This window comes from Nocardia arseniciresistens (assembly GCF_046764875.1).
Taxonomy (GTDB): domain Bacteria; phylum Actinomycetota; class Actinomycetes; order Mycobacteriales; family Mycobacteriaceae; genus Nocardia; species Nocardia arseniciresistens.
This window is the reverse complement of sequence record NZ_JBKORD010000003.1, coordinates 1-57,671: the sequence shown is the minus strand read 5'-3', so window position 1 is coordinate 57,671 and position 57,671 is coordinate 1. Positions and strand designations below refer to the sequence as shown.

22 protein-coding genes and 1 pseudogene (1 of these 23 running past the window's edge) are annotated in these 57,671 nt (G+C 67.4%); 5 read left to right on the top strand and 18 right to left on the bottom strand.

Features of this window, described 5'->3' with window-relative positions:
• The 4 genes in view from ACLMAJ_RS06260 to ACLMAJ_RS06245 are tightly spaced (at most 41 nt apart) and all read right to left on the bottom strand, a layout consistent with a single transcriptional unit that may run on beyond the window.
• Positions 1–38,602, bottom strand: the beginning of a protein-coding gene (locus ACLMAJ_RS06260; protein WP_412012550.1) for a LacI family DNA-binding transcriptional regulator. The gene continues 101,603 nt to the left of window position 1, outside the view; only the first 38,602 of its 140,205 coding nucleotides appear in the window; its start codon is at positions 38,600–38,602; its stop codon lies off the left edge, out of view.
• A gap of 9 nt (positions 38,603–38,611) precedes the next feature.
• Positions 38,612–39,091, bottom strand: a complete 480-nt coding sequence (locus ACLMAJ_RS06255) for a YbaB/EbfC family nucleoid-associated protein (RefSeq protein WP_412012549.1) — start codon at positions 39,089–39,091, stop codon at positions 38,612–38,614.
• Complete coding sequence (locus ACLMAJ_RS06250; protein ID WP_412012548.1) at positions 39,088–39,429, bottom strand: hypothetical protein; 342 nt, start codon at positions 39,427–39,429, stop codon at positions 39,088–39,090. Before ACLMAJ_RS06250 ends, ACLMAJ_RS06255 begins: the two co-directional genes overlap by 4 nt.
• Positions 39,430–39,470: 41 nt before the next feature.
• On the bottom strand, positions 39,471–41,003 hold the full coding sequence (locus tag ACLMAJ_RS06245) for a hypothetical protein (RefSeq protein WP_412012547.1): 1,533 nt from the start codon (positions 41,001–41,003) through the stop codon (positions 39,471–39,473).
• Positions 41,004–41,171: 168 nt separating this feature from the next.
• On the opposite strand from ACLMAJ_RS06245, the gene ACLMAJ_RS06240 reads away from it, so the two are divergent.
• Complete coding sequence (locus ACLMAJ_RS06240) at positions 41,172–41,357, top strand: hypothetical protein (RefSeq protein ID WP_412012546.1); 186 nt, start codon at positions 41,172–41,174, stop codon at positions 41,355–41,357.
• Positions 41,354–42,196, top strand: a complete 843-nt coding sequence (locus ACLMAJ_RS06235; RefSeq protein ID WP_412012545.1) for an NAD(P)H-binding protein — start codon at positions 41,354–41,356, stop codon at positions 42,194–42,196. Before ACLMAJ_RS06240 ends, ACLMAJ_RS06235 begins: the two co-directional genes overlap by 4 nt.
• Positions 42,197–42,298: 102 nt before the next feature.
• Here ACLMAJ_RS06235 and ACLMAJ_RS06230 read toward each other — a convergent pair whose 3' ends face one another.
• Positions 42,299–43,108, bottom strand: coding sequence for an S-methyl-5'-thioadenosine phosphorylase (locus tag ACLMAJ_RS06230; RefSeq protein ID WP_412012544.1), 810 nt, complete (start codon positions 43,106–43,108; stop codon positions 42,299–42,301).
• 205 nt (positions 43,109–43,313) lie between these two features.
• On the opposite strand from ACLMAJ_RS06230, the gene ACLMAJ_RS06225 reads away from it, so the two are divergent.
• Positions 43,314–43,658: a metal-sensitive transcriptional regulator gene (locus ACLMAJ_RS06225; protein ID WP_412012543.1), complete on the top strand. Its 345-nt coding sequence runs from the start codon at positions 43,314–43,316 to the stop codon at positions 43,656–43,658.
• 203 nt (positions 43,659–43,861) lie between these two features.
• Here ACLMAJ_RS06225 and ACLMAJ_RS06220 read toward each other — a convergent pair whose 3' ends face one another.
• From ACLMAJ_RS06220 to ACLMAJ_RS06200, 5 genes are all read right to left on the bottom strand, one after another.
• A complete protein-coding gene (locus ACLMAJ_RS06220) occupies positions 43,862–44,770 on the bottom strand; it encodes a TAXI family TRAP transporter solute-binding subunit (protein ID WP_412012542.1) in 909 nt (302 codons plus the stop codon).
• 111 nt (positions 44,771–44,881) lie between these two features.
• Entirely contained in the window at positions 44,882–46,447 is a 1,566-nt protein-coding gene (locus ACLMAJ_RS06215) for a sensor histidine kinase (RefSeq protein WP_412012541.1), read from the bottom strand.
• 13 nt (positions 46,448–46,460) lie between these two features.
• Positions 46,461–47,120: a response regulator transcription factor gene (locus ACLMAJ_RS06210; protein WP_412012540.1), complete on the bottom strand. Its 660-nt coding sequence runs from the start codon at positions 47,118–47,120 to the stop codon at positions 46,461–46,463.
• Between the two features lie 62 nt (positions 47,121–47,182).
• Positions 47,183–48,541: an MFS transporter gene (locus ACLMAJ_RS06205; protein WP_412012539.1), complete on the bottom strand. Its 1,359-nt coding sequence runs from the start codon at positions 48,539–48,541 to the stop codon at positions 47,183–47,185.
• 164 nt (positions 48,542–48,705) lie between these two features.
• The gene (locus ACLMAJ_RS06200) at positions 48,706–49,539 is read right to left on the bottom strand and encodes an LLM class F420-dependent oxidoreductase (RefSeq protein ID WP_412012538.1); all 834 of its coding nucleotides are present in this window, start codon (positions 49,537–49,539) and stop codon (positions 48,706–48,708) included.
• 151 nt (positions 49,540–49,690) lie between these two features.
• Between ACLMAJ_RS06200 and ACLMAJ_RS06195 the strand changes: the two genes are divergently transcribed.
• Positions 49,691–50,134: an Hsp20/alpha crystallin family protein gene (locus ACLMAJ_RS06195; protein WP_412012537.1), complete on the top strand. Its 444-nt coding sequence runs from the start codon at positions 49,691–49,693 to the stop codon at positions 50,132–50,134.
• Positions 50,135–50,203: 69 nt separating this feature from the next.
• On the opposite strand, the gene truA is transcribed toward ACLMAJ_RS06195, so the two are convergent.
• From truA to infA, 8 genes are all read right to left on the bottom strand, one after another.
• Complete coding sequence (gene truA / locus ACLMAJ_RS06190; protein WP_412012536.1) at positions 50,204–51,091, bottom strand: tRNA pseudouridine(38-40) synthase TruA; 888 nt, start codon at positions 51,089–51,091, stop codon at positions 50,204–50,206.
• A gap of 147 nt (positions 51,092–51,238) precedes the next feature.
• A complete protein-coding gene (rplQ, locus tag ACLMAJ_RS06185) occupies positions 51,239–51,772 on the bottom strand; it encodes a 50S ribosomal protein L17 (protein WP_412012535.1) in 534 nt (177 codons plus the stop codon).
• 49 nt (positions 51,773–51,821) lie between these two features.
• Positions 51,822–52,880 (bottom strand): DNA-directed RNA polymerase subunit alpha, encoded by a 1,059-nt coding sequence (locus ACLMAJ_RS06180; protein ID WP_412012534.1) that lies wholly within the window; start codon positions 52,878–52,880, stop codon positions 51,822–51,824.
• Between the two features lie 115 nt (positions 52,881–52,995).
• Complete coding sequence (gene rpsD, locus ACLMAJ_RS06175; protein WP_412012533.1) at positions 52,996–53,601, bottom strand: 30S ribosomal protein S4; 606 nt, start codon at positions 53,599–53,601, stop codon at positions 52,996–52,998.
• A gap of 22 nt (positions 53,602–53,623) precedes the next feature.
• Positions 53,624–54,037 carry a 30S ribosomal protein S11 gene (rpsK, locus tag ACLMAJ_RS06170; protein WP_412012532.1) on the bottom strand — a complete coding sequence of 138 codons (414 nt, stop codon included), beginning with the start codon at positions 54,035–54,037 and terminating at the stop codon, positions 53,624–53,626.
• A gap of 10 nt (positions 54,038–54,047) precedes the next feature.
• Positions 54,048–54,419 (bottom strand): 30S ribosomal protein S13, encoded by a 372-nt coding sequence (gene rpsM / locus ACLMAJ_RS06165; protein ID WP_412012531.1) that lies wholly within the window; start codon positions 54,417–54,419, stop codon positions 54,048–54,050.
• Positions 54,420–54,654: 235 nt separating this feature from the next.
• Positions 54,655–54,768, bottom strand: a complete 114-nt coding sequence (rpmJ, locus tag ACLMAJ_RS06160; protein WP_011207363.1) for a 50S ribosomal protein L36 — start codon at positions 54,766–54,768, stop codon at positions 54,655–54,657.
• 135 nt (positions 54,769–54,903) lie between these two features.
• Positions 54,904–55,125, bottom strand: a complete 222-nt coding sequence (gene infA / locus ACLMAJ_RS06155) for a translation initiation factor IF-1 (RefSeq protein WP_003418601.1) — start codon at positions 55,123–55,125, stop codon at positions 54,904–54,906.
• Positions 55,126–55,473: 348 nt separating this feature from the next.
• Here infA and ACLMAJ_RS06150 point away from each other — a divergent pair.
• A pseudogene (locus ACLMAJ_RS06150) lies at positions 55,474–57,671 on the top strand (hypothetical protein); the annotation flags it as partial.

Sequence of the window (57,671 nt, the reverse complement as noted above, 5' to 3'; positions counted from 1 at the left end):
CCGCGCGGATCCGTTCCGCGATCCTGCGCTCGATCGCTTTGGGGGCGATAGCGAGCAGCCAGTCACGAATGTTCTTGCCCTCGGGCGGGTTCCAGTTGCGCTGCGCCGCGGTGGCGAGCGCATCGTCGACACCGGCTCGTGCCAATGACGCGGCTCGTTTATCGCCGACCATGGCCAGCACATGCGGGAAGATCTGACGACCGAAAATCTGCTGTAGTCGTCTGGACGCGTCGGCTCTGCTGTCCGCGTCGCCAGTGCGCGCGGCGGTCAGCAACGCCGCTGTCTCCTCGTCGGCGCGACTCGGCTCGACGGACGCCGGAGGGTGCACCTGCGGTCCCGCGACAGCCGCGCCGTCACCGACCCACGGCACCTCCTGTCCACCCGGGCCCGACTGTTGCTGCCCGATCCGTGTCCTCGGCTTGTCACGGCCCGCGACACCGGGCTCCTGCGCAGGCTGGACCGTCGGGCGACCGTCGCCATGGCGGAGGATGGCGTAGGTCTGCTCGACATCGGCCTTGCGCTGACCCCTGACGTGGTCGTAGGTGATGCCGGTGGGTTCGGGGCGCTGAATCAGGTTGCGCTGAATCAGGTTGCGCTGCACCGGTTTTTCCCAGTTCCAGTCGCGGACCTGCACCGTGCCGTCGTCGGCGACATACATCTCGTAGGTGTGTGAGCCCACGTTGTTCGGGTTCTCGGGGTCGAAGCCGACGTACTCGTCGGTGACCGCTGCCGTCGCGCCGACCCCCATGGCCAGCAGCTCGTCGGCGATCATGTCGTGCGCGGTGCGACCGGTGTCGGGGTCGGCATGGAAACCGCCCGGATGCCAGCCCGCGCGGAGCAAGCCCTGGTATTCGTCGGCCGTGCGGCCGGGCAGACCGGACGTATCCGTCGGCGCTGGAACCAGATCCGGCCATCTGCGATGTTGCGACCACGCCACATTCGTGGTGCAGTTCGCCGGATTGCCCTCCAGCGCGTTTTCGATCAGCGGCACCTCGAAGGAGGTGTCCGGAATCCGGTACGCGGCCAGATCGGCGCGGTTCACCGGATCGAAAGGGTCCCAGTCGATATCGACGTCTTCGAAGAAGCGCCGCGCCTGGGGCAGGTTCTGCGCGGCAGCGGTCAGGGCCGCGCCGTCGGACAGCGCCGAGATCTCCGCCCACGGCAGGGACAAACGGTGCGCTCTGCGCGTCTGGAACAAGCCGTTGACATCTTGGAGTAGCGCGTTGGGGGCCACCATGTCGGCGTCCGCGCCGAAGTACACCACCGTCGCGTGTCTGCGCAGAGAATCGCTCTCGCGCGCGTTCTCGTCGTAGTTGGCCGCCGCGTGCCGCAACCCATCCGGCAGCGACCCGCTCGAAAAGCGGCCTGCCACAGCAACAGTGACCCGGGTGGCGGTGTCGACGTCACCGAACGCGACCATCAGGCGCTGGGGCTTGCCGGGACCGTCCAACCCCAGTGACAGCACATGCACCGGCGGGTGGCCGGGCAGGGTGGTGGCCAGCAGCTCGGCTTCGATCAACTCCGCCCGCCGCTGTCGCAGCACCATGAGCCGGGCGTCGTCGGCCACGGTGAGCCCGCCGGCTTCTTCCAGCACCTCGAGCGTGTACAGCTCGCGCGCCAGCAACCTCCGGTTGGCGCGGTCGCGCCACCGCGCCGGGACACCCGCTTGATCGGCGTACCGCTGCGGCTCCATTTCGACCCGGGTCCAGCATTCGTCCCAGGTCAACTTCCGCCACGCCACCGCCGCGTCCGCGGTGGAGACGTAACTGCCGGAACCGTCGAGGCTCTGCGGCAGGACCGCGTCGGGTCGCAGGAGATCCTCGGGGCCCACCTCCGGCAATGCCGGTCGCGGGGTCGGATACTCGATGCCGGAGGTCTGCGGACGATCCTCAACGGCACGTTGGGGTAATTGTTCCGGTGCGGGAGCGCGACCCGCCGACAGCGGCGACTCCGGGCGCAGGTATCCGACGACACCCCGGTGGGTGCCCTGCTCGAATTCCCCACGGTATCCGGCAAACCGGTCGTGCTCGAGCGCGGCCTGTAGCAGGGCTGTGTCGGCGTCGTCCACCACGACGATGCGGATCTGCGGTTCGGCGAAACCGTCCGAGGCCGCACGCGCCCTGCCGTCCTCGACCAGCGCGCCCAGGTCGCGAGCCAGCCGCTGCGAGTCGGTTCCCTGCCATACGACCGCGGCGCGCAGAAGACGACCGGGACGGCGCTGCGGGCCTCCGTCCTGGAGGGCGAGCTCATGATTGGCGTGTCGCAAGCCGGTGCGCAGCGCCTCCGGAGTCGGATCTCCCGATGTGACGAACACGGTGATCTCGTCGGCGGTGTTCGGCTCCCCGATCGACACGAAAGATCTTGCTTCGGTATCGGATTCGTCCAGCGGGAGTGCGAGCGGCAGGATCGGCCGGGACTCGGCCACCCGGTCGGCCCGGTTCAGCGCCGCCAGGATCGCGCCGAGCCGTGCGGCCTGCGCCCAATCGAGTCCGTCGAGCTGATCGCCCATCGCGAGCGCGAAGATCCGCATCACCGCTTCGGCGCGGAAGGCGTCCAGGATGCCGTCGGTGTTGGCGACCAGGTGCGCGGCCGACTCGGCAAGTGCGCGACGTTCGTGCGGTCGCATTCCCCGCCACAGCGTCGCGGCGAAATCCGGGTTGCCGCCACGGCTCTCCAACGCCAACCGCAGCAAACGCGCCGGACCGGATTCGACCACGTCGGTTTCGTAGTTCGACAGCACGAACGCGGGCGGCTCCTGGTCCGCGCCGCGCGGTCCTTCGACCACGGTGACATCGCCGGTCAGCTGCGGCTGCGCCACCCGCAGCACACCGATCGCGTCGCCGTCGCCGACCAGCACGATCCGCGGCTGCCGATCGCCGATCGCGTCGGTCAGGTGCGTCACCAGCGCGTCGCCGTCGAGGCCCGCGAGATCGACATCATGCGATGCCCGACCGTGGTCGGCATCATCGCCATCCACCCGCAGGGTCGCGATCATCGCCATCGGCCCGCGCCAAAGCTGTTCGGCGGCGAAGAGATCAACGGCGGCTTTGGAGTTTCCGCTGATCTCACGGTCGGTGTGCGCGGTGTGTGCCACATAGCCGAGCACGGTGTCCGCGGCGGCCGGATCGCCGATCTGAAGCACGACCCGTCCCCGGCCACCGTCGGACCCGTCGTAGGACAGCAGATACACCGGCACCCGCACGCCGATGTCTTCGAGCTGCATTTCCACCGCGTTCAGAGCGGCTCGAACCGCGCGTAGCTCGACCCGCAGCTGCACGTCCGGCGGGGATGCCGGTCGCCCGGAGAACTCCAGTCGGTCCAGCTCGTCATAGAGCCGGTCTCGGTTCGACGCGTCGAACTCGGCGGGTGACCCGGCACCCAGGTTCCCGCGCTTGCCGAAGCCCCGCCTGGCGGCCACAGCCGACTTCTCACCCTCGGCCAGCGGGCTTTCAGCCGTTTTGTCGGACTTGATCACGACGCCGTCCACGCTGATCACCAGCTGTGGCGGTGGCTGTTTCCACGCGCTGAAGGCACTGTGGACGACCTCGCCGTTGATCTCCTCGTAGACCATCACCTCGCCGTCGTCCGCCTTGTAGACGGTGAAGACGTGTCCGCCGACCGCCCGCCGCCTACGCCCGGCGTACTGCACCGCGCCATATACCGCCCCGCCGTGCTCTGCCACGTGCTCGGCGATCGCGTCGATGGAACTGAACCCGCCATCGCGCCAATCGCCGTGCGCGGCTTCGGCGAACTCACCCCACCCCATACCTGCGACAGCGATGCGTCGGTCGTCCAGGGCGGGCGGGCTCACCCGGTGACCCAACTGACGCTGACCGAAGTGCAGCGCGACCGGACCACAGTTGAACGGTCCCTTGCCTGCCAGGTGCTCCTGCGCTGGATCGATCTCCGGCTTGGCGACCAGCGCGGGGTCGATCCTCGCGGTGTCGGTCGGCTGCTGTGGCACCCAACCGGTAGGCGGTCGCACCGTCAGGCGCGCGCCGTCGGAACCCGCGTGCGGCGTTTTCGGGTCGATGTGGACGAGGTGGTGCTCCTGGTCGATCACGATCAGCTCGCGCAGACCGCGAATCGGGTTGCGGCGCAACCGGTCCCCGATCTGTTCCGCGGAGACCGTGGTTTCGGACAGGTTGACGACGATCCGGTCGGCCTGCTCCTCGGTTACCTTCTCCCACACCCGGTACATGAGGTTGCGGAGCTTATTGGTGGTCGGGGCGTAGTGGTCGAAGATCCGACCCTCGATGCGATAGTCGGGGTTCTTGTCACCGGGAACATCCGGGTTCTGCTCGATCTGGTAGCCGAGTTGCGCCAGCAGTTGGGCGGCCTCGTTCTCCCGCTCCAGTTGCTGACGGCCGATCAGGTCGGCCTTCGCGATGCGGGTGCGCGGCCCGGTCGGCTCCCGCGACGGGTCGGGTGTTCCGGACGGCAGGGTGGTGGCCGGTCGGGTCGCGGCCGCGCCGTCGCCGACCCATGGAATCGCTTGCCCGGCCCGGTTCAGCGTGCCCTCGCCGTCGACTTCGTCGGCCAACGCGGCCGCCTGCCCGATCCGGGTCTTCGGTTGGGGGACACTCCTGGTGGGGTCGTAGGCCTCGGCGGGGGTGCCGTCGGCGTGACGGATGATGACGAAGGTTTCCTTGACGCCCTCCTTGGGGACGCCCTTGGACGGAGCATAGGGACGGTCGGTTCGGGTGGCGGTGGGGCGATCGATGACGTGGCGGTCCACCGGGACGGTTTGCTTCCAGTCACGGACTCGCACCTCGCCGTACTCGTCGACGTACATCTCGTAAGCATGGGAGCCGACCTTGTTGGGGCTGTGCGGGTCGAAGTGGGCGTTTTCGTCGACCACCACGGCAGTAGCGCCGGGTCCCAATTCGAGCAGCATCGCCGCGATCCGGTCGTGTGCGGTGCGACCGTCGATCACCTCGGCGCCAAAGGACTCGGAGTGCCATCCGGCCTGAAGTAATTCGGTGAGCTGGTCGGCCGACCGGCCGTCGGCACCAGCGTCCTGCGCCACGGGCAGGTTCAGGTTCGGCCATCTCCGACGCTGGGAGTCGGAGACGTAGGTGGTGCAGTTGGCCGACGCCCCCTCGAGCGCCTGGTCCAACAGCGCCATGTTCCGAGTGTCCGGCAACTGGCGCCTGACCACACCGTCGCCGACTTCCAGACCGGAAGGTTCCCCCTCGATCTCGATAGAGATGTCGGACGGCAGCAACACCACATAGGTCTTCGCGGCGTCGACGATGTCCTCTCCAGCGGGCATCGCATCCAACTCGACCCCGACCATGCCCAGGCCGAGTTCCAGACCGTAGTGGCGTTGCACCGCCATCATGTCTGCCAGGTCGTGAGCCAACTCTTGGCCTGCGGTCGGCGCCAGATCGAACACGCCGAGATACGCGACCGATGCCTGTGTCCCACTCGGGTCGAACGCGTCCGCGGCAGCGTCGATCCCCGCCACCGACGGCAGCGCATCCAGGCGACCCGCCACCGTCACCTTGATCCGGCTCGCGGTATCCACGTCGTTGAACGTGACGATCATCCGCTTGGGCCGCCCGTCGCCCATGAAGCCGAGTTCTGGTATATCGACACCCAGCGATAGCACGTGCACCGGAGGATGGCCCTGCAAGATCGTTGCGCGGCGTGCGGCGGCTTCCAATGCAGACAGCCGGTCTTCCAAAAGCGCCAATTCTTCTGCGCCACCGGCGATTTGGTCGATTGTTCCCGCCGCTTGCTCGGCCCACAGGAAGTCGAGCCGCTTGGCAAGCAGCATCCGGTTGGCGCGGTCGCGCCACCGCGCCGGAGCTCCCGGCTGCTCGGCGAGCTTTTCGGGCGCCCCTTCCACCAGCAGCCAGCGCTGCTCCTCGCTCAGCGTTCCCCAGTTCGCCTGGAAGTTGTCGGCGTCGATCCCCGTCCGGGCGTCGAACAGCTGGTACCACAACGCATCCGCGTGAATGCCAACGTCCGGATCCTTCGGCGCCCTTGGCAAAACCTCTCGCCACTCCGGGGCGGCATCCAACGCCTGCTCCTGCAGGGGAACCAACTCGCCCTGCTCATTGCGTTCCAGATTGTTGAGCGCGAAATCAAGGAAATCAACCCCGGCCGACAGTGGGACCGCGCCGGTCTCGAATTGCCCCCGGCGTGTTCCGAGCCGGTCGTCGGCCATCGCCGCACGCACCAGCTTGCCGTCGCCGAGGGTAGCGGTGACGAGCCGAATCCGTACCTCACCGGCGTGGGCCTTGGCCAGCTTGGCCAGGTCCTGGGCCAGCCTTTCCGAGTCGGTTCCCTGCCAAACCGCCACCGACTGCGGTCCGAACTCCCCGCGCCCCACTTGCTGGTGGAGTTCGCGGTTAGCGCTGGACAACCCGGCGCGCAAGGCCTCCGGAGTAGGTTCGGCGGCGGTGACGAATACCGTGATCTCTTCCGGCGCGGCCACTCCCATCGACACGAAGGATCTGGCGTTCGCCTCCTCTCGCACCGGAAGCGCCAACGGACGAGCATTCAGCTCGATGCCAGAATCCCATTCCCCCTGTTGGGTCCATTCCTCCTGCAGGGTGCTGGTCAGTCGGTCAGCTCTGTTCAAGCACGCCAGCAACGCCTCCAGCCGCGTTACGTCCGCCGTGGCTCCAGCGGCTTGCTGCTGATTCACCCTCGCCGCGAGCCAGCGCATCCAGGCATCGACGCGACCGCTTTCCTCGATGCCGGCCAGCTCGGCGGTCCCCTCGGCGGCAAGGATGTGCTGCTGAAGATCATCCGGCAGAGTGTCGGCGTCCTCGTTCAGCGGTGCGGGCAGCGACTGGTGCTTCGACAGGTCGAAAGCGACCGACTGCCTATAGGGCATTTCCCAAATGTCGTTGTCCAGGTTGCCCATTCGGTCGTGCGCCGCGCGCGCGACCTCGACACCGTCACCGCTGCCGACGATCTCTATCCCGGGTCCATCCGACACCCGGCGGTCACGCACACGCGACAGCTCCCGGGTCAGCACACGCGCGTCGGCGGCTGCGAGATCGACAGTGTGTGGGGCCCGGCCCTCGGCTTCGAGGTCGTCGTCGTAGCGGAGCACCGCGATGACCGCCACAGTTCCCCGCAACTGCTGCTCGGCGAAGTACCCGACGAGCGATTCGGCCTGCTCCGACAGCTCATACAGACCGGTCGCCGTCTCGGCCACGTAACCGATCACGATGTCCGCGGTGGCCGCATCGCCGTATTGGAGCACGATCCGGCCCCGGCCATCGGCCTGGCTGTCGCGGTGGTAATCCAGCAGCCGCGGCAGTCCGATGTCCCGCCCATCAGCCTTGGAATCGGTATCCGCCAGGACCTCGAGTATCGCTTCGAGTTCGGTCCGACGCACCGAACCGGGGCGCCCCTCGAGTCCTACATACTCCTCGTTCACCGCCGCCCGGTTCCGGGCGTCCCGCTCGCCGGAATCGTCCGGCGGACCGCGCGCGTCGTTCGGCAGACCCGCGAGTGCGGCATCCGGAACATCGTCGTCCATCGCGAACCGCTGTTGTTCTACGAACGGGATCGCGGCATTGCCATGCTCATCGGCAACAATGCCGTGCACCCGCAAAATATTCAGCTTGTTGCGCTTGCGCAGCCAGTCCCGCACCTCTCCGTCGCGGTAGACCTCTTCCTTCCCGTCCACCCACTCGTGCACCACCAGGTGGCCGTCATCGTCGACTTCCGCCTCGAACATGTGCGCACCGACCCGCCGACCATGCCGGAACGTCATTGCCCCCGCGATCGCACCGCCATGCTCACTCACGTACGCGATGAGCGCACCGAGCGATCCGAAACGCTGCCAGTCGGCGTCGGCCGCCTCCGCGACCGTCGACTGATCTACCCCTGCCAGCGGGACATAAGGCAGGACGGTCTCGGGCATTTCGGTGATTCCACCGCGACGCAGCCGGAACTTCAGGAATCGCCCCACTGCCACCGGAGCGCAGTTCGGCCTGCCCGTGTGTACCGGTAGCTTCGGCACGACCGTGGTCGGATCGATCGGCTCGTACTGTTCGGCGATTTCGGACATGATGACATGCATCTCGTCGTCCGCGTCCGTACTGCGAGCGCGGGCCAACGTCCCGAGCCGATTCGCCTGCTCCACCAGCCGGTGGTAGCGACGATCTGCTCGCAGATATGCCTCGATAACCCCGGTCACGGCCCGCTGGTCACGGTACTGCCGCAGCACTTCCGCGGTGCTGGACAACGCAGGGGTCATAAGCAGCCTCATCTGCTCACGTTCCAGGTACCTATCGCGCAAGGCCGACACCGGCTTGCCCAGACGCTCGGCAAGCTCCCGCAGCAACGCGGCCCGCCGCGCCCGCGCCTGCCGCACCGCATCGGGATCGAGAGTGTTGGCATCCACGTCGAAGTCGGCGAGATCGAGGCGCGCGAGTCCTCGTTCAACGCTCGCCCGGCGCACCTGCTCGGGTAGGGAGTCGATACCTTCGCTGCGCGACCACCCCTGCCAGTGCGCGATTTCGGCGTCCGCGATGACGAGATCCGGGATCGTCTCGATCAATTCGGCGATCCGAGTCAGGTGCTCGCTCGATGTCGCCCGCCCCAGCAGCGCGGTGATAGCCTCCCGCGGCCGATCCGTGGACTGGTCGTTCATATCCAGTGGCAGACCCAGTTGCTCGACCACCTCCGCACGGTGGGCCGGACCCATGCCATGGGTCATCTCGACGGCCAAACCGTCGACGCTACCGAGGAACTGCATGCCCGCCACCAGCCGACGGACCTGCGCCGCAACCAGCTTCCGCTCCGACTCGAGTCCCGGAGTCGGCACCGAGCCGGAGGCGTCGAGGTACTGCTCGAATCGACGCACCTGTGCGTCCGCGAGTACTAGGCTCGCGGCATTGTCGAACAGGTTGGTCAGGATGCCCACGTAGTCCAAGTCGGTGGCGCGCCTAGACAGCCGGTGAATCGTCTCGAACACCTGACCGGGCTCGAGGTCGGCCGGATCCACAGGCTCGTCGACCGGCAGCTGACGCACCAAACCCGCAATGCGGGTGGCGGCTGTGGCGTAGGTTTCGCGCGCGGCATCGAGCCTGTTCCGGATCTCCCGTACAGATCTGGTCGGCACCGTATCGATCTCGGCTATCGCGGCGGCGTCCATCCGCACTTGGGTGATAGCGGAGGAAGCGGCAGCGGAGTCGGTGAGATGGTTTTCCGGTCGGTGTCCGTAGGGATCCCGCGAACGGCGCATGGCGTTGCGTTCCGCGATCGTGCGCTCCAACTGCGCGACGGCCTCGGCGGCCCGGTCCTCGGCGGAAGTGGCCGGGTGGTGCCCATCGCCGCGAACCACGGCGATGAGCGCGATGTCATTCTCGCGGAAACCATCCCCGTCGACGAGCCCCTCGAACATCTGCGCCGCCGCCTGCACACTGGTGCTCAGTTCGGCGTTGTCGAAGATCGTCCAGTGCACCCGCTTCGCGGTGTCCGGGTTGCCGAAAGCCACGGTCAGTTCCCGGGTGTCGCCGTCTATCCGGTGTGACAGCCGCTGCATCGGCACCGGAGTGTCGACGTCCAGCGCATTCCAGATGTCCCGATGACCGGTGAGCCACTGCCTTCCGTCATCCGTACGCTGGGAAATACTTTCTTGGTACAGGACAACCCGGCCAGCGTAGTCGCGTACCGCGGCAGGCAGCCCCGGAGCCTCGGCGAGGATCTCCGGATGCTGCTCCAGCAGAATCCGATGCACATACGGCGGCCAGGTGTGCCAGATCCGATCGTTGGCCGTGGCGCGGGCGCGCACCGCGGCGGGGTCGGCGTCGGGCGACACCAGCATGTCTTGCATGCTGGTCATCCCGACCCATTCCATGGCCGTGAAAACCACCCAGGCGGGATCTTCCCGTACCTTGCGGTCTACTTCGCCATCCGCCACCAGCAGTGAAGTGTGCGGGTACGGCGGCGGCACCTGTGCCGAGTCCACGGGGTTGGCGTGGATGACCGAGACCGGGGCCGACAGCACCCGCCGACGGGGACCGGACATCTTGAAAGCGCCGGTTGCGACAGCCCTGGCCGTTTCGCTGACAGCCGCCAGGTTGACAATGTCCGGCGTTGGGGCATCTTCGGCCCGAGTCGCGATCAGGTCGGTGATCTGCTGATGCAGGGCGGCGCTATCCCTGGGGTAACTCAATACCGCCGCAATCGACTCACCGGGAAAGACCGGTGTCAGCTCGTTCATGATCCGAACCAGATCCGGATCCGTGATCGTGACATCGTTCTCGCCGATAACCGGCTGCGGCGGAACCGTGCCCTCGGCGACCTGCACGAAGAGTCTGCGCGCCTGCCGCACATTGCCGACGGCGAGTATCGGGTTCCCCGACTCACCCGGCCTCGGGAATGCCAGCAAGCGCACCGGCAGCTCTCCGGGCAGGTGCGCGACCCAGCGTTCGGCGACGGTCAGCCGGTCGGCCCACGCGTCGAGTTCCGCGAGCCGGGCCGCGTTCTCCACGGTGGGTTCGGCGTCGCGCAGCAAGTCGCGCTCGTGCACCAGCCGGAGCCGATTCACCTTGTCGCGCAATGTATCCGGTAGATCCTCGGCGGCCAGTTCATCGGCGAGGGTGTGCAGGATCGCGTCCTGGTCCGCGAATTCGAGTGCGTCCCAACGCGAGTCGATCTGCTGCAAGCGCAGTCTGCGGCGAGCATGTACCCGCTCGTCGGGAGCGACCTCGTCGAATCTGCCCTCGCCCTCGACGGCGGCAACCGCGCCCTCGGCACGCCACAGCAGAGCCTGCCACATCTTCCGCGCCGCGGCCGGGTCGGCGAGACCGAAGCCGACAGCGCCGCGATAGACAGTCGGCAACCCGGGACGCGGCAGGACATATCCCGGTATCTCGGCCCTCCGCGCGCCGATACGAACGTTCTTGAAGTCCAAGCCCGCGACCGCGCGCGACACGCCATTCGGGCCGAGTGGCGTGGCCGCGGTCCCGTCGGATTTCAGCGCCATACCGGCCAGGCTGTCCACGCCGTGCTGGCCCGACTCCCACTCCTGGAACGTGGTCACCCGGCCGCCGTCGATCACCATCACGGTGTCGCCGTCCCGGTACACGGTCACCGCGTGCGAACCGACCTCGTTCGGGTTGTCGAACCCGTGATACCCGAGCACCGCGACCACTGTGTCCCCGGTGAACAGCACCCGATCGTGCAGTGCCTGGAAAGAGTCGAAACCACCCTTCTCCCAATCAGATCCAACGATCTGCGGCGCCTGCCTCGCGTCCGTCCCCGCCAGACCGGACAGATCGACGAGCCGCTTCGGCGGTCGCTTGCCGAGTTTCGCGTAGGCGGCGTCGGTGGCATCCAACAGACAGGTCAGCTCGTCGCCCCGCAGATGCCGGAGGGTGTCGGAGTCTGGGGGCTCGTAACCGAAGACATCGGCTGGGGGGCTGTCTTCGACGAGCACAGCGTCGAGCTTCACTCCGAAGCCCTCCGCCATGGCCGCGTCGATGCGGGCCAGCTGTGCTGCCGCGGTGTCGGCGGTGATCGACTTCTCCAGCAGCTCGCGCAACTCCAGCCGCATCGCGTTGGCTGGGTCCATCATCAGTGCCCGCAGCACGTCGGTGCGCCCGGATCGCTGTGTCAGCCACGGGAATGCGCCTATCTCGTGGCTGAGCGGCGATGTGGTGATCGCCGATTCGGCTGGCTCCAGGTCCGACTGCGCCCGCAACCACTCGCCGGCCAGGACGTCCATCCGTCCGGCCAGCGATTGCAACGCCGGTACCTTGGCCACCCACCGGTCCCGGTGCCGGGCGACCGCGAGCATCTGCTTCAGTTCGCCGAGCTGCTCGGCAACTCTGACGAACTGACGCTGAGCAGTGGAGTACTCGCGCACGGCATTATCGACCTCGACCAGTTGCGCGGTCGATAGTGGCCCGTCCGGGAGCGGGAAAAGGTCGTATTCGGGGTGCTCCCGGTAAGCGCTACGCAGATCATCGAGGCGCTTATCCGCTTCCGCGACGTGTGCTTGGGCCTGGTGCAGTGCTGCCTGCAACCGACCGATGCCAGCACCCCGTTGTGTTGCCGCGTAGAACTGCGTCGAGAGGGCGATCTGTGCGTCGAGTACCCGGATTTCCTTGGCGAGGCCGAGACCTGCACCTCGGTACTGCTTTTCCCACAGGTCGACCAGCTGCGCGACCCGGATCGGGGTCAGCTGATCGACTTTGCCACCGATCAGCGGCACCAGGCGTTCAGCCAGGATCCGACGCTCAGAGGCAAGCTCTGTCGGCGTTCTGGGCAGCTGTCCGGGCTCCAGAGAGTGTTGGCCCTCGAACTCTATTCGCGCCTCGAGACGCTGTCGCGCACTGATGTTCATCGACCGGGTGAGCGCACCGCCACGCGGCACAGTCGAGGACTGTTGTGGTTCGGCGCGCAGCCCCAACTGTCCCGCGGTCAGCAACGCCTGCTCCAGCAAGTCGTCGAACTGCACGGTGCCCCGACGTAGTTGCTCGTACGCTTCCTCATTGGCGATGTCGTACCGCGCACCTCCGACGGTTCGCAGTTTGATCCATGAGCTATTGGCCCACTCAGCCCACTCGTTCAGCCGATGCATCTTGTCGGAGAGCCGCTGGTATTCCTCCAAGGCGAGCATTTTCAGCTCGACCCGCGCCCGCCCCCGATACAGCATTGATTCCAACATCTCGATGTGTCGCACCCGTCGGGCATCACCGTCGATGCGTCGCACCAGGTCCAGGAAGGCCCCCAGCGTGACCGACTCGGTGACCGGTCGCGCCGCGCGGCGGAAAGGCCACTCCGGCACCAGCTTCCGTGCCCCGTCGACCAGCGTGTCGGTGAACTGCCGCGATGTGCCCGGCTCACGCGTGAACGCGGCGCGATGCCGAGTCAACCGTTCGTCGGCCAACACGGTTTTCAGCAGGCCACGCTCGCCGTGCAACCTGACCCGGCCCACCGCGGCCAAGTTGACGAGCACGTCGGCCACTCGGCTCGGGTCGCCGCCCTGCACCACCACTACTGCGGTCGTCTCGTCCGGGTGCGCCTGGTGCTCGGTCGCATACCGTCCGACAGCGTCACGCAGGCCGGTGCGCAGTGACTCCGCCATATTCTGCGCGTCGAGCAACACCACCACGTGGTCGGCGGTGCGCGGGTTGCCGATAGCGGCGACCGCCTCGGGCTGGCGGGAGCGCACTTCCAGAGTGGGTGCGCCGGGCAGCGCCCGCGCCCACCGCCGGGTCCGGGCCTCGAGGTCGACGCTCTCGGGGGGCAGCCGGTCGGCCACTGCCGCCCACACCGCGGATCCGTCGCCGCGGTGCACGATTTCAACGGTCGGCGGCGACTGGTAGGGCGCCCGCTGTTCGTGCGCGACCTGGGAGAAGGTGATGCGGTGCACCATCCCCTCGGCAACCGACTCCGTGCTGGCCGCGACATCCGCACCCGCGGCGCGGGCATAGCGCAGCACCCCGATGATCGAGGTGGCCCGACCGGGCACGTTCTCGGCCTCGGCGAGGTCGGTGAACTCATCGACGCTCCCGTTCAGCGCGCCGTAATCCGCCGCATCCCGCGCAGCGAACCACACCTGATGCCCTGCGGCGGCTTTCCGGTCGCCGATCTCGACTACCAACGCCTTCGCAGTGTCCCCAGCCGCCGGATAGGACACCAGGTGCACCGGCATGCCCATAGCCTTGGCCCGATTGTCGACGTCTTTCAGCGCCTGCTGGATGGCCTCCAACTCCACCAGCCGGGCGTGCTCGGTGGCGTCGAGTCTGCGCCCGCGGGACCGTAGTTCGTTGTATTCCGTATTCAGTCGAATACGGTTGCCGTCTATGCCGGCACTGGGCAGGACCTCGGCGGTGTCGAAAATCTCGGGAAATTCGGCCCCCAGATTGACGCGGGTCGTTTCGGTCGACAGGTCCCAGAACTGTGTCGCCTTGCGCGCCGTCTCGCGCGCCGCAGCCACATCTAACCGGGTCGCTCCGTCGTAGACCAGGTCGTCGACACTCGCCAACCCCATCTGGGCCAACTCGGCCGCTATCTGCAACCGGCGGGTTTCCCGATTGCCCGGCTCCTGATCCCCGGCCACCGCCGCCTCGACGAGCCGCCCCTCGACGTCCCCGACACCGGGCATATCCCGCCCGATCACACCAGGCGACTCCCCCTCACCCAGCGGTCGCCTCGGCACCGGGCGCCCGTCCGGTCCGGGAACGAGCACGATGCCATGCAACCGCCCACTCGGCTTGTCCCACTTGGTGAATGGAACGTCGATGACCTCGTTGCCCTTGCGCTCATGCACCCAGACCGTGCCGTCCGCGCGGCGGTAGAGCACGAACATGTGCGCACCGACATCACCGTGGGTGACCGTGCCCAGGACGATCTCACCGTTCGCCGCCCGCGCCCGCATCTGCTCGGGGTTCGCGAATCCGTTCTCTTCCCACTTCGCCCCCAAACGCTGCGCGATATCGCTCGGCAGCATGCCGTTGGCCCAGATCGCGGTGTCGAACATCGACGGCAGGTCCTCGATGTCCATGCCGAGGACTTCTTTGACGAACCACATCGAGTCGAGGGCACAGATCTTCGGCACCCCGGCCAGATGTGCTTCTTGCCCTTCGCTCAGCTGCTCGTGCTGCCCGATCCACGCTGCTTCACCGTCGAGGAACTGCTGCCATTGCGCTGCTTCGCCGTCGAAGTCGGTCTGCGGCACATCGGCTATCGGCCGCGCAAGCAGCGGCCTTTCCCGGAACCCATCGGTGGGCGCGGCAGGCGGTCGAGTGAGGTGCTGGAACAGTTCCTCGAGTGGGGAGGCGGCGATGACGTCGAGGTCAGCGGTGAACCGACGGTCCAGATCGGCGGCAGCGGTGCTGTCTTCGGCCCGTTCGGCAGCGATACGCCGGGCGGCCAATGCATCCAACTGACCGGCTGCATAGGCCAACTGCTCGAACTGCTCTTGCAGTCGAGCATGGTGCTCGACGTTCGTGACCATCTGGTTCAGCAGACTGCGGCGTGCCGCCGGGTCGGCGACCCCGTCGACTTCGACAGCGAGTCGGGCCTGCAGCTGCGTGCGCGTATCCCCACCCCAGCTCAGGTATTCGGCATCGCCGGGCGATTGGGCGATGAGCTCCGCGCGCAGCGTGCTGAATTGCCGTTTGGCGGCCAACACCTGCTCGCGGGCCTCGATCAGCCGGTTCGCCAATACCCCGAACTGTATGGTCCGGGTGCGTGCGGCCTGAGTCTTCTCGAAATCGGCGATGATGCTGTCGAGCTGCTGCAGCTCCTCGACAACCTGGATGTCGCTGCCGCGATGCCCGAGTAGTTGCAGCCGCATCGTCAACTGGAGACCCGATGTCGCCACCTCGTGCGGCGTCAGCGAATCCTCGTCGATGCCCAGCCAGTCGGCCAGCTGCGCGGCGAGTCGCTTGCGGCGGGCATGCCACGGTTCCAGGCCGTCCGGGCCCAGCGGGTAAGACTCCGATTGCTGCTGTCCAGCTTCGTGTTCGTGCCTCTCGGCTTCGGCACGCAGCCGTTGCAGGTTCTCGCCCAACCGGACATCCGGCCCGACCGGCGGCCGCTGCCTGGCCTGTCGAGCGAACTCGGCCAACAAGTTTTCGAACAGGTTGCGCAGCAGGTGAACTCGGGTTTCGCGGCGGGCTTCCCGCTCAGCGATTTCGCACAACTGCACCAATTCGCGTACCCGCTGGTCGTGCTCGTCGTCACCGTAGAAGCTCTGTTCCAGCCGGGCCAGCTCGAGCTGCTGGGTCAACCGGTCCATGGCCTGCCACAGCTGCCGCGGCGCGTCCGGGTCCAGTTCATGCGCACGGAGAAGGTTGCGTTCCTCGTCGGTCAGCACGCCCAACTCTTGTTCGGCCTCGACGAGTCGTGCGGCGTGTTCTTGCAGATCCGCGACGTGGGCGACGAGCCGGTCGAGATCCGCGGATGTGTCGCGGCCTTCCTTGACCCGGGTCTGGGCTGCGCGCACTCCCCGGTCCAGCTCGACCAAGTGGCTGATCTGGGCGTCGAGCCAGACGAGATTCGCGACTTCCTTGACCAGCCCACGCAATCGCAGCAGCTTTTCGCGCGCCGCGACCCGCTGCGAATCCGTCAGCATCCACTCGGGATTCGCGGCCAGGTCGTCCAGTATTCGCCCGGCCAACAGCGGATCGGCCAAGGCCGCGGACAGCATCCGAGTCTCGGCCGCAGTGGCATTCGCACCGAAGCGGTCGTGGGCCAACAACACAGCCACCTGGTCCCGCGCGCGCTGGTGGTACCCGGCCAGTGCGTCGCGTGCCGCCCCCGGGTGCATCAACTCGGGCAAGTCCAGATCGAATTCCGCGCCGAGTTCGATCTGGGCCTGCTCGAGCAGCAATCGCAGGTTCGAGATCGTGATGACCCGAGACCGCGCGGCGTGGACTGCCTGCGCCGTCAGCTGACCGTCGAACAACGGCGGCGGCGCCTCGGGGCCGCGCATCCAACTCGTAGCCAACTCCGGTAACAGCTCGCGGTTCTGGACGGACGCCGTCATCTGTTCTTCGAAAATCCGGGTGACGGCGTTGACCACCTGCTGTAGGTCGGCTCCGAGGCACAGCAGCGACAACTGCCGCTGCTGTGCCTGGCCCGGGTCCTTGGCCGCGGCAACCACGACCTCGTGGTGTTCCCGCACGACCATCTGCATCCCCAGGTCCGGGGAAATCCCGAGCTCGTGCCCTGCCACCAGATAGATACCGAGGTGGGTGGGCTTGTCGGTGTCGCCGATGGCCATCACCGAACCGTCATCCGCCAGCACCGCCACCTCGGGCGAGCCCGGTAGCCGGTCGACCGAGCGCACCAGCCGCCGCAGCGCTGAATAGGTCTCCTCGGACCGCCGCGTCTGCGCACCGGATGCCTGTGCCTGCTCGCGTGCGGCGGCATACAGCTGCATAACAGCGACATGACGGGCGGACATCGGCGCGCCCCGCAGGTTCACGACCAGTTCCGGGTAGAGGCAGGCAACATCACGCAGGTCTGCGGGGCTGCGACCGACTTCTTCCAGCAAAGACTTGACCTGCCACACCGTGTGATCCGGTGTCAGCGTCCGCAGCCGCGACGCCAACTCCTCGGCCGTGGCCCGCCGCCCGGCATCGAGTTCGATATCCCTGAGTAGCGACAGCGGGTTCCACGGTGGGCCGATGTCGATCTCGTTGTGCTCCTCGACCATGCCCGGTACCGCGGCGGCGGCTTCGGTGACGGCGGCGCCGCTGCCCCGGCCGACCAACAACACCGCAGGGCGGTTGCCGTTGCGGCGGGCGGCGAAGGCCGTGTTCGTGATCGCGACATGCTGGGCCAAGCGTTCCGAATCGTGGTGTTCCCGGGTTGCCAACACCCTGGTCCACAGATCGACCGGACCTTCGGCGGTGGCGAAGTCGTAGTCGACCGCCACGATCATCGCCACCGTGCCCGGCGCCTCGATGCGTTGTCGTTCCCGCAGGAAATCGGCCGCACCCGCGACAGCTTCGGCAATCCCCTTCGAATTGGATACTGCGCCCGCCTGGTACCAAATCACGGTGTCGGCGTTCTCCAGGTCACCGACTGCCGTCCGGGTCTGGTAGCGGCCGCCTGGCGTTGCTTCGCCGTCCACGTCTCGATCCGGCAGATGTTCACCTGCCAGCAACCGCACCCGCATGTCGGGCATCGCCTGCTCGAAGTCTTCCCGCACGCCAGGCACGATCACCGTCTCGGCCAGGGTCAGGTGCCCCACCAGCTGGTGCTGGCGGCTGGTGCGGTTGTACTCGGGTATCTCCAGCAGCCGCGCCAGCTCTTGCGGCAGCGCCTGCTCGACCAACGAGTGCACGGTGTCCACCGGCAGCGCGCCGAACGCCCGGAGCAGCTGCGGGTGCCAGCGCAGCAGTTCGGCCTGCAACTCGGGATCACCCGCATCCCTCCACAGCCGCGTAACCACCTGGCCGATGGTGCGCGCCCAGATCAGACCGGCCGACTCACTGTCCAAGGGGGACAGCAAATGTTTCACGCTGAGCCTGTCGACATCGCGCAAGGCATCCCGCACCAGCGGCACAGTCCGCGGCGATCCGGGGACGAGCTCGAACCAGACAGTCCGGCCCGCCTTGCCCGCGCGGTCCACTCCGGAGCGATGCCACTTGTCCTGGTCGTCGTTCGTCTGTCTCGGCGCGGATACCAGCCGATCGCTGTTGTCGGACAGGGTTACTCGCAGTCGGCCTTCGACTATCTGCAACTCGACCCGGATATCATCACTGTCGGTTTCCCGCATGGCGTCGAATGCTCGGTCGAACTCGGCTATCGCTTCACCGATAGTCCACACCGACCAGCCCCGCAGTTCTTCGGCCAGCCGATTCCATACCTCGACCCGACCGTTCCCGTTGCGGCCGTCCGCGGCGCGCAGCGTCGTCTCGAACCGCTCCGGCGAGACGAGTTCCTGCCGGGCAGCGGGATCGACCACGTCCTGTGTCGGGGTCGTCGCGCTGTCGGCGGCCCAGGCGCCGTCCGAGCGGGCCAGCCAGGCGGTGATCCCCTCGTGCAACAGTTGCAGTACCGGCGCGAACTCGGCGGCGGCGCGGCCCAGGTCGACCCGGCGATAGCGCGCGACGACCCGGCCGTCGACCCGGTCCAGTTCCACCATGACCCGGGCCGTTCGCGTTTCCCCGAGGCTGAGGGTCAACTCGACCGACAGACCGGTGTCCGTGCTCTGCACCCCGGCCACTGTGACCTGGAACCTGGTGCCCGCCATCGCACCGACACCGGCGAATACCAGATCGGCGTTCGCACCGCGCGACAACAACAACCGGGCGGCTGGCGTCTCCTCCAGGAACACACCATCGTTGCGCCAGATCACCCCCAGCCCGGCGGGTGAGTCGAAGTCGAAACTGATGCGGGTGGGCTCCGCCCCGGCCAGCGACGGATGGTCGGCGTCCACCGGGGGTTCGGCTGCCTGGCGCAGTTGCGGCAGGTCGGCATCCAACTCCGGCGCGGGATCCGCAGGGGGACGCTCTTCGGATGATTCCGGTTCCTCGTCCGGATCGTCGAAGCGTTTACCCAGGTTGCGTTCCGGATGGTCCACACCAGGGTTGTCCGACGGCTGTTCGCCCGGTACCAGCTTGTGTACTGCTTCACGGTTCTCGTCGAAAACGATGCCGTACAAAGGACCTTCGGGCTTATCCCATTCGTCGAACCGCACATCGTTCACCCGGTCGACGATCACCCCGCCCTCATGGCGGCCGACCAATTCATGCACGCGGACTTCGCCATCGCGGCCCTGATACACGGTGAATAGGTGCGCACCCACATCACCGAAATCGACCGCACCGAACACCACACCGCCACCTTCGGCGATCGCATACATTTCATCGAGCGACTCGAACCCGCCCGGCTGCCACCTCGCACCCGCGGCCAGCGCCACCTCTTTCGGGCTCATGCCCTCCAACTGCAGCTTCTTGTCCTGCAACGACGGCGCATGTACTGGCAGGCCCAACACTTTCGCGCCGAACCACAACTCTTGCGCCGCACACAGCTGCGGGGTGTCGCCGAGCAGGTGCAGCACCTGCGGCGCGGTCGGGCGCTGTGACGGTGTCGAGCCGTCGGCAGGTGGCAGGTCGGCGGGCAGCCTGCGATCTCGGGCGAGCGGGCGAGGGCGCACCCCGTCGGTGGGGTCGGTGACCCGGCTGCCACCGAGAGTGTCAGCGGGGGCCTGCTGTTCGATATCGGTGCCGACCCGGACCAAGGTCTCGGTCAACGTCGTGTCGAGTTCCGCTATCCGCGCAGACAATTCACGGCGGCGAACGGCCACGGTGGCGTCATCACCAGGGTGCGCCTCGGCGAGGGAGGCGAGTTCTTCCTCGGCCCTGCGCAATTGTCCTGCCGCGTCGTCGAGTTGTCGGGTGTGCCGGTCGAGAACGCCGACCCGTCGCGCCCAGTCCGCGCGCGCATCGGCAGCATCGGCGAGCTCGAGCAGGACCCGCGACAACCGCCCTCGCTGCGGATCCGCCTGCGACACGGCGAGCAACTGCCCGTGCGCCCGCAGCTCACGACGCCACAACGCACTCGCCCAGTCCCGCTTCGCGCCGATGATTTCTGCGAGTTCGCTCGAAGTATCAGATGCCACAGTCCGCAACAGATCCGCGAATCTCAGTGTTGCGCTAGCATTTTCGGTTCTGGCCTGACGCAGTGCGGCGGAAACCGCTTCGATCCGGTCGATCCGCTCACCGGCGGCCAGGAACCGCTCCAGTTCTCCCACGGCGCGGGCGTGCTCGCGCAGCGCCCGAAGCTGTTGCAGCTGTTCCTCGGTCGGGGCAGGTTGCTCATCGGGTTCGAGTTGCCGCTCCGCCGCGGCTTCGCGTACCTGCCGCAGCAACTCGCGGAATCCGCCACGCAACTGCGCGTCGGTCGGCATATTCAGCCCCAGCTCCCGCAGCAGTGCCTCGACCGGCGCGGCCAGCCTCGGGCGTGTAGCCCGCAAAGCCGCCAGGTGCTCGGCACCAACCGCAGCGGAAGCCTGGTCACCGTTGTCCGCCTGCCCGGGACCCATTGCGGTGAAGTCCGGATTCCCGGTCTCCGCGATCTGGATTTGCCGATACCACAAGCGCTCGGCGGCCGCGGCGCGGCGGGCGCGGACCAGCTCCGGGCCCACCTCGCCGCGGCGCGTGACCGAAGTCCGTGCATGATCGCGCAGCGCCTCGGCCAGGCCGCTGTCGAGCAACTCGTCGAGTACACGGGCGGTGGCGGCATGCCCGTCGAGTTCTCGGTCCCATTCGAGTTGGTCGCGCAGCTCCAGGAAATCCTTTGCCAGCCGGGCACGTTCGACCACCAACTGCTCGGCGACAGTCTGCGGTTTCCGATCAACCAACTCGGCAGGCAACTGTGCGAATTCCACCAGCCGCGCGCGCGGCAGTCGCATCGGCGGGGGGTCCGCGTCATCCAGCAGAGCATTGAGCAGCATGCCCGCGTTCTCGTAGGCACTGCCAAGCTCTGTGCGCATCCGGTGTTGTGTCGCTCGACTCAGGTGCGTGCCCCGCGCGGTCGCCTCGGCGTCCAACCGTTCCCGGTCACCGGCCAGTTCATCCAGACGCGCGGCCTGCGCGGTCAGTCGTCGGTAGCTCTCGGCGCTGCCGCCGCGGCTGATCTGCTCGGCAGCGGTATGCAGCCGTCGCTGCAATTGCGCGATCTGGCGGGCCTGCAACTGGATTCGGTCGATCCGGTACAGCAACTCGGTGGTCTCGTGCCGCCAGCGGAATTCCTGCTCGGCCGCCGCGAGTTCCGCAGACTTGTCGGTGCGGTCGCGCAGATCCGCCAGCTCCTGAGCGACCAACACCTCATCGGCCAACACCGAGGGCGAGATGGCGAGCAGCTCAGCCAACCGGCCGCGCACGGCGACGAACTGGGTGTCCCAGTCCGCGCGTGCCCGAGAATTCGGCGACAGCACCTCGCGCGGGTCGGCCCATGACGCACCCGGGTCGATTTCTGTGCGATGCGCCTGCAATTGCAGACGAACCATGGCAGCCAAACCCGGTGCTCGGGTTTCGGAGGTGTGCAGCAACCGGGTAAGTTCCGGCCCGAGATCGGCGCCATCATTCGGGGCACGAGGCATCTGAGCCCTACCCATATTCGCGACAGCGAACGCCGTACCCGCCCGCGGTGCCGGCCGCTGGCCGCTGGCGAGCGGGATCGCCGCGGTCCCATCGGCATTGATGACGATGCCGTGCAACCCGACCACACCGGTCAGGCCCTGCCGCCACACCTCGAAGGTGACCGCGGGCCGATTCCCGTCGCGGACCATGACCCGACCGTTCTTCCGGTAGATCGCCACCGCGTGCGCACCGACCACACCTTCGTGCTGGAAGCCGTCGAACGCCACCGCCCCGATCATCACCCCGCCCTCGGGTACTGCGGCGGCCATCGCTTCGAAGTCCGCGAACCCGTCGGTATTCCAGTCCGCGCCCACCAGCATCGCACCGAAATCGCCGCTCACCCCGTTGTGCGGCGCGGTCATCGAGTCCAACATCGCGAGCCGACGACGCAGGTCGGCAACTACCGGATCGGTGTCGGGGTCTACTCGCGGATCCCGGAACCGAGGATCGCGCAACCGAGCCGCCAAAGCGTGCTCCAGCGCGAACCGAGCCGCCACCGGGAAACAGTTGTTGGCAATACCTTCCACGCGATGCGAGGGCATCCACGCCAGGATGGCCTGGTCCGGCTGCTCGGTGACGACCCGGTCGCGGTGCGGTGCCAGCACCTCGTCGCTGTGGGCCAGGGACACCAGATCCGTGACGCGCGGTGAATCCGCGTGGGCAGGGTCCACGTCGTGGTGACCGATCAGACGCACCGCCGAGAGCGGCCGTCCCGATTCCGTGCGGGTGGCCATCACCTGCGCCACCGTCTGCGCCAAGGTCGCGGTTTGTCGACGAGCAGTGTGGGGAGCAGGCCCGACTTCGGCATCAGTCGCGGCGGCCGACCCGATCCACACTACCGCCGCGGCCGGTCGCTCGGACGCGGCGACACTGCCGACAGCAGCGGCGGTGGCCCGCAGCAATGCCTGATCCGGCGAGTCCGAATTCTCGTCCACCGCATGGAAACTGATGGTCTCCGCGGTGTCCGGATCGCCGATCACCACCAGCGTGCCGGTGGTGCCGAGCATCTGCACCGCCGGATGCCCCGGCACCTGCGCTGACCACCGCTCAGCCGCGGTCAGCAGCTCCGCCCGAGAGTTCACCAACGCCAACTGCTGCTGTTGTTCAGGGGAGAGGGTGTCGAGCTTCGAGAGCCGTTCCAGGCTGCGGCGCAACATCAGTCGTGTCGCCTCGTCGCGCGCCTCGCGCGGGAAACCTTCGGTGGTGGCGACCGCTTCGGGCATCGCGTCGATCAGCGCCTGCTGCAGACTGTTCTTGCTCCGCCTACCCGTGCTACCTGTGCCATCCGTGCCGTTCGGGTCGGTCCACTGCCACGCGAGTGCATAGTCGTTCGCCGAGCGCGCCCAACTCCGAATGCTGCGCATCCGATCCGTCGCGCGGTTGTGTTGCTGCTGGGTGTATCCGGGGTCCGCCGGGAGTGTCTGGCGTGGCTGGGCGCGCACCGAATCCACGCCGCCCTGATGCTTCGCGATACGCCGCGTCAAGGCGCGAACCTGGTCGGCGGCCAGGTGATACCGCCGCGCGGCGGCGAGGACGTCATTCAGATTGTTGCGCTCGCGGTCGACGCCGGGCCTGGCAAGCAATCGCTTCACCCGGCCACGAGCTTCGTCGTAACCGTCGCCCGTCAGCTCCATGACGTTGATCGACAGCGTCGTGGCCACATCGGCGGGCACCCTCCCGACCGCATCCCGCAGTGCCGCGAACGCACTCTCGTATTCGGTGACCAACGCCCGGTGCCCGGCTCGCAAACCGAGCGGAATCGGCATCGAGTCGAGCTCGCCGTCCGAGTCGAGCATCCGCAGGTACGAGCCGCGACCACCGGCCGGACCTTCCGGCGCCAGATCCACGATCTGCTGCTCCGCGAGCCGAACACGGTGCGCCGCTGCCTCCTGCCGACCCACAACCCGCATAAGGCCCCGATCATGGCGGAGCGGATCACGCACACCGATCGGGTGCGGCATGGTGACCAAACTGATGGCCTCGTTGTGCACTGGCCCAACTGGAGCCGACATGTCGCGCGTGAGGGATTCGGCCTCGGATGCCAGGGCCGACACCATATCTCGCTGTTCGCGCAGCGTGACCGCCCAGTCCGACAGTGCCGAGAGGTAGTCGCGTTCGGCATCGCTCCACTCGGCCCGGTCGGCCGCCACATCGAGCCACCTGCGCAACCGCGCGACTCGCATGCCCAACTCGCGGAAGTGGCGTGCGGTGATCGCCAACGTAGTCGGCGCATCCAACTGGTCGTGCTGGATAGCCTGTCCGCCCATGCTCTCCAGCTCGTCTTCGAGCCGTTCCGGCAAGGTCAGGTTCGCCAAATCCACACCGGGCAGCCGCGTGGCCAGGCCGCGCAGTTCTGTCCACCACCACTGGTACTCCTGCGCGAGTGCCGCATAGTCATCTCGAAGGTCGACCGGCATGCCAACGGGCATGGCGGGCAGCGCTTTCGGCGGTGGTTCGCTCGGCGCGCACGACATCAGGGTGAGGGTTGTGTTGTCCCGCCCGCCCGTGCGCAGCGCCTGGCCGAGCAAGTACGCGCCTTTCGCGGACAAGTCGCCGCGTTCGTGTGCCAGCAGCTCTGCCAACCAGTTCGCGTCGGGTGCGGTCTCCCACAACTGTCCCGGAGCGATGTTCCACAGCCCGTCGGTGTCCACCACCACGATGTCGGTGTCCGATACGGTGCCGGATCGGATGTAATCCGCCGGCAGTGCGTAACCCCGACCGAGGTAGGGCGGCATCAGCGCATTTATCGGCGCCGCAACCCTGTCGGCTTCGCTCCGCTCCGGGACGTCATCGCGCCAAAGGTGGTCGGTAGTCACCGTTTCCGATACCCCGTGCTCCCGAAGCACCTGCACCCGAGTGTTGCCGACCCAGCCCGCTGTGTACTGCCCCGGCTGCCCCGCACGCCCCGGCTGCACCATGACCGCCGCGATCGTGGTCTTGGGCGGGTTGGGGTCGTTCGCGTACTCGGCCTCGGTCAACTCCAGCACCGCCGCCCGTGCCGCGTCGATCGCCCCGCGCATGGCCTGTTCGGCTGCTTCCTTCGACAACCGCTCCCCGACGCCCAGTCCTCGCGCGACCGTAGCCAGGTATTCGAGGGCCTTTTCCGCGGCCACCCTGGCGGCGCGATGCCCGTCGCAGTTCGACGCACCGTCGGTCACCACGGAGATCCGGATCGGCCCCTCGGAGGTGTCGATCACCACCGAGGCCATCCAGTCCTCGTTGCGTTCCTTGCGCTCGCTCGCACCCAGGTCGCTGATCCCGGCAATCGAACCGAGGTCGACCTCGAAATGATCGACCGCCTCGGTGTCGGCGCTCAGTGAATCAGGCTGCGTAGGAACATCATCCAGCGAGAATCCGACCGCCCATGAGCCGGCCGCGGTCGTGACCGGCCGCAGAACTGGATCGAGAGCCAGCCGCCGCATGGCGGCGCGCACCTGCCTTCCGGCCAGAATGAAGCGCCGCCACTCGGGATCCACCTCGCCCGGCGCGAGCGCTTGCTGCGGCGCGGCCGGCCGTCCGGCACCGGCCGCTGCGGGCCTGAACCCGTCCACCGCGGCCGTCCACTCCGTCACCGCGTCGGCGTACCGGATCAGCGCTTGACGCTGTTGCGGCGAAAGTGGCTTGCGCTGCGGCATGCTCAGCAGGTCGGCGAATACACCGACCTGCTGCTCCAACTTCCGGAAGTGGAGAACCGCGTCGGCCAACGACTGTTGGGCATCCAACTCCGCCGGACCCGGACTACGGCTGTTCGCCGGGTGTCCGCCCGCGGCATCCAGTCCGCGCGCGCGCAGTACCTGCGTGGCTGCCTGCGCCATGTCGTGCCGTGCCTGCTGGTAAGCGCGCAGGGTCTGCAACCCATCCTGCAACTGCTGTTGCCCGACCGGCGGCGGGTCTCCGGGTTCGTTAGGCGTGCACAGCAACGCGACGCCGGTGATGTTGTCCTCTTGACCGTTGTCGAGTTCCAGGTCGACCAGCGCCGCCAGCGCGGCGGCCGGGTCGCCGTTGTGTGCGGCGAAAGCCTCGGCGAACGACGGCGCTTGGCGGTTCTTGCCGCCGATCCCGTCGGAATGGACGAACAAGACCTCGTTTTCGGCGACTTCGCCATCGGTGAGATATCGCGCGTGGTGCTGCGCGCCTTGCACCGGTGGTCCGCCGAGCGCACCGTAACCCTGCGCATTCTGGATGCCGAAGCCGAGCACGTTCATCAATGCGCCACTGCTCTTGGGCGCCTCGCCGACAACCTGCGAGACGTCGTCCTTCAGCTGCGCGTCCGGAGTATCGGAGCCTGCCGCCTTGGCGGCGTCGACCGCGTCGTAGAGCATGCCCATGCCGACAGCCGAATGGTCGAAGGTCACCGTCCGCGACTTACTCGGGTCCGCCGGATCGAGCACGTCGACCCGGCTGTCACCGACCCAACCCGCTGTGTACTTGCCCGGTTTCCCGTCTCGCCCCGAGTCGAGCAGTACCACCGCGATGGTGGCCTGCGGCGGCCGCGTGATGCTTCTCTCGTCGGCGTTCGCTTCGATATCCGCGATGGCCTTGTCGCGGATATCGGCGTACTCGTCGTCGATCAACCGCATGACCGCGGCCTGTGCGGCATCGATGGCATCGGCAACCATGGCCCGGCGCTGCTCATCGGTGATCGGGGCGGCGGGGTCGTGCGCGGCCAATGCGGCGCGCAAGCTCGCGCGGGCCGCCGCGACCGCCGCGGACGAGGCGCGGTGGCCATCCGCCGACACCGACACCCCGTCGGAGACGATCGCGAACCGGATCGGCCTGCCGTCGACGACGAAGACGTCGGCCGCCATCGCGTCCTGATTGCCGGTATAGCTCGGGCCCCGATCACTCACTCCGACAACGGATCCCAGATCCACAGTGTCGCGTGCGAGTTGCGCCCAGGTCGCCTGTAGCGCGTCGATCGCTGCGCTCACCCTGCGGATGAGCGCGCGTCCTTCGTCTTCGCCCGGCTGGTTCAGCACCGCGTCACGCACGGCCCGCACCGCGGTGGACCACTCCGGCAGCGCGGCGGCGTGGCGGCCGGCTGCGGCGAGCCACTCCGGTGCGTGCTGTTTGCGCTCCCCTACCTCGGCGAAGAGCGCTTTCACCTGGGCAGCCATGCCGTCCAGCTCGTGGTAGTGGTTCGCGTGCGCGGCCAAATCCAGCCAGCCGGGCGGCGGGTTGTGCGCGGAGTTGAACGACGGACTGTCCAGCAAACTGTCCGGCGGATCGGTCGGCAGTTGGGGCGACGGGCCGAGCAGGCGGTTGAGTTCGGTCGCGAACTGCTGCGAGTGCAGGGCGATTCGGGAATTATCGTTCACGTTCAGCGCGGCTGCCGCGGCGTCCATAGCGCGGCGCGCGTCGTCCCGTTGTGCTTCCAGGTCGACCAGCGCCTGTCCCAGCACAGCTTGCGTGTGTTCCGGCGTAGATGGAGGACCGATCGGCGGGATAGGTGGACCCCCAAGGCGGGCAGCCGCTCCGAAGTCTGCGGCACCCGGCAGCGCACCGATATTCGCGACCGGGAACGCCGCACCCGCCATCCCCCGAGTCCGACCGTCTTCATCGAGCGCGAATGCCGGTGACCCGTCGGCATTGATGACGATGCCGTGCCACCCGACCACACCGGTCAGACCCTGACGCCACACCTCGAAAGTGACCGCGGGCCCATTCCCGTCGCGGACCATGATCCGACCGTTTTCCCGGTAGATCGCCACCGCGTGCGCACCGACCACACCGCGTTGCTGGAAGCCGTCGAACGCCACCGCCGCGATCATCACCCCGCCCTCGGCGGGCACCGCGGCGGCCATCGCGTCGAAGTCCGCGAACCCCTCCGGATGCCAGTCCGCACCCACCAGCTGCGCGCCGTAAGCACCACTCAACCCGTGCTCCGGCACCCCGATCAGTTCCACCATCGCCAACCGATCGCGCAGATCAGCGATCACTGCGGGGTCGGCGTCAGGATTGCGCTCCAGTGCGGCCAACACTCGCGCCAACCCGGCTTGGGCCGCTTCCGGGAAACAGTTGTTGGCAACACCTTCCAGCCGATGTGACGGCTCCCAGCGCGCCACCGCCGGGTCCGGCGCGTCGATCTCGATGCGGTCGCGATGCGCCGCCAACACCTCGTCGTCCCACGCGTGCAACACCAGGTCCGGATCGGCCTCCGGCATGCCCTCGAAACGCTGCGTCGCCGGGAGGGTGTCGTCGTGCCCGACCAACACCACATCCGGGGCCGAAAGACCGTTATCGGCACGGTCTTTCAACATTCCGGCAACAGCGTCGGCCAGGGTGGGACCATCGCCGGCCATAGCGCGGTCGCTCGGCCCGACCCACACCACCGCGGCGGTCGGTCGCCCGGCGGCCGCGACCCCGTCGATCGCGGCCGCCGTCGCCTGCATCATGGTCGATACCGGATCCTGGCTGTTGCGGTCCACGGCGTGGTAATGGACTTCTTCCGCGGCGTCCAGATCACCGATCACCATCATCGATCCGGTCTGGCCGATCATGTGCACCGCAGGATGCCCCGGTACCTGTGCCGCCCACCGCTCGGCCGCGGTCAGCAGGTCCACCTGGAAGTCGATCACCGCCAACTGGCCCGGATCGGCATCGGTCTGCTGCCGCAACGCTTCCCGGTGACGATGCAACGCCAGCCGCATCGCTTCGTCACGGACCTCATGCGGGATGCCCTCGGTGCGCGCGACCAGTTCGGGCTGTGCCGCGATGATGGCCCGGCGCGTGTCGAGGTCGGTGATATCCCACATATCCCGGGTAGCAGCAGGCGACTGCCCGACCATCACGATGGCCCGCCACCGTCGCAGCGCACGCGTGCGCTGCTCATCGGTCAACTCATCGGTCAACCCCATATCCGGAGCCAGCGTCGGTCGCGGCCGCGCGTCCAGGGTGTCCACACCGTCGCCATGCGCTCGGATGCGTCGCTCCAGGGCCAGGACCCGACCGTCTGCCCGGTGCAAGCGTTGCGTGGTGTGGATCAGCCAGTCGATCCTGCGCGCGTGCGCCTCGCTCTCGGACAGATCGGTCGCGAGCTGTCGCAACGCCTCCTCGTCGTCGGACACCTCGGTCATCAACTGCCGCAGCACGTCCTGGTCACTCGATGCCTCGGCCATCATCTGACGCAACGCATCGAGCGTGTCGCGGTGGTCTTCGCCCAGCAAGTCCTCGACAGTGACCGGCAACGTGCCGATCAAGCCGCGCAAGACATCTCGCGCATTCGACCACTCGGCGACCAGCATCCGATACTCACGCCGCAGCCCGGGCGGGATCTCCAGGCTCCCGTCCCGCGAGCGGGTGTCGTCGAGTTGCCGCGCGGTCCGGCCGAGTTCGTGCCACGCCTCGGTGTAGCGGCGCAGCTCCTGCGATACGTACGGGTTGCTCAGGATCGGGTCGACATCGAGGGCCGGGCGCGGCAGCGCCAGTAGCGGCCACAGCTCCGGGTAACGACGCTCGGTCAATGCCACGGTGACGCCGGACAGCGCCGCCTCCCGCAACTCTCGCAGCGAAACCGACCAATTCGACAGCGCGGTAAGGTAATCCGAGTCGTCCCTGGTCCACCGCAACAGCGGCCGATCGCCGACTTCGTCGAGCCACTGCCGGAACTCGAGCAGCTGGTCATCGAGTGTGTGGAAATGACGCGCCGCGATCTCCAACCGGAATCTCGCGTCCTCGGGAACACCCGCCGCGACCAGACGCATCATCTCGGCGTCCAACTGATCCGGATCCATCAGATCTTCGGGACTCGCTCCCGCCTCGGCGGCCAGTCGCCAGAAATCGGCGCGAGCACGCGCGTATTCGTCGGCCAAGACCCGGTAGTGCCGCCGGAACCCGATCGGAATCCCCGTGGGCGGCGGTGGCAGCAGCCGCGGCGTCGACTCGGGCGAGGCGCCCGACACCAGCGCCAGGGTAATGTGGTCGGCTCCGCCGCCCAGCAAGGCCCGGTCCAGCAACTGGGTGCCCATATCCCGCAGGTCGGTGTTGCGGCCCTCGTCCAGGACGATGTCCATCTCGTCGGGATCCGGGTTGCTGCCCCACAGTCCGTCGGTGCACAGCAACACCACGTCGGTATCCGACAACTCACCGGTAGTGGTGTACTCAGGGGTCAGCGCATCATCCGGTGCCGGTGGACCGCCATCCCTTCCTAGTGCATGCAGGATGTTGCTGGTCTCGGAGTCGCGCAGCATCTCACGCAGTGACGGCCGCTCCTCCGGCGGCAGGTCCGCATTGAAGGCCTGCAAGTACGTCAACATCGTGTGGGCCTTGGACACCACCTCGGACTCGCCGTCGGCCCGCAGCACCTGGACCCGGGTGTCACCGACCCAGCCCGCCGCGTACTGCCCGGGCGCTCCGTCGCGTCCCGGCTTGACCAGTACCGCCGCGATCGTGGTCTTCGGCGCGCGCGGGTCGTCGGCGTACTCGGCGGCGATCAGCTCCAGCACCGCGGTCTGCGCGGCGGCGATCGCCTCCCGCATCGCCCGATCTGCTTGCTCGGCAGTGAAAATCCCCTGCTGCTGGAGCGCGAAAGCAGCCAGGCGGGCGCGGGCAGCGCGAGCGGCGACCCGGGCGGCGCGATGCGCGTCGGTGGTCGATCCCAGCCCGTCGCACACCACCGAGATCCGGATCGGCCCGTCCGCGGTGTGCACCACCACCGCTTCCACCCAGTCCTGGTTGTGCGGCTTCGCCGCGTTCGCACCCTGGTCGCTGACCACGAAGATCGAATCGAGGTCAGCGTCGAAATGGACGATCGGAGCGTCGGCAGCGACCGTGCCTTCGCCGGTCAGGTCAACGGGACCCCACCCGCCACTCAATTCGGCGACCGGGCGCAGCGCGGCATCGCCTGCCAGCCGCTGAGCGGCAGTGTGCACCTGTTGGGTGGCTTCCTCGTAGCGCCGCGTCGTCGCCTCATCCACCTCGGCGTCCGGCTCCACGGCGTCCGGGTCCGCGGCTTGTTGCGCGGCCCGGCGCGCGGCGTTCGCATCCCGCCACTGCGCTACCGCGGCACCGAAGTCCAGCAACCGCTGCTGCTGCCACGCCGAAAGCCCCTCCGGCAGCTCTACTCCCAGCAGATCGATGAACGCGTCGACCCGCCGTTGCGCTTCCTGTAGACGGTCGACCGCCGCCTGGGCCGTCGCCTGCTCCCGCAGTTCATGCAGGCCTGGTCCGTCGTCTCCGGGGCGCTGCGCCACCCCATCCGCATAGTCGGCCTCGTCCAGCTCACGCGCCGCACGCAACGCGCCCGCCGCGTCCGTCATGGCCTGGCGCGCAGCGTGATAGGCGACCAGGTCGTTCAGCCCAGCCCGCAACTGCCGCGCATCGAGGTGCTCCGGCAGTCCCAACGCCGCAAGCAACTGCCCATCCGCACCTATCACCGGCTGATTGCCAACGGCCGCATCGGATCCGTGGGCCCGGGCGGCGGCGCGCGCAGCGACGGCGGCGCGAGCGGCGAACTTCGCCGCCATGTCCGCGACCATCTCGATCTGGCTCTGCAGCAGCGCGATTCGCACGCGACCCGCACCGCCGCCAAGCGGATGCGCCGCCTGGTTCTCCGGGGCAGCCTGCGCCGCGGCCAGCTCACCCTGCGCCCATACCAACCACACCGCATGCGCGTCCGCGCGAACATCATCGGCAAGCCCCGCCGTCAGCAGCACGACGGACGGCAGCAACGCGACACACGCCGCCTGCGCGTCGGCATCCAACCGCGGCATCAACTCGACGAGTCGCTGCCCCCCGGCGCGCACATCCGCCATCAAATCCTCGAACTGCTCCCCCTGACGCGCCAATGCCAGGGTCAGAATCCGCTGAGACTCAACACCTCCGGGCACTTTGGGGCTGCCGTCGATGTTGAGAGTGGGTTCCTGCGCGACATCCCGGTACCATGCCCGACCGTCGAGGTCGACTGTGACCTGCTTGGCGTCGATCCGGTAGCCGGCCTTCATCAACGGCGGCAGCTGTTGCGCCATCCGATCCGGACGGTCCCCGGCCAGTTGCACCACCTTGTCCTGAAGGAGCACCTGCATGCCATCGCCGAGCGACATCGCGTACCCGTCGGTCAGCGTGCCGAGCAATTCCGTCGAGACGGCCTGCGTCATCCGGTCCAGCAGCTCCCCGGCCTGCCGCTGGGCCGCCGGGACGCCCGCCACCTCCTGACCGAACTCCGCCAAATCCGCTGCGAACGCGGCAGATTCGAGCTCCGCCGCCAAGACCTCACCGGAGGGCACTTGTCCCTGGTTCGTCGCCTCCGCGCGGGAGAACCCACACCGCAGCACGACCTGGGTGATCGCGGCCCGCAGACCGGCGATGCCCTCGCCGAGCGCGCCCGGGACGGCCAAATCGCCCTGAAGCCCGCCGAGGAACCCCTCGATCTGGGGGCGCAACCAGGCTTCGTAGGCCGCCGCCATTTGCTGCGCGTTCATCCCGGTCGGATCGATGCCCGCCCGCCTGACGCGCCTCTCGAGGGCCTGCAGCTCGAGCACGTATCGCCGTCGCACGGACTGCAACTTCTGCGCGTCCCTGTGCAAAATCCGTTGCATCCGTGGCGAATTGAGCTCGGTCGCGGGCTGTGGCGCCGCGGCCCAGCCAACCGACAGGGGGGCGAACCGAGGTTCGGGCTCCGCCGCGGACGTCGCTGGGGCCTCGGCGTCCGGCTGGCTGTCGGGACTCTCGTCGGGCGAGTTCTTATCATCGGAATCGGGATCGGCCACTGGCGCAACACCCGCCGCAACCGGCGGCGCAGCACCCACCACAGCAGGCGCGGCACCCGCCACACCCGCGACACCCTGCGCAGCACCCGCCACAGCTGGCGCGGCACCCGCCACACCCGACGCAGCACCCGCGACACCCTGCGCAGCACCCGCCATAGCAGGCGCGGCACCCGCCACACCCGACGCAGCACCTGCGACAGCTGGCGCATCACCCGAGACAGCGGGCTCAGCACCCGTGATCACCGGCGAGGCAGCCGCCGCCTGCGACGCAGCACTTGCCGACGTACCAGCACCAGCCGCAGACTCATCCACAGCACCCGGTACAGCTGGCGCATCACCCGCGATATCCGGCGAAGCAGCCGCCGCCTGCGACGCAGCACTTGCCGACGTACCAGCACCGGCCGCAGACTCATCCGCAGACGGCTGCGCGCCGGACGTGACGGGCTGCCCCTGCGGCTGAGCCCCGTTGGGCGCGGCCTGTGCGCCCGACGCCCGCTGACTCCCGTTCTGACCCAAAGGCTGTGTGGCGGAACCATTCTCCGACGCTCCAGCGCGCCCGCCTACATCCGGCTGGACCGGAGCCTGCGCCGGAGCTCGACCGATGCCCCGCGGGTCCGCGAGAAATTCTTCGACGCCAAAGTCAGTGCCAAGGCCCAACAGGGTTGTGCTCCCGGCGGCCGCGCCGACCGTCTGCATGCGGACCTCCGCCGCGCTTTGCAGTTCCGGGATCGCCGCCTGGATCTGTCGTTCGAAAGCAGCCATCTCGAGCGGGTCGTCGGCGGTCTTCCAACGCTCGATGATGACGGCCATCTGGTGGTCGACGGGAACGTTGGTGAAGAGATCGGAGCCACGCAGCGAGTGGAAGCTGACGCTACCGGGTTGGCCGCTGCGGGCGGCACGGTACATCGCCTGAATGTCGACGGCGGCGATCTCCGAGTGCTCGGTGACGATCACATGCATGCCACCCCGCACCAGCGATGCGGTCGTGGGCGAGATATCGACACCACGCGCGCCCTGCATGTTGATGACGAGAATCTTGCCCTCGGCTCCCGCCTCGGCATAGATCTTCGCCAGCTGCCCTTCAGAGGATCCCGGACTCTGCTTCTCCCAAGCATAAATCTGTTCCGAATTGACCTGGACAATCTCGACATTCTGACGACCGAGCATGCTCGCAAGGCCTCTGACGAGATTGTTGTCGTGGGCCAGGACGGCAATCGGCTGCCCACCCTTGTTCACGGTTTGGATTTCGGCGCAGATCGCCTGCTTTCGCTCTGCCTCGGTGTCCGAGAACGTCGCCTGCCGTCGCAGATCCGCGGCGTCCTTGATCGTGAGCGCCTGGCCGTTGATGTCCTTGAGAACCAGCTTGGATGGGGTGAAGCGGTCGACGATCGTGGTCTTGCCCATGCCGAGTTTTTGCAACGGCTCGGCGACGAAGTGGGCGGTGCCGGACGCACCGGTGACCAGGTCGTAGTTCTCCGGGGTGAAGGTCTCCGCGAAGCTCAGGCTGATCGAATGGTCCGAGTCGTTGCGGATCTCCAGGTGATGTCGCGCTTCCAGCGCCTGCGCGAGACCGTTGTTCCACCGGCTCTCATTCGTGACCCCCTTATCCATCATATTCCGGTGGGCGACCTGATCGATGATGATGATGTCGCCCTTGCGAGGCGCCCGCTGGCTGCTTTCGTCCAGCGTCACCCGGTGGCCGTTTTCGTCCAGCGTCACCCAGTTTCCGTTTTCGTCCCGCGTTACCCGGTAGCCGTCCCGCGTCACCCGGTGGCCGTTTTTGTCCCGCGCCACCCAGTTGCCTTTTTCGTCCTGCGTCACCCGGTAGCCGGTTTCCTCCAGCGTGAACCGGTCCGCGCCGATAATGTAGTGCTTACCCCGCACCAGCTCCCAGCGGGCGGCGGCGGCGTTGTTCAGCCGGTGCAGCTCCTCGGCGGTCATCTTCCGCTCGGCGACCCCCTCGATCTTCGCGAGCGCCGCCTCGATCTTCGCCTGACCCGCCTCGGTCAACCGCGCCGGACCGTTCCGCTGAAAATGCGTGCGGCCGAAGTCCTCGTGGGTCAATAGCCCCTTGAGGGGATGCTCCTTCTTGCCAAAAACATTGTTGAGGAAATCCTCCGCGGCCCTGACCTCCGCTTGGATGCGCGGCGGGGCCAGCTCGTAAACGCCTTCGGAAATAATGTAATTCGTGTCGGCATAGTGGGCTGCCTCATCGATCTCATCGATCACGGCGCGGCGGCCCGGCACCGGATGGCCGCGCAGCCTGCTCACAATGACATCGCCGACCGAGCCGATGTAGATGGTCGGCTCGCCTTCTACCGGCTCCGGCATCACCTCGTCCGGATTGATGCGATGCACCTTGTACCCATGCCGACCGTAGGTCTCCAGCAACTCCTGGAACTCGCGGTCGACGAGATTGTCCCTGGTGAGGTACTGCACCGAGCCCTTATCCGCGGCGATCCTGGCCACATAAGCGTGGTACATCATCGACTTGCCCTCGCCGGCGTCCTGGTTCACCGGGCCATGGGACATCGCCTCCCCCGCCGCGAACTGCGTCCAGCGCAACGACTTTCCGTCGGGGATCTTCTCCGATACGGTGCCCCGGCGCTGAATCTCCGCCGCCGCCATCCGCTGCTCGACCTCGGTGCCGTTGCGCAACATGTGGGTCAACACCTCGGCGGACGCGGTCCTGATGCCGAACATGTCCGGCGCGCACCGATCCAACAGCACTTCGAAATGCTTCACCAGCGCGCGGCCCGCCGCCTCGGAAGTGGTCTTGCGGTCGACCGCGGACGCCCGCGCCTCCTTCACCAACTCGGCCGCGGTGAGCTCCGATGCGATCACCCGCTCCTTCGCGAGATCCCGCAGGAACTCCGACCTGATCCCCCCGATCTCCCGCACCAACGCCGCGCGCTCGTTCGCGACATCCCGCGCCAGCGCATCCTGAACCTGTGCGATCTCCTCCCGCGCCTGCTCCCGAGTCACCGCGAGATCTGCCCCCCGCGCCTGCTCCGACAACCGCACCAAACGCTCCCGCGCCGCCGCCCGCAACTCCGCAACCCGCTGCCGCGACTCGGCCCGCAACTCCTCAATATGCCGCCGCGACACGGGCGACAACTCCTCGAGCCGTCGCAGCGGCGTCTCCGCCACCCGCTCGCGCTCGATCGCCTTCAACGCCGCCACCCGCTCGCGCTCGATCGCGTCGATCGCGGCAATCCGCTCGGCCGCAATTGCCTTCGCCGTCGCCTCACGCTCGGCCGCGATGTTCTCGGCCAGCCTGTCGCGTTCCGTGGCGATCGCGGTCTCCGTCCGCTCGCGCACCTCCGCGACCTTCGCCCGCAACTCCGCACGCAGCTCCGCAACCTTCGCCGCGGTCTCCCGAACCGTCGCCCTGGCCTCCGCCGTGGCCTCCCGAACCGTCGTCCGTGCCTCCGCGACTGCCGTCCTGGCGTCCCGAACCGTCCTCCGGGCCTCCGACACTTCCACCAGATCCGCGTCGCGAAGCTGCTGCGTGGCGGCCTCGAGCTCCTGCCTCGATGCCCTGAGCCGCTGCTCCGCAGCCTCGAGCCGACTCTGGGCGGTGGTCTCCTTCGCGCGCTCCTGCGTGATTTCGTGCTGTGCAGCGCTTTCGAGGCGAAGCCGAGCCTGGTGCTCTGCGGCCTGGGCCTGCGCTATCCGGTCCTGTGTCTGCTCCCGCCGCTCCTGCTGCCGCTGCTCCGACGCGGTGCGCAGTTCGGTGGTCCGCTCACCGACCCGCGCACGCACTTGGTCCCGATACTCGGTCCCGAGCTCGATGCGCTCTTGCCTGGCCGCGTGATACGCCTCGACGTTGACCGTATGGAAGTCGTTGACCTCGACCCCGATCCGAAACCCACCCTGCGGATCGGGCACGACGACGAGATCGACCTTGATGTGGTGGTCCAGCAGGCCCTCGGTGCCAACCGTGATGAACCCGTGCGCGTCCGCCATGTCCGCCTTGACACCGAACGGAGAGCACACCTCGTCGATAGCCCGTGTCTCCGCCGTCTTCCGCCGGGCATCCGACTCGACGACCACCGCCTCGTAGGCTTTGAATTCGGTGTTCATCTCATCGAGCATCTTGCGCGCCTGATGCGACTGCGCCTCGGTCCCGACACGGTCCAACCGAGCGCGTTCCGCTTCCAGCCAGTCCTTGAACCGCTCCGCCACCGGACGCTCCGGCGCACCCGCCGGCTCGGGCGCAAGCACGTCCAACCGCGCACGCAGGGCAGCCTCGGCCTGCATCCTCTCGCGGAGGGCCTGCGTGAACGCGCGGATCCGGCGCCGCAGTCCCCGCGAAGGCTCGTGGTTGCCCGGTTGGGAATCCGAATGCGACTGTGGTGCAGCAGCTTCCGGCTTCGCACCCGCCTCCGGCGCGGCAGTTCCGTCCGGCACGCCCGCCTCCGCGGCGGCAGCCTCCCGCTCCGCTGCAGTCTTCGGAGCATCGGCTTCCGGCTTCGCGCCAGCTTCCGGCTTCGCACCCGTTTCCGGCGCAGCAGCTGATCCCGTCTTCGGGGCACCAGCTTCCGGCTTCGCACCCGTCTCCGGCGCAGCAGCCGTTCCCGTCTTCGGGGCACCAGCTTCCGGCTTCGCACCCGTCTCCGGCGCAGCAGCTGATCCCCGCCCTGCATCAGTCTTCGGGGCACCGGCTTCCGCCTTCACGCCCGTATCCGGCGCGGCACTTGATCCCCGCTCTGCGCCCTTGGGAGCGGCTTCCGCCTTCGCCCCGGCGTCCAAGCTGCCCGTTCCCCGCTCCGACGCGGCGGCTCCCGCTCCGGCCTTCGGCTCGGGGCCCGCACCGTTACTCGCGCCGCGACCGGTGGCCCGGTCCGGGCCCGCACCGTTACTCGCGCCGCGACCGGTGGCCTGGTCCGGGCCCGCACCGTTGCTTGCGCCGCGACCAGCGGCCTGATCCGGACCGGCTACCGTGCCCGCCCGCGCGGTCGACCGCGCACCCGTCGTGGCATCGGCGGCTGGTCCACTGCGCGTCCCCTCGGCCCCGGTGCCCGCGGCGTGCTGACTCGACGGCGCTGCCACGGATCCGTCCGACAGAACCGTCGAGCCGAGGAACTGTCGGGGCGCGGCAGTTGTGCCTGTCGATACCGTTGCGGCCCCGGACTCCGCGGCGACGACACCATTGCCTGGCGACTCGACCGAGTGGGTATACGCCTGGTAGTTCAGGGTTTTCATCGTCGCCACATCGTGCGCGGCCGCGACCTTCTCGGCGAAGTCGTGGGTCGGCAAGCCCTCGGAAACGGCGAGGTTGGCTTTGATCTCGTTGCGGAGCTGGGCTAGTTCCGTCTTTCCCGCCATATCCAGCGGGACCGAGCCGGTGCTGGCGTGCCGACTGGCTGCCAAACCGCCGCGGGCACCACCCGCCGCACCCAAAGCGCCCATATAGCCGAGCGAAACCATATCCCACTGGCCGTGCAGCGCCCCGATAGCCACCGCGGTCGTCACGCCCGTCAGGAACCCGGCCGTCATAGGCGCCATGCGCCCCAAACCAATTCGGGTGGCCCCACGAGCGAAGGCCGGGCCCGCCATATGCCCCGCCACGCCGCCGACACCCCAAGCCAACGCCGCATCACCGATCTTGGCCAGATCGAGGTCCTGACCGGAGGCCAGTTGGGCCCCGGCGGTGAACCCCGCGCCGATGCCCGCCAGCTTCAGCCCGGACCCGATCCCGGTGAACGCGAGGTGCACGACATTCTCGAAACCCTGCAGACCCATCCGGCTGAGCCCTTGCAGCAGCAGCCGTTCACCCACCATCCGGGCAGCGGCCATCCCGAGCCGTTCCATCATCCTCTTGCGGGCGACCGCGAAGGTGTACCGCCCGATCGCGATGATCAACGCTTCCTGCGCCGCCACAAACCACGCCGCCGTTCCGGCAGACGCGGCGAGTTCGGCCGCGAGCTTCTCGAATTCCAGCACCCCCCACGCGGCGAAGATGCTTTCGGTAATGCGGTCGCCGACGATGCTCGCGTTGCTCTTGGAGGTGAACTCGGGCACCGCCTCCATCGCGCTGATGAGGTGGTCGATCGAATACTTGCCGTCGGTGAGCTGTTTCAGCGAGTCGGCAGCTGCTTGGCCACCGTGACCCTCATACCACTTCTCGGTCTGCTCGATAACCCGATTGAACTCAGGGAGAAGTTCGGTCAGCTCACTAGCAGCAGTTGCATACCGGTCGCCGAGATCGCTGACACCGTCGAGATCCCATGTCCACGGATCTCTGCTCGGCGCAACACCGCCGAAAATATCTATGAATACCCTGAGGGCATCCGGAATCACAACCGACCCCTACCAGCCAGGTTCGGTGACCCCCGGTCCGGCGCGGCGGGTGCCGTTACGCTCGGCGTCGGGCTCCTCGCGCTCGGCCGAAGCCAGTGGCGCGGTCGACGCCTCGATGTGGGTGGGAAGGCTGGTCAGCTCGTCCGGAATACCAGGGAGCAACTCGGAGAGTGTCGGCATGCCCGCGTTGCGTTCCTGCATCGGCGCGACCAATTCCTCGGTCTTGCGCTTGATTTCGGCAAATGCCTGCTGCGCGGCCGTGGTCACCGCCTTGGCGAGCTCCGCAGGGGAAAGTTCGTCGATATCGTCGGCCATCCGCGTCTCGATGACGACGCCGTCCGCATTCAGTACGACAGTTACGCGCTTGTTCGCGGCCGTTCCGATCGCGGTGAGTCGGGCGCGCTGTTCGTGCGCGTCCCGAAGCGACATCATATTCGACTGAATGGTTTTCAGCATATCCGCCAATAGTTCCTCATCAGCGGCGCTCACGCCTTATATCCCCTCATGATTTTGCGGATCTCTTCTTCATTCTTGCCTTCCATCTTGTCGAGCAGTTTTGCACCATCGTCGAAATTGGTGGCGAAATCGCCTTCCAAGATCTTCACGTAGGATTCGCCGACACTCTCAATGGAATCGTATTGCTTGTCGTAATCCTCTTTGAAAGCCTTGCCCGGCTCATGGGTCCCGGCAACGGGCCGCGCCATGAGTGGCTCCGTATCGTCTTTCAAGTTAGCCATCACCGTGCGGATCTTGCCCGCGAGTTCGGTCAAATCGCCCGACAGTTCGCGCATCTTGGCGGATTCGACCTTCAACCTGTCCTCAGCCATGCCATCCTCAAATCACTCAACCCGCTCAGCCGACTCCTGCGTCAGGCCGATGCTCCCTGACGCTCCTGGAAGCGCTGCTCGAAACTCTTCACAAACGTGGTCGGCGCGACCGACGAGGACGAGTGCTCCAGTACACCGTCGTCGGCGATGTAGAAGATGGCGCGGCCGATCGAGATCTCGCCACGCGGCACCGGCACGTACACCATCCAGCCGCAGCTGAACCGGTCGGCGGTCAGTTGGTCCAACGGATACCCGGAGGTGTCCAGACCACGTCCCTCGACGTAGGCGCGCACTCGGAAGATGGCCTCTTCCTCCGGCATCTGCTCCGGCAGCGAAGCGACAACACCCGCCAACGTCAGCTGGTACATCGCACCGTCGAGATCGAACCGCCCGTTGTCGGGGAACAGGTTCTCCACGGTCTCCCTGGTGACCACACCGACCTCGGCAGCCGACACCAGAGCCGCTGCGGCGGAACGCTGTTCGGCACTCGGTGGTTGTGCGGCCAGTCCCGCAACAATACCGACCACCGTGTTCGCGGTCCACACCCCTGGCACAGCGGTAGCGCACCCCTCCGCAGCCGGAGATTCACCCCGGTACCAGCGACCACCCTCCCACCAATAGACGAACGACATCAGTCCGGTCGCCGCACGCGGGTTCAACACCGGGTTGGCAACCCATTCCGGCGCACCGGCGAAGAACTTCGGCATCGCGGCACCGTCGTTGTAAGCGGCGTCCAAATTCGGCGCCTCCCACACTCCACCTGACAACACGGCTTTGCCGTTGGGCAGGGAGTACAGCGTGGAACCGCCACGCCGCGAACTCTCGAACCACCCCATCGACGGCAACACCCGCGGACCCCAGTCGGAACCGGCGGCCACGAACGCGGCGGCGACACATGCCCACCGCGCCCACATCTCCGGAAAGTCCGGGAACTCGTTCTCCGCCAACACCGGCCACACCTTCGCGGCCTTGTCCGCCCGCGCGGCGACGGCGGCCTCCTGCGGCGTCCGGGTCTGGCGATTGGCGTGACCGATGTACGCCGCCAGCCACACCGGCAACGTTTCGCGCGGGAACTCTTCCAGGTCGGCGCGATAGGCCTCAGGGTCGAACAGCTGCCCTTCCGGGAACGGCTCGTCGCCGAAGTCGTAGTCGACCTCGAACTCACCCTCCGAACTCAACCGGATAAGCAGACGCCACCACGGTTCGCCGTCCAGCTCCGCGACCAGCGCCCGGTGCGCGCGCGCCTGCTCCAACACCGGTGCGGACGGCTCGGACCGCATCGACCGGCCGCTATCGGTGTAGACGACCTCGGCGACCCCGGTCGCGGTTGTCAGCACGAACACCGCGTCGAGCTGCTGCCAACCGGCGGGACCGGCTTCACCCAGCGCGTCGGCAATCTGCCGCGCCAACACCCGATCTCGACTGTCGGCAGCGTTCTCTTCGCCCGCGGCAGCGTTCTCTTCGCCCAGCTCGGCAGCATCGTCCGGGCCGTCGGAAGGCAGACTGAAACCGACGTCCGGTGTCTTGTTGTCTTCGTTGGCGTCGTCCGGGTTGCCGTTTTTCTGGTCGCTCACAGTCTGCTTCCGCCGATCCTTGTCGTACTTTCTCAGACATACTGACACAAAATCCCGCGAGTGTTCTCCCAAGGACGGGAAGCCCGGCAGCAACCAGCCGCGCCAGCGGATTCCGGCACAGGTAGACGGCAGAATTCGCACACCGGCGGCTCAAACATCGTGCCCTCATTGCCATCCAGTCATCTCGCCCAGCAACTATCCGTGCCGCCACCTCGGCCGCGCGTCTATGGCAAACTCGGTCGGCACGGTGCGGCCGATCGCGGCCGAGGACTTCCTCGGCGACTGCGGGCGCGGGGTAAGGCCGCACTGACCTATGTTCATCGGGACGATCTCGAGCCGCAGGAGGCACAATGATTCTGGTGACCGGTGCGACCGGGAACATCGGCAGCGAGTTGGTTGCGCAGCTGAGTGATGCCGGGGCTCGGGTGCGTGCGCTGCTGCGTGATGAGCACCGCGCCGAGCTGCCTGCCGGTGTCGAAGGCGCTTCGGGAGACCTGAATCGGCCGGAGACCTTGGCCGAGGCGCTCGACGGCGTCGACGGCCTGTTTCTGATGCCGGGCTACGCGGGTATGCCCGATCTGCTCGCACGTGCGAAAAAGGCCGGGGTGCAACGGGTTGCCTTGTTGTCGGGCGGTTCCGCGGCGCTGGAGGATATGGACAATGCGGTCTCCAGGTACATGACGCAGTCCGAGCGGGACGTGCGGGAATCCGGGCTCGCGTGGACATTTCTGCGGCCGCGCTCGTTCATGTCGAACGCGATGCGCTGGCTACCGCAGTTGGCGATCGGTGAGGTGGTGCGGGCCCAGTTCTCCGGGGTTCGGGTCGCCGCGATCGATCCTGCCGATATCGCGGCGGTCGCCGCCGTCGCACTCACCACAGGCGGGCTCGATGGCCGAATTCTCGAACTGACCGGGCCACAGGCGTTGCTGCCCGCCGATCAGGTCGCGGTGCTCGCCGAGGTGCTCGGCCGTCCGCTGGTCTGCCAGAACCTGACGAACGAGGAGACGCGGGCGGAACTGGAGGCGAGTATGCCGGCCGAGTACGTCGAGGCGTTCATCAGCTTCTTCGTCGACGGGACGCTGGACGAATCCCGAATCCACGACACCGTGCGCGAAGTGACCGGCCGCGACCCACACACCTTCGAGCAGTGGGCGCGCGCCCACGCGGCCGCCTTCGTAGACCCCACAGCCTGAGCGTGAGCGGGCCCCCTCGGCCCACTCCGCCTCGACTCTGCCGGTGACCCAGCACAATTCGACGACCCAGCGCAGTTCGACGGTCCAGCGCAGTTCAGAAGATCAGGGCAGTTCGAACGGGAGCGAAACCCCTGCGTGCACAGCGCACTTCGCGCAGGTGTCGGTCTTGGCGACGGCTGAGACCGAGCGGCGGATCAGCGCCTTGAATGGGCCGAGGTTCTTCTTGAATTCGGCGAAGACATCGGTGGCGTGCACGCCGCCGCCCGCCTCCACGCCCGCATCCAGGTCGGTCACCAAAGCGACTGCGGCGTAGCACATTTCCAGTTCGCGAGCGAGTACGGCCTCGGGGTGGCCGGTCATGTTCACCAGCTCCCAGCCCTGGGCGGCGAACCAGCGACTCTCGGCCCTGGTGGAAAATCGCGGGCCCTGCACGACCACCATGGTGCCGGAGGACTTCATCGGCAGCTCATCGGTCGCGGATTTCGTTGCGGCGGCGCGTAGTTCCTCGCAGTACGGGTCGGCGAAGGAGACATGCACGCCGCCACCGTCGAAGTAGGTCTGCGGGCGAGCCGAGGTGCGGTCCACCAGCTGATCGGGTACCGCGACGGTGCCCGGCCCCCAGTCCGCGCGCAGGCTGCCCACCGCGCACGGCGCGAAGATCCGCCGCACGCCGAGCGCGCGCAACGCCCACATATTGGCTTGATACGGCAGCGTGTGCGGCGCGAACTCGTGCCGCTTGCCGTGGCGCGGCAGGAAGGCCACCGGCCTGCCTTCGACCTCGCCGACCGCGATCGGCGCGCTCGGCTTACCGTAGGGGGTGTCGACCTCGACGGTGGTCGCCTCGTCGTCGAAGAAATCGTAGAAGCCGCTACCACCGATGACGGCGATCGAGGGCCTGGCATGCGAACTCATGCACATGATTCTCCCGCCCCGCCTCGCGCACCGACCGGAAGGGTCCACATCCACCGGGTCATCGGACTCGGCGGGCATCGGTCCGTCGCGCCGGAGCCCGAAGTACCCGGCTCCGCGCTGACCTGACAAGTCACTCGATTCATTGTACCCTAGGGGGGTATTAATCGATCAGCCGGAGATCCGGCGGGCAGCGAGGAGACAGCCGGTGACACCCACACCGCCGCAGGACGCCGCGGCCACCCAGGATCATGCCGCACCCGACCACGCCGGCCATGGCTACATCACGGCCAAGGACGACTACCTCAAGCGGCTGCGCCGGATCGAGGGCCAGGCCCGCGGACTACAGCGCATGGTCGAGGAAGAAAAATACTGCATCGACATCCTCACCCAGGTCTCCGCGATGACCAAGGCGCTACAAGCGGTCGCGATGGGCCTGCTCGAGGATCACATCAGCCACTGTGTTGTCGATGCGGCGGTCGCCGGCGGCCCCGAGGCCGACGCCAAGATCAAAGAGGCCACCGACGCCATCGCCCGCCTGGTCCGCTCCTGATCCACCAGCCAGGTCGCATTTTCACGCGGTCCGGGGCTCCTCGAGCACCGCGGGGCCATCGAGGATCGGTAAGGGTCGCCGCCGCGAGCCGTACTTCGGCGGAGTCGCCGAACACATGCGCGTGACGGTCTCCCCGCGACGGCGATGAGCAAGACCGTCAGTACTGAACTCGGCGCTGAGCTACGCGATTCGTCTACCGGATCTCAGCCGTGTCTGCGTCGGTATACCGACACCGCACCTGGGTGCAGTGGTACTGAGCCAGTGCCGATCAGCGAGCGGGCATCCAGGAATTGGGTGCCCGCCGCCTCGGCGGGGACCAATGCGTCGGCGTGCGATACCAGCAGATCAACGATCGCGGCAGCGGCCTCGTCGGGTAAGGACGGCGCGGCAAGCAGGAGGTTCGCCACACCGACCGTGCGCACCGCGGGGCCGCCGGGATAGGCGTCGGCGGGAATCTCGACGCGGTCATAGAGGTAGCCGAATCGCTCCCGCATCGGCACCGCTAACTCACCGAGGTCGATCAGGCGCAGCCGCCGTGGCACCTCCAGCGCGCCGGTGGGCACGCCGCCCGCCCACAACAGTGCGTCGATGTCTCCGGACTCCAACGCCGCCACCGCTTCTCGCAACGGCCGATGCGCGATCACCACGTCCACCGCAGGATCCACGCCCGCGGCCCACAGCAGCCGCTCGCCGGTGACGGCCGCACCGGAACCAGCGGCGCCGAGATTCACCCGAGTGCCGCGCAGGTCCGCGACGCGACGAATCGGACTGTCCGCGTGCACCGCGAGCTGCAGATAGTTCTCGTAGACCCGCCCGAGGGCGAGCACCCTGTCGCTCTCCCCCAACGAATCCGACAGCGCCAGTGCGGCATCCACTTGCCCCGCGGCGAGCAGTGCCAGATTCTCCTGCGACCCCGAGGTCGTCACCGGGTCGATCCGCACCCCGCTCTCCCGCTCCGCGACAGCCGAAAGGAGCTGCGCGAACGCATGATAGAGGCCGCCGACCTCACCGGAGGCCAGCCGAACCCGAATACCTTCGCCATCCGCCGAGCACCCAGAAACCCCCGCCACAGCACTGAAAGCCGCCAGCGCCAAGAACTTCCGCCGCCGCATCACCGCTCCACCACAGCGCCGGAAGTACCCCGCACGAACAAGTTCAGCCGCCGCATCATCGCCCCACTACAGCGCCGAAAGAACCAAACACGAGAAAGTTCAGCCGCCGCATCATCGCCCCGCCACCGTCGGCAATCGAATACTGATCGCAAGGCCGTGCGGGTCTACGGGTTCGACAGTCAACGTGCCACCGCGGGACTGGGTCAGCGCGGCGGCGATCGGGAGCCCGAGACCCGAGCCGCCCGCGGGTGCCGCCGCGCCACGATAGAAGCGGGTGGTGAGTTGGTCGATTTCCTCGGGGGCGACGCCGGTGCCGTCATCGCGAACGATCACCGTCACCCAGCCCGGCGCGGTATCGACGGTAATGGTCGTGTGCGCACCGATACCCGCGTAGCGGCACGAATTACTCAGAGGCACATCGAGTATTTGCGCGAGAATGTCGGCGGAAACCGCGACGTCGGTGTTGTTGCGAGCACCCCGCAAGCCGTCACCGACGGAGTTGTCTCCGGCGACCCGCGAGCCGTCGCCGGCAGCATCGTTGCGCCCGGCCCGCGGGCCGTCACCGGCAGCGGCGTTCCGAGCACCCCACGGGCTGTCGCCGGCGGCCGGCTCGACGGACGGTGCGACACTCAGTTGCATGCCCGCGCTTTCGAACGCCGAATACCAGGCGTCGATCCGATCGGCGACTACTTGTTCCGCGTCGCAGTGGTTTTCGGTGCCCACCGAGGTGCGTGCGGCCTCGAAGGCGGCGGGTGTCTCGGCAACGGCCAGGTCGAGTAGTCCGTCGAGCAGCGCGGTCAGGCGTTCGACCTCCGCGCTCGCGCGGTGGAAGGTCGCGCTCGCGCTCGCGGGAATGGACGGCTCCAGCGAATCCAGGCGAATCGTCAAGGCGGCCAGTGGGTTGCGCATCGCGTGGGCGGTGTCGGCGACGAGTTGGCGTTGGGCGTCGGCGGAGTCGGCGACGGCGAGCGCCATCGCGTCGAACGATTCCGCGACGGCCCGCATCTCCGGCGGTCCGCCGTGGTGGCGGGCGATCGACGGCGCGGCGGCGGCTCTGCGCGGTTTCGGCAGTGTCGCGGTCAAATCCGCGACCGCGTGCGACAGCGCCGCGAGCGGGCGCAGCACCCAGCGACTCAGGGTCAAGGCCAGCAGCGTGAACACCACCATGGCCACGACAGCTCCCGCCGCCATCACCGCCCACGCCTGCGCGATGTCGGCACGGGCGCGCGCGGTGGATGCCTCGATCACCACGGCGCCATTGACCTGTACCCCGGTCCCGACCGGCCGCGCGACCAGCATCGTCGGCGGGCCCCACGGCGTCAGCCGATCGATCGGCTGTGGCCGCTGGTTGCGCCGCGCCGCTGCCACCGCCGCGACGATGTCGGCATTACCGATGTCCACGGCCGCGTTGACCGTCGGGGCGCCGCGCGCGTCGACGACGAGCACGTGCTCCCCGTACAGATCGTGGTAGCGCCCGACCTCCTCGGCCAGCGCACGGACATCCCCGTCCGCGACGGCCGCATCGGCGAGGGTGGCGAAGCGATCGGCGTCACCGGAACGGCCGAGCACCAACTCCTGGGTACGGCTGGTGGCGTAGGTCAGCGACAGCGGCACCGCGAATGCGATGGCCGCCAGCGCCGCGAACACCGTCAACGCGATCAGTAGCCGTCGGCGCATCCCGGCTCCACGCTCATTGTCCCCACCGGTAGCCGTAACCACGGATGGTGGTGATCAGTCCCGGCCGCGCCAGCTTCGCGCGCAGCCCGGTCATGTGCACATCCAGCGACCGCGACACCGCGACGAACGCGTCGCCCCAGATCCTGTCCATCAATTGCTGGCGGCTCACCGCGGCGCCCGGCCGCTCGACGAGCACCTCCACCAATTCGAACTCCTTCTGCGTCAACGCGATCGGCGTCCCCGCGACCTCGACCACCCGCGCGGCGAGATCCACCCGCACGTCACCGGTCACCACGTCGGCCCGCGTCGGCTGCGCCGCGACCGCCGCGCGGCGCATGACCGTCTCCAGCCTGGCCATCAGCTCCGCGATGCGCGGTGGCTTCACCAGATAGTCGTCGGCGCCGCCGCGCAGCCCGCGCACGATGGAACGTTCGTCGCTGCGCGCGGTCAGGATCAGCACCGGTATCGCACTCACCTCGCGCAACTGCCGCAGCACCTGCAACCCGTCGGCGTCGGGCAGGCCGAGATCGAGAATCACCGCGTCGTAGCCACGGTGCGCGATCAGCAGATCCGCGCCCCTTCGTATCCGCTCGGCACGGTAGCCACGGGCATTGAGCGCCTCTACCAGGGCGTCGCCAACACCGTCGTCGTCCTCGACCACCGCAAGCCGCACGCGCCGATCCTCCCACAGGGGGCGATCGGCGCGTGCGCGCGCAACATCGTCGAGCACAGCGGTCAGGCCCGCGATCGCGCGAGTTCCTGTTCCGCATCCGCGACAGTGTCCGCCGCCCGCGCCTCAGCGTCGATGGTCGACCCCGTCAACGTCTCACGCATGAAGTAGTACGTGATCAGCGAGATAGCGATGCAGCCTGCGACGTACCAGAAGTACAGCGACTCGTGGCCGCCCTTCTTCAGCGCGAGCGCGATCATCTCCGCGGTGCCACCGAAGATGGCGACCGTCAGCGCGTACGGCAGCCCGACGCCCAACGCTCGGATCTTGGTCGGGAACAGCTCCGCCTTCACGATCGCATTGATCGAGGTGTAGCCGGTGATGATCAGCAGGGCCACCATCATCAGACCGAACGCCGCGATCGGATTGCTGGTGTGCGCGAGCACCGTCATCAGCGGCACCGTCATGATGGTGCCGCTGACACCGAAGAAGATCAGCAGCTTGCGCCTGCCGATCCGGTCGGACAGCGCACCCGCGACCGGCTGAAGCACCACGAACACCAACAGCGCGATGAAGTTGATCCAGGCCACCGTCGGCTTCGAGATGCCGGAGGTATTGATCATGAACTTCTGCATGTAGGTGGTGTAGGTGTAGAAAGCCACCGTGCCGCCGAGTGTCAGGCCGACAACGAGCAGGCATTCGCGCGGGTACTGCAACAGCACGCGCAGCGAACCACGCGAGGAACCGGACTTCGCGGCACTCGCGGTCTCGGCACGGAAGGATTCCGACTCGTCCATGCCGCGCCGCAGCAGCATGACAACGATCGCGCCGCCCGCACCGATCAGGAACGGAATCCGCCAGCCCCAGCTGTTCATCTCTGCGGTGCTGAGCACCTGCAACAGCACGATCTGCACGCCGAGCGCGACGAGCTGCCCCGCGACAAGGGTCACGTACTGGAAGCTCGAATAGAACCCGCGCTTTCCCGCCGAGGCGACCTCGGACAGATACGTCGCGCTGGTGGCGTATTCGCCACCGACCGAGAGGCCCTGCAAGAGCCGGGCGAGCAGCAGAATCACCGGCGCGGCGATCCCGATGGTCTGGAAGTTGGGGGTTACCGCGATCAGCAGCGAACCCGCGGCCATCACCGTCACCGAAAGCGTGAGCGCGGAGCGGCGGCCGAATCGGTCGGCATACCGCCCGAGCGCCCAGCCGCCGATCGGGCGCATCAGGAAGCCGACCGCGAAGACCGCGGCCGTGGACAACAATTGCGCGGTGGGATCACCCTCGGGGAAGAATGCCTTCGCGAAGTACACGCTGAATGCCGCGTAGACATACCAGTCGTACCATTCGACCAGGTTGCCGATCGAACCGCGCAGTACGTTCGCCACCACCCGGCGCTCGCCCGTTGGCTGTGTCGTAGTCACTCGAATCTCCTTCTACGACGCATCATTGCGTCCGTTGAAGCGAGTGTGTCCCCAGTCACAACCTCGGGGGAAGCGCCCGGCGGCTTTCCTAACCGTCCCTTAGGACGATCGGAGCGATGCGCCCGGTAGGCATCGCGCCACAGCCAGTGGGTAGGCCCTCCGCCTCAGGAACGTTGAGCGAGCACGGGCGCCAGCGCGCGCAGGGTCTGCTGCGCGTCATCATCGAGGACCTGGATCGCCACGTGGTCGGCGCCCGCACGCAGATGCGCAACCAACTGGTCGGCGACCGCGTCGGCGGTGCCGTGCGCGACGAGCCCGTCGTAGAGCTGGTCGCTGCCCGGCTTGGTGAGGTCGGCGTCGGTGAAGCCGAGCCGACGCAGATTCGCGGTGTAGTTCTGCAAATCCAGATAGAACTCGACGCGCGGGCGAGCCGTGGCACGCGCACGCGCGGGATCCGCGTCCAGCACGACCTTGTGTTCAGTCGCCAGCAATGCGTCCGCACCGATCACCTGCCGAGCGATCTCGGTGTGCGCGGTCGGTACCAGGTAGGGCAGCGCGCCCCAGGTGCGATCCGCAGCCAGCTTCAGCACCCGGGAACCGAGCGCGGCCAGCGCGAGACGCCGCTGCGGCACTCCGGCCTCCTCCAGCTCATCGAGGTATTCGACGAGCGCGTCATAGGGCTTGCGGTAGTCGTCGGCGTGTTCCGGATGCCCCGCGCCGATACCGAGCAGAAAGCGGCCAGGGAAGCGTGCCTCGATCCGGTGAAACGACTCCGCGGCCTGCTTCGCGGGCGAGGACCAGATATTGATGATGCTGGAAGCCACGGTGATCGACTCGGTCGCCTCGAGCAGCGGCTCGACCTCCGCCAACTCGGCGGGCGGCGACGCACCGAGCCATAGCGTGCCGTAGCCCAGGTCCTCCAACTCCCGCGCCTGTTCCGGGGTGAACCCCGTGTAGCCGCGCCATACGCCGAACCGTCCGAGGGTGTCTATAGCCATACGCAGAGCGAACAGCGATGTCGCAGTGCTTATTCCGCACAGAATCGAGCCTGGCACTCTCCGTGTCCGAGTGCTAAATTTGTGGATGCACAGCTCCTGGCGTTCACCGCCCGTGGTGCGCGCCATCGCTATCGAGATGGAGGTGATTGCTGTGCTGAGATTCGATCCATTCCATGACATCGACACCGTCGCCCGCCAACTGCTGGGTGAGGGCACGGGCACCACTCGTGCACCGCGCTTCATGCCGATGGATCTATTCAAGGTCGGCGACCATTACGTACTCAACGCCGACCTGCCCGGTGTCGACCCCGGTTCGGTCGATGTCAGTGTCGATAACGGCACACTCACACTGCGCGCGCAACGCAGCTCACCTAGCGAAGAGGGCGTCCAATGGATCGCCTCCGAGCGCTTCGTAGGCACATTCATGCGCCAGCTGTCGCTCGGCGACAATGTCGACGCCGACAAGATCAGTGCCACTTACAACAACGGCGTGCTTTCGGTGACGGTACCGATCGCGGATAAGGCCAAGCCACGCCGCATCGAGATCTCCGGCACATCGCAGCCGAAGACCATCGAGGCGAGTTCCGGCAACTGACCCGCCGCTCGCTCCCGCACCGTGTGTCGAATCGCGGTGCGGGAGCACCTCTTTCACGCGCGCGTCAGATCACGCGCCACAGCAACCCGCGTCCGGCGCTGGGGCCGAACGCATTTCGCGAGTCTGAGCATTGCGGGCGGCGAGGTCGGCGTCGGCTGGATAGTCGACGGCGATCAGACTCAGGCCGTGCGCGGGGGCGACGGTGACCGAGCTGGAACGCTCGGTTTCGTCGAGCAGACCGCCGACCCAGTCGGGCGTGCGCCGCCCCTCCCCCACTGCCAGCGCGGCGCCGACCAGACTGCGGACCATCGACCAGCAGAAGGCGTCGGCGCTGACATAGGCGATCAGCGAGTCACCGTCGCGCTCCCAGTCGTAGCGCTGAAGTTCGCGCACCGTGGTCGCGCCGTCACGGCGGCGGCAGAATGCGGCGAAGTTGTGCAGGCCCAAGAGTTTTCGGGACGCCTCGCGCATGGCATCGACATCGACGCCGGACCGGCAGGCGACCACGCTGCGGGCATACAGTGGGTCTACGCCGTAGGGCGCGGTGGTCAGCCGGTAGGCATAATGGCGGCGGATCGCGGAGAACCTGGCGTCGAATTCCGGCGGCACGACGCGAGCGTCCTTGATACGCACGTCCTTCGGCAGAAATCGCGCCATCCGATGCACCAGCCTGCCGCCGTCGAACTCGGCGGTCGTATCGAAATGCGCGACCTGGCCTTCGGCGTGCACGCCCGCATCGGTGCGGCCCGCGACGGTCAGCTGAACCGTTTCGCGGTACACCTTGCTCAGCGACTCCTCCAGCACGCCCTGCACAGTCCGCAACCCGGGCTGCCGCGCCCAGCCGGTGAAATCGGTTCCGTCATAGCTGATGTCGAGCCGGACGCGAGCCGACTGTTCCTGCGTTTGCGCCACCTGTAGCGAATCACGTACCGGCTCAACCGAATCGGATGTAGCCATCGAACCCACCGAATCCTCCACCGTCACAACGATCTCCTGATCGACGCGAACGAGCCCGCCGACCCGTATTCGGGTGGCGGGCTCGTTCGAGAAACCGACGCGAACGTCAGGCGTCCGGATCATCCCCGCAGATGCGGGGAGCACGGATCATGCCTTGTCGTCGTCCGCCTTCTTGTCCTCAGCGACCTCTTCGGCGGCCGGGGCCTCGATCTCGGCAGTTCCGTCGACGATCTCTTCGGCCTCTACCTCGACGACCTCGGCGACAGGCGCCTCGACCTTGGAAGCGGCAACACGGCGAGCGCGGTCGGCCTCGTTGGTCACGGTCTTCTCGCGAACCAGCTCGATCACCGCCATCGGCGCGTTGTCACCCTTACGGGGCAGCGTCTTGGTGATACGGGTGTAACCACCCTCGCGACCCTCGAACGACGGGCCGATCGTGGCGAAAAGCTCGTGCACGACGTCCTTGTTGCGGATCACCTTGAGCACCTCGCGACGGTCGGCGAGAGTGCCGCCCTTCGCCTTGGTGACAAGCTTTTCGGCGTAGGGGCGCAGCGCCTTGGCCTTGGCCTCGGTGGTCGAAATACGACCGTGCTCGAAGAGCGCCGTCGCCAGATTGGCGAAGATCGCCTTCTGGTGCGACGCCGACCCGCCGAAGCGAGCACCCTTCTTGGGCTTGGGCATTGTTTGTTCTCCTTGTGTGAGGCCGTGCCGGGGTGCCTACCCCAGCGGCCTAGAGCTGTTCGGTCTCGGCGTAGTCCTGCTCGCCACCGTCGGTGTCAGTGAACGTGCCGCTGTCGCTCCACGTTCCGGTGCTCGCGTCATAACCCACCACGGAAGAAGGATCGAACGACGCCGGGCTGTCCTTGAGCGAGAGGCCGAGCGCGTGCAGCTTGACCTTGACCTCGTCGATGGACTTCTGGCCGAAGTTACGGATGTCCAGCAGGTCCGACTCGGTGCGGGCAACGAGCTCGCCCACGGTGTGCACACCCTCGCGCTTGAGGCAGTTGTAGGACCGGACGGTCAGGTCCAGGTCCTCGATCGGCAGACCGAACGAGGCGATGTGATCCGCCTCGGCCGGGGACGGGCCGATCTCGATGCCTTCGGCCTCGACGTTCAGCTCACGGGCCAGGCCGAAGAGCTCGACCAGGGTCTTACCCGCCGAAGCGAGCGCGTCCCGTGCGGTGATGGAGTTCTTGGTCTCCACGTCCAGGATCAGACGGTCGAAGTCGGTGCGCTGCTCGACACGGGTGGCCTCAACCTTGTAGGTCACCTTGAGCACCGGCGAGTAGATCGAATCCACCGGGATCCGGCCGATTTCCGCGCCGGACGCCTTGTTCTGCACTGCCGGGACATAGCCGCGACCGCGCTCGACAACGAGCTCGATCTCCAGCTTGCCCTTGTCGTTCAGGGTGGCGATGTGCATATCCGGGTTGTGCACGACAACACCGGCAGGCGGCACGATGTCACCAGCGGTGACGGTGCCCGGGCCCTGCTTGCGCACGTACATCGTGACCGGCTCGTCCTCCTCCGAGGACACGACCAGACCCTTGAGGTTCAGGATGATGTCGGTGACATCTTCCTTCACACCGGGAACGGTGGTGAACTCGTGCAGAACGCCGTCGATTCGGATGCTCGTGACCGCGGCCCCCGGGATCGAGGACAGCAGGGTACGACGCAGCGAGTTACCGAGGGTGTAACCGAAGCCCGGCTCGAGTGGTTCGATGGTGAACTTCGAGCGGTTCTCGGCGACGACCTCTTCGGTCAGGGTCGGACGCTGGGAAATCAGCATTAGGAATCATCCTCCTGTACGGGCGCCCACTATTTGACGCCCACGTTATGGGGGTTGTGCACGGTCGCCCTGTCTCATCGACGCGAACGACCACACACCAGCAGCGTTGAAGCTGTTACTTCGAGTAGTACTCGACGATCAGCTGTTCGGACAGCGGCACATCGATCTGAGCGCGCTCGGGCACCTGGTGGACCAGGATGCGCAGACGGCCGGGGATAACCTGCAGCCAGCCGGGAACCGGACGGTCTCCGACGGTCTCGCGAGCAACCTGGAACGGCAGCGTGCTGAGCGACTTCTCCTTGACATCGATGATGTCGTACTGAGTCACCTGGAAGCTGGGCACGTTCACGCTCTTGCCGTTGACCGTGAGGTGGCCGTGGCTGACGAGCTGACGAGCCTGACGACGGGTACGCGCAAGACCGGCGCGGTACACGACGTTGTCCAGGCGGCACTCGAGCAGACGCAGCAGGTTGTCGCCGGTCTTACCCTTGAGGCGGTTGGCCTCCTTGTAGTACCGGCTGAACTGCTTCTCCATGACGCCGTAAGAGAAGCGAGCCTTCTGCTTCTCCTGCAGCTGGAGCAGGTACTCGCTCTCCTTGATCCGCGCGCGCCCGTGCTGGCCGGGCGGGTACGGACGACGCTCGAACGCCTGGTCGCCTCCGACGAGGTCGACGCGCAGACGACGCGACTTGCGGGTGATGGGGCCTGTATAACGTGCCATTTGTTATCTGTTCCTTTCCCGCTTAGACGCGACGCCGCTTGGGCGGACGGCAGCCGTTGTGCGGCTGCGGAGTGACATCGGAGATCGTGCCGACTTCCAGGCCTGCGGCCTGCAGCGAGCGGATCGCGGTCTCGCGGCCCGAACCCGGGCCCTTGACGAACACGTCGACCTTCTTGACGCCGTTCTCCTGCGCCTTGCGGGCAGCGTTCTCGGCGGCAAGCTGCGCGGCGAACGGGGTCGACTTGCGCGAACCCTTGAAGCCGACGTGGCCCGACGACGCCCACGAAATGACGTTGCCCGACGGGTCGGTGATCGACACGATGGTGTTGTTGAACGTGCTCTTGATGTGTGCGTGCGCGTGCGGGATGTTCTTCTTTTCCCGGCGACGCGACTTCTGGGTCTTCTTGGGGCCTGAGGCCCGTGTCTTCGGAGGCATCGACTATCCCCTACTTCTTCTTGCCGGCGACGGTGCGCTTCGGGCCCTTGCGGGTGCGCGCGTTGGTCTTGGTGCGCTGGCCACGCACGGGCAGGCCACGACGGTGGCGGATGCCCTGGTAGCAGCCGATCTCGATCTTGCGACGGATATCGGCCTGCACCTCGCGGCGCAGGTCACCCTCGACCTTGAGAGTCGACCGCTCGATGTAGTCGCGCAGCAATGTGACCTGCTCGTCGCTGAGGTCCTTCGACCGCAGGTCCGGGCTGATCTCGGTCGCTGCCAAGATTTCCTTGGAGCGGGTACGGCCAATGCCGAAAATGTAAGTCAACGCGATCTCCATGCGCTTTTCGCGCGGAAGATCAACGCCCATGAGACGTGCCATGTGGCAGGTTCCTTAACTGTTGGAGGTCTGCTCCCTGTCCGTCCCCGCGTCTTGTTGGGGCCCCGGCCTCCGAACCGGGGGTAGGCAGCACGCCCCGGGCAAGGCCCGGTACGTCTCAACGTGCTGCTGGAACTGGGAGTGCTTCTTTGTGTGCCAATCCGAACTGCGGTTCGGCGCACGGCTGGTGATCGACCGAGATCGAAAACGACCTCGGCTATCCCGGCGAGAGCCGAGATCAGCCCTGGCGCTGCTTGTGGCGCAGGTTGTCGCAGATCACCATGACCCGCCCGTGACGGCGGATCACCTTGCACTTCTCGCAGATCTTCTTGACGCTTGGCTGAACCTTCACGTCCGTCCAATCTTCTTGTGGTTCACACGAGGTGTGAACACAGTTTTTCCCCAGCCGATGGGCTGGGGAAGTTTCCGGGGGGCGAGCCTGACGACTCGCGTGTTCGTACCGCACCCTCGACGGGCACGGGTGCGATCACTTGTAGCGGTAAACGATGCGGCCACGCGACAGGTCGTAGGGCGAAAGCTCGACGACCACACGGTCCTCGGGGAGGATACGAATGTAGTGCTGCCGCATCTTCCCGCTGATGTGCGCGAGAACCTTGTGACCGTTCTCGAGCTCGATCCGGAACATCGCATTGGGCAGCGGCTCGACAACTCGACCCTCGACCTCGATGGCCCCGTCTTTCTTCGCCATGTCCTCCGCGATCCTGGTTTATGCTCAAACCTGGTTTGATTGCCTTGTGTCTGCTTGTATGAACCCGTCGACGAACGGAACGGTGGCATGCAAACAGTCGGCGCATAGGTGCACCGCCGCACCAGCTTACCGGGAGGTACCGGATCCGGCAAAAATGGCCCCCGATGTACCCGCCCACCGGGGGAAGTCCCTGCCCCACAGCGACCATCGGCCGTCGCGTAAACTGGCCGCTGTTGTCAGCGATCGGTCGAGCGGATCCGAGGGGGATGTGGTGAGCGAGCGTATCGAGCGCGCAATAGACACAGCATCCTTGGGTACGGCGGAGCCGAGCGTCAGCGAGGAGGGGCTGTGAGCCGTAATAACGACAACCTCCCCATGCTGCCACCGTGGCTCTCCGAGAGCGAAGTCACCGAGGTCGGCTACGAAGCGCCCGTAGAGAACCTGCCACACCAAGAACTGATCGACGAAACGCCACGACGTGGCCGTTTCAAGTCACGCTTCCCCGAGAGCGATCGCCCGGACTCGAATTCCTCGCGCCGGGACAAGCGTCGCAAAGGCTGGCGCAGAGATAAGGACGAGCACGGCGAGGAGCAGCAGCTGCCCGCAGGCTCCTCCGACCCGTGGCGCGCAGGTCCGCCCGAGCAGCAGACCGCGCCCGAATATCAGCGCGGTCCCGAATCACAGCGCGGTCCGCAGCCACATCTCGACCCGAACCGGCAGGGTCCGCCGCAGCACGATCCCAGAAACGACTCGTGGCCGCAGCAGAGTCTGCCCGCGCCGGGCCAGCAGCCGCAGCAGCCGCAGCAGCCGCAGAACGGTAACTCGTGGCAGTCGGCACCACTGCCGACCCGTAACCCGGGCAGGCCGTCCGAGGGCTTTCAGCCGCTCGGCGCCAGGTCGATCGATGGATCACCCGAGCCGACCGACTCGACGGTCCGTCAACAGCGCCCCGGCCTGCCGCCGTCCCCTTCCGCGCCGGATCCATCCACGGCACAAGCACCGGCCGCGACCGACGAACTCCCCGCCGCGCAGGCGGACCATTCGACACCGCCCGGCGATCACCGAGGGCAGCCGAGGCCGGAACCCGATGGCCCGCCGCCATGGCTGGCCGGACCGGAACCTCTCAGCAGCACCGGATTCGACGCCGAAGCCGCGGGCACGGACCCGCGTAGCACCGCGGCTGACCCGTCACACGGACCCGCTGCGCCCGAACAGCGCAGTCCCGGCTTCGAGCCCGTGGCACCGAATATGGGCCGGCGCATCTTGGAGGACCCTGCGGCGGGCATCGTATTCGGAAGTGCCTCGACGCCACCGGTACCCGAACAACGCTCGCCCGATGACGAACTCGCCCAGCCCGCACCGGATGCCCCGCGACATGACGGACCGCTGCCGTCGGCTCCGCGTAGCACCGACGGCCCGCCACCGTGGTTGAGCGGCGAGCGCCCCGAACTTCCGCCACCCCCAGGCGAATTCGCCGCGCACCAGCCGGTGGGCAACGACGCGTCGGCCACCGCCGTGAACGGCAGATCAACGCACGAGTCCTCGCAAGGCGAACCCGCGCAGTGGGTGCAGAACGGGACACAACAGGCGCGAGGACCCGAGCAGGCCGACCGCACAGCAACTCCCGGCACCGGACCGACGCAAGCCGCTTCCGCCCAGCGCCCGGAATCACCGGGCGCAATGTCGGCCCCGATACAGGGCCCCAACGCTTTTCAACCATCGACCACGGGCAATGCAACGACGGAGTCCGCGGCAAGGGGTCGCCACCGGGTGGCGGCGGAGATCGACGCGGCCACCGGTACCGGACCCGGAGACCAGTCGCAGCCACCCGTGCCCGGCCGGTCGATGCCACAAGGCCCCGGCGAGCAATGGCAGAACCCGGCAGCCTTCGCGCAACCGACGTCGGCACCGCAGCCGCCGACCGGCTATGCCCAACCTTCGATGCCCGCGCAGGCACCGGTAGGCGAACCGTGGCAGAACCCGGCCGGATACGGCCAGCGTCCGCAGGCGCCGGTTGGCAGCCAGTGGGACAGCCCAACAGGATTCGCACAACCACCAGCAAGCGCACACGCACCCGAACAAGATCAACCACCCGGATACACACCGGGCAGCAATCAGCCGACACCGCAGGCTCCGGGCAGCGACCAATGGCAGAACCCGGCGGGATTCGGGCAGCCACCAGTGGGCCCGCATTCCGGCGGCCGCGACCAGCCGATGCAGCAAGCACCGGTTGGCAGCCAGTGGGACAGCCCAACAGGATTCGCACAACCACCAGCAAGCGCACACGCACCCGAACAAGATCAACCACCCGGATACACACCGGGCAGCAATCAGCCCGCACCACAGGCATCGGGTAGCAGCCCAGCAGGATTCGCACAGCCACCGGCTGGACCACATGGACCGGTCGGCGACCCCGCAGGATTCCGGCAGCCACCCGCAGGCTCGCGCGCACCGGTCGGCGACCCCGCAGGATTCGGGCAGCCACCCGCAGGCTCGCGCGCACCGGTCGGCGACCCCGCAGGATTCGGGCAGCCACCCGCAGGCTC

Coding starts and splice junctions, on each gene's coding strand:
- ACLMAJ_RS06215 (WP_412012541.1), bottom strand. CDS start 46,447: ATGCGCCGACGGCTACTGATCGCGTTGACGGTGTTCGCGGCGCTGGCG.
- ACLMAJ_RS06220 (WP_412012542.1), bottom strand. CDS start 44,770: ATGCGGCGGCGGAAGTTCTTGGCGCTGGCGGCTTTCAGTGCTGTGGCG.
- rpsD (WP_412012533.1), bottom strand. CDS start 53,601: ATGGCACGTTATACAGGCCCCATCACCCGCAAGTCGCGTCGTCTGCGC.
- ACLMAJ_RS06235 (WP_412012545.1), top strand. CDS start 41,354: ATGATTCTGGTGACCGGTGCGACCGGGAACATCGGCAGCGAGTTGGTT.
- truA (WP_412012536.1), bottom strand. CDS start 51,091: ATGGCTACATCCGATTCGGTTGAGCCGGTACGTGATTCGCTACAGGTG.
- ACLMAJ_RS06200 (WP_412012538.1), bottom strand. CDS start 49,539: ATGGCTATAGACACCCTCGGACGGTTCGGCGTATGGCGCGGCTACACG.
- rpsK (WP_412012532.1), bottom strand. CDS start 54,037: ATGCCTCCGAAGACACGGGCCTCAGGCCCCAAGAAGACCCAGAAGTCG.
- ACLMAJ_RS06250 (WP_412012548.1), bottom strand. CDS start 39,429: ATGGCTGAGGACAGGTTGAAGGTCGAATCCGCCAAGATGCGCGAACTG.
- ACLMAJ_RS06230 (WP_412012544.1), bottom strand. CDS start 43,108: ATGAGTTCGCATGCCAGGCCCTCGATCGCCGTCATCGGTGGTAGCGGC.
- ACLMAJ_RS06180 (WP_412012534.1), bottom strand. CDS start 52,880: ATGCTGATTTCCCAGCGTCCGACCCTGACCGAAGAGGTCGTCGCCGAG.
- rplQ (WP_412012535.1), bottom strand. CDS start 51,772: ATGCCCAAGCCCAAGAAGGGTGCTCGCTTCGGCGGGTCGGCGTCGCAC.
- infA (WP_003418601.1), bottom strand. CDS start 55,125: ATGGCGAAGAAAGACGGGGCCATCGAGGTCGAGGGTCGAGTTGTCGAG.
- rpsM (WP_412012531.1), bottom strand. CDS start 54,419: ATGGCACGTCTCATGGGCGTTGATCTTCCGCGCGAAAAGCGCATGGAG.